Source organism: Achromobacter sp. 46006 (assembly GCF_059761975.1).
The window spans coordinates 1-56666 of sequence record NZ_JCBANN010000001.1 but is presented as its reverse complement, the minus strand read 5'-3'; the positions used below and the strand labels follow the sequence as shown (position 1 = coordinate 56666).

Here is a 56666-nt window from a genome sequence, read left to right as displayed (position 1 = left end):
AGTTGGCAAAGCCGATGGACGGACGGTTCAAGGTCTCGGCGCCCGCGTTGGTCGTCATGATGAGGATGACGTTGCGGAAGTCCGCCTTGCGGCCGTTGTTGTCCGTCAGCGTGCCGTGGTCCATGACCTGCAGCAGGATGTTGAAGACGTCCGGGTGGGCCTTTTCGATTTCATCGAGCAGCAGCACGCAGTGCGGCTGCTTGGTGATGGCCTCGGTCAGCAGGCCGCCCTGGTCGAAGCCGACGTATCCCGGCGGCGCGCCGATCAGGCGCGACACCGCGTGGCGTTCCATGTACTCGGACATGTCGAAGCGCAGCAGCTCCACGCCCAGCGTGAACGCCAGTTGGCGCGCGACCTCGGTCTTGCCAACGCCGGTGGGGCCGGAGAACAGGAAGGCGCCGATCGGCTTTTCCGGCTTGCCCAGGCCCGAGCGCGCCATCTTGATGGCGGCCGACAGCGCCTCGATGGCATTGTCCTGGCCGAACACCACGGTCTTCAGGTCGCGGTCGAGCGTGGCGAGCTTGCTGCGGTCGTCGTTGGAGACGGACTGCGGCGGAATGCGCGCGATCTTGGAAACGATGTTCTCGATGTCGACCTTGCCGATCACCTTCTTCTGGCGCGAACGCGGCAAGAGGCGCTGCGCGGCGCCGGCCTCGTCGATCACGTCGATGGCCTTGTCCGGCAGGTGGCGGTCGTTGATGAAGCGCGCCGACAGTTCCGCGGCGGCCGACAGCGCGGCGGCGGAGTAACGGACGTTGTGATGTTCCTCGAAGCGGCTCTTCAGGCCGCGCAGGATCTGCACGGTCTGCTCGACGCTGGGTTCCGGCACGTCGATCTTCTGGAAGCGGCGCGACAGCGCATGGTCTTTCTCGAAGACACCGCGGTATTCCGTATACGTGGTGGCGCCAATGCACTTGAGCTGGCCCGAGGACAGGGCCGGCTTGAGCAGGTTGGAGGCGTCCAGCGTGCCGCCCGAGGCCGAACCGGCGCCGATCAGCGTGTGGATTTCGTCGATGAACAGGATGGCGTCGGGATTGCCGCGGATCTGCTTGAGCACGCCCTTCAGGCGCTGCTCGAAATCGCCGCGGTATTTGGTGCCGGCCAGCAACGCGCCCATGTCCAGCGCGAACACCTGCGCGGCCTGCAGGATCTCTGGCACCTCGCCGCGCGTGATGCGCCAGGCCAGGCCCTCGGCAATGGCGGTCTTGCCCACGCCGGCCTCGCCGACCAGCAGCGGGTTGTTCTTGCGGCGGCGGCACAACACCTGGATCACGCGTTCGACTTCGTGCTCGCGCCCGATCAGCGGATCGATGCGGCCGGCCAACGCCGCGGCGTTCAGGTCGGTCGCATACTGGTCCAGCGGCGACTGGCGCGATTCGCCCTGTTCTTCACCATTGGTTTGCTGCTCTTTCTGCACGGCGGCGGACTCCACCTGTGGCTGTTTGGTAATGCCATGCGACAGGAAATTCACCACGTCCAGTCGCGTCACGCCCTGCTGCTGCAGGTAGTACACGGCGTGCGAATCCTTTTCGCCGAAAATGGCCACGAGCACGTTCGCGCCCGTGACCGGCTTCTTGCCGGTGCCGCCCGCGGACACGTGCATGATCGCGCGCTGGATGACGCGCTGGAAACCCAGCGTGGGCTGGGTGTCGACTTCCGCGCCGCTGGGGATCACCGGCGTGTTTTCCGAAACGAACTGGCGCAGGTTGCGGCGCAGGTCATCCAGGTTGGCGGCGCAGGCGCGCAACACTTCAACCGCGGAAGCGTTATCGAGCAGCGCGAGCAACAGGTGCTCGACGGTAATAAATTCGTGCCGGGCCGAACGGGCCTCGACAAAAGCCATATGCAGGCTGACTTCAAGCTCTTGGGAAATCACGCTTCCTCCGTAACGCATCGAAGCGGGCAAATACACGATTCATATTCTATGCCGATCAGGGCGTAACGCCAGCGATTTCAAAAACCACGCTGTCATGACGGCCTTGCGCGTCCATGACGGTAAGCGTATACCGTCCGTCCCGCGTCAGCACCAGATTAAACGGACGACCCGACGCGGCCTGGCCCACCACGCGCCCATCGAGCATCCACCAAACTTCACCTTCGGCGCCCTGCACATCCACATCCACCGCCACCTGGGCGCTGCCTGGCACCGGCCGCAACACCGACCCGGTGGCCACGCCCCCCAGGCGCAACGGCCCTTGCGTGGCATCGGCGTAGCCGGCGAACGACGGCGGCACCGTGTCATTCAGGGCCCAGGCCGCGCGCTGCTCGGGGCATTGCCCCGACGGCACGCTGCCCAGCCGGTAACCCAACGGCCAGCAGGTCACGACCGGCTGCACCGTGGCGGGCCGCTGCCGCACATGCTGGGCGCCTTCCGGCAGGGCCGCGACGATGTCCTGCAGTAGCGGCGCCGCCACATTCGCCCCGAAAAAGCCGGGATTGGGGGTGCCGTCCGGCCGGCCCACCCACACGCCGATCGTCCAACTGTCGGTCACCCCGACCGCCCAGGCGTCCCGGAATCCGAAACTCGTCCCGGTTTTCCAGGCCAGTCGCCGCGCCGGGCTGCCCGACTGATAAAAGGGCCGGTCCGGGTGGCCGCCGCCTTCCAGGATGTCGCGCACGATCCAGGCCGCGCCTGCGCTCATCATACGGGACTCGACCCGGGGCTGCTCCGGCCGCAGTCGTGGACGCCCCGAGATGCCGCCACGGGCCAGGGCCCGATAAGCGCCCACCAATTCTTCCAATGTGGTGCCGCCCCCGCCCAAAATCAAGCTCAGGTTGGGCTCGGCACCGGCCGGCAAGCGCAGCCAGACGCCGCCCGTCAGCATAACCGAGGCGAAACGGTTCGGTCCGACCCGGTCCAGCAGGTCCACCGCCGGCACATTGAGCGAGCGCTGCAGCGCCTGCGCCACACTGACCGGCCCCGAAAAGGACGCCTGGAAGTTGCCCGGGGCGTAGCCGCCGAACGACAGCGGCGCGTCGATCAGCAGGCTTTCCGAATGGATCAGGCCATCGTCCAGGGCCTGCGCATACAGGAACGGCTTGAGCGTCGAGCCAGGCGAACGCACGCCGCGCACCATATCCACATGCGAGTAACGGGTATCGTCGGAAAAATCCGCGGAACCGGCGTAGGCCTTGACCTCCAGGGTGTCGTTGTCCATCACCAGCACCGCCATCGAGACCTTGGGGGGCAGGTTGTCGACCCGGTCCAGCAGCATGCGCTCGACCGCCGCCTGCATGTTGGCGTCCAGGGTAGAGGCCAGCACCGGCGGGCGGCTGCCCGGACGGCGCGAGCCGGCCCGCGGCCGCCCGGCTTCCTGCAGCAGGCGCTGCGCCGCCAGCGGCGCCAGCCAGCGGGCGCGCAGCGGCGGCGCCACCACCTGCTCTATCTTGGCGTCGGCGACTTCGGCCGGCGTCCAGCGCCCCAGCTCGACCATGCGGTCCAGCACCTTGTCGCGCGCCGCCTGGGCGGCCTGCGGATGACGGTCCGGCCGCAGCCGCGACGGCGCCTGCGGCAAGGCGGTCAGCATGGCGGCCTCGGCCGGGCTGAGGTCGCGCGCGGGCTTGCCCAGCCACAGGCGCGCGCCCATTTCCACCCCTTCGACAATGCCGCCCATCGGCGCGTGCGTCAGGTACAGCGACAGGATCTCGTCCTTGCTGTAGTGCATTTCCAGTTGCACGGCACGCCAGGCCTGGCGCAGCTTGGCCAAGAGCGTGCGCGACGGCTTGCCGGCCAGTTGCGGATCGATCAGGCGCGCCACCTGCATGGTCAGGGTCGACCCGCCCGAAACGATGCGGCGGTTGGTGGCCCACTGCCAGCCGGCGCGCGCCAGCGACACCGGGTTGACCCCGGGATGCCAGTAGAACCAGCGGTCCTCATAGGTCAGCAGCGTGTCGAGATAGTGCGGCGATACCTGCCGCGGCTCGACCGGATAGCGCCAGATGCCATCGCGGCTGGGATAGTTGCGCAGCGGCGTGCCGTCGGCGGCGACCACCACGGCCGCGCCGCCGGAGTCGATGGCAGGCAAGGGATAGAGGCGGTCGAACACGAATAACAACGCGGCCAGCGCGAGAAGCACGCTGGCCGCGAAGAGTCCGCGCCGCCGCCAACGGCGGGCGCGCGCGGCGCCCGCCGGCGGGGTGGCGGCGGTGTTCAAGGACGCTGCTTGGCGCTGCGATCGCGGATTTCGACCGTGCTCCATTGCTCGCCCACGCCGCGGATCTCGGGCCGGTACATGTCTTCGGCCACCGTCGACGGCACCGCATAGCGGCCCGGCGTCACCACCCGCACCAGATAGAACACATCGACCTTGCCACGGCCCAGCGAAACCGCCGCGACATAGCGGTCATCGCGGAACTCGCGGTGCTTGATGTTGGGGTCGGCCATCGCGTCGGCCACGCGGCGCCCGCCAATGCTCCAGTCCTGCATCTCGGGACTTTGCGACAGGTTCAGGTTCTCGACCTCGAAGCCGGCGGGGACACGGTCCACCAGCAGGCCGTCGGGAATGTTCTGATTGGCGCTGGCCTGGACCCACACCACCAGCATGTCGCCGGTCTGCAGCGTGCCGCCGTCCCAGGGCTTGCCATCCGGACGATACCAGCCGCGCTTGAGCTTGATCACGTCACTGCGCGGCGACGGCACGGTGGTCGGGCTGCCCTGGATGTCGTACTCGACAAACAGCGACTGACCGCCGGTGTTGACGAGCTGGGTGCCCGCCAGGTCGGCCGCGCTCAACGAAACGATGCGATCGGACCGGCCACCTTCCAGCGCCTTGCGCTCGCCGTTGACGGTCAACGTGGCCTGCCAGGGGGTGGACTTGTCGCCCCCCGCGGCGCGCGCGGCAAGCAGCAGTGCCATCTGTTCCTGGGTCGACAGGTACGAACGGTTGCCCATGCGCGCGGCCAGTTGCGTCATCAGATTCTCGACGCGGTCGTGGCGCAGCTCGTACTGGTTGGCCAGGGCGTACGACAGCGCGTAGTCGCGCACGGCGCTGCCGTAGTCGCCGAGCCAGTCGTCGTAATAGCTGTTGGCGCGGCGGGTGATGCCGTATTCGCGCGTCATGGCCAGGTCGAGCGCGCTCTTCATGCGCCCTTCATCGCCCATCAGCTTGAACGCGGCGGCCAACTGGATCAGGGGCAGCGGCGAACGCGCCCGGTCCTGATAGTTGTCGAACAACTGGCGCACCGTCGACAGCGGCGCCTTTTTGTCGCGCGCCAGCGCCAGGGCGGCCGTGGCCAGGCCGGCGAAGCGGCGGTGATCCTCGCGCAGCACGTTCAGCCCGCTGCTGTCCAGGCGGCCCGCCTCGAAGTCGCGCTTCAGGTTGGCCGACCAGGTGCCGAACGAGCCGCTGCTCTGCTGCACCTGCTCCAGCAGCCACTGGCGCGAACGGTCCAGCGAGGCCTCGGGAATCGTGAAGCCCTTGTCGCGCGCATCCTGCAGGAAGCCCACGGCGTAGGCCGTCAGCCACACGTCACGCGCCGACGAGCTGCTCCACAGGTTGTAGGAGCCGACGGCGTTGCGCATGCCCGACAGGCGGCCGATGGCGCCCGCGACCTTGGCTTCACGCTCGGCCTGGGTGCGCGGCTTGAGGCCGAACTGCTTGGCCGCTTCTTCGTCGATCAGCACCCACGGCAGGGTCGCGCTGATGGTCTGCTCGGTGCAACCATAGGGGTAGTTGAGCAGGCCTTCGACCACGCGGTTGACGTTGATCGGCGGACGGTTCGAGACCGTCATGCTGACCGTGGTCGAGTCCGGATAGTAGGACGCCACCCACGACGCCTGCGGCGTGTTCGACTCGCCCGGGTTCAGGCGCAGGCGGCGCACCTGGCGCTCGGCCGCGTAGGCCGGCTGCACCTGCAGCACCGATTCGCGCACGATGTGGATCGGCTTGGCGCCGCCCTGCCCGTCCACCGTCAGGCGCATCAGGCCCAGGCCATACGAGCCGGTGGTGCTGGCGGTGAAGCGCAGCGTGGTGCGTTGCTTGTCCTTGAGCGTCACGGTGCGGGTGCCGTCGACGATGCCGACCGGGTCCAGCGCTTCCAGCTTGACCGTCACCTTCTGGTCGGAGCCGCTCAGGTTGGTCACGTCCAGCGCGATGGCGGCCTGGTCGCCCGGGGTGATGAAGCGCGGCGTGTTCAGCTCGGCCACGATCGGCGCCGCCACCACCATTTCGGTGTCGGTGCTGCCGAAGTTGTCGGCAGTGAACGCGACGGCCATCAGGCGCAGCGTGCCGTTGAAGTCGGGCAGGTCCAGCGCGATGTCGGCCTCGCCCTTGTCATTGAGCTTGACCGGGCCCGAGAACAGGTCGACCAGCTTGACCTTTTTGGGCAGGCTCTTGCTGTCACCGCGCATGGCGGCGTCACCGCCCCACTTGAGCTTGCCCTTGGTGCCGTCCATCTTCTCGATCAGCTTGCCGTACATGTCCAGCAGTTCGGGCGCGTAGCGGTGCTTGCCGAAGAAGAAGTCGAGCGGATCGGGCGTGCGGTACTGGTTGATGTTGAGGATGCCGACGTCGACCGCCGACAGCGTCACCATGGCCTGCTTGCCCTGGGCGCCATCAACCTTGACGCGGACCGTGGTCTTGGTCTCGGGTTCGGTCTTGGCGGCGGCCGTCAGCTTGACGTCGAGCTTGCGGTCGGCGCTGGCGATCGGCAGGAAAGTCAGGCCCAGCGCGCGCGCCGGGGTCACGCGGTCGCCTTCGCTGCCGGGGCGGAACACCGCCGCAGCCACGTACAGGTCATGGCGCTTCCAGCTCTTGTCGATCGGGATTTCCACTTGCGTGCCGGTTGCCTTCACGGCCACCCAGGTCGACCACAGCATGCGGTCGCCTTCGACGGTGATCAGCGCCTGGCCGTCGTGCGGCGGCGTCAGGGTCAGCTTGACGCTGTCGCCCGGCTTGGCTGGCACGCCTTCCAGCTTCATCTGCACGCGGTCGGGGCGATTGCCCATGGCGTCGGCGTCCTGCGCGTCCCAGCCCGCGTAGAAGCGGTAGCGCAGGGTTTCGCCGGTCTCGGGATCGGTGATCTCCAGGCGGTAGCGGCCCCACTTGACCGCCACGGTGAACTGGCTGCGGTCCTTCAGCGCGATTTCTCGCGAATCGAGCAGTTCCTCGGTTTCGGTATAGCCGCTGTTCCAGCCGCGCTGGTCATCGAAGCGCCAGTAATACTGGCGTTCTTCGCGGTACAGGCGCATCTGTGCCTGCGCCAGCGGCGCGATCTTGCCCTGCGCGTCCACGCGCAGCACCTCGAACGTTGCCGGGGTGCCTTCGCGCGCCACATCGCTGTCGAACTGCGGGCGCACCGCGATCAGCTTGTCGGCGGGCCAGACGCTGCGCTCGATCGAGCGCACCACCGGGCGGCCGCCCGATTCCAGCAGGCTGGCCGAGACCCGCACTTTCATCGGCGAATGGGTGCCTTCGGTGCGCGGCTCGACCTCAAGTTGCGCGGCGCCCGTCGAATCCAGCGCGGTTTCCGGCAGTTCCTCGAAATGGCGGCGCGAATCATCATTCACGTCGCCAAAGATGAAGCCGGGCCATTGCTGCGGCAGCGCATAGCGGTCGCGCTTGACCTGGAAGCTCGACAGCAGGCGGTTGCCGGCGGCCGGCGCGCCATACAGGTAGTCGCCCTGCACATCGATGGTCAGGGTGTCGTTCGGCGACAACACGTCCTGATCGGACGTCAGCGCCATCTTCATGCGTTCGGGCAGGAATTCCTCGACCTGGAACTTCCACGAGGCGTCGGGCGCGCGCGAGGCGGGGTCGACGCGCAGTTCCAGCATCCAGGCGCCGGTCTGGGCGTCGGCCGGCAGGTCGATGGCGCGCTCGACATAGCCTTGCATGTCCTTGGCGGGCTGCCAAAGATTGGTCGAGACCACGCGGCCATCGGGACGCTTGATAGTGGCGGTCAGTGGCGAAGCCGGCATCACGCGGCCGTCGAGGTCGCGCGGCAGCACCGACACATGGAAGCTTTCGCCGGGGCGGTAGAGATTTCGACCGGCGTAGACGAACAGATTGTTGGGGCGGGAGATATGGCCGCCGATATCGAATTCCGACAGGTCCAGCGCCGGTTCGGCCAGCGCCAGCACGGTCATTTCCTTATCGCGCGAGGCGCGGATGACGCGGGCGTTGGTGAAGCTGCCGTCGAAACGCACGTGGCCCTGCGCGTCCGCCTGGGCCTTGGCAAGGGTCTTGCCGGCGCCATCCACCAGTTCGAACAGCGCACCGGAAATCGCCTGGCCGCTCTTGAGCGACACCGAGTAGGCCTCGATGCGGTCGCTGTAGCGGCGCGCGTGCAGGCCGATGTCGCTGACATAGAAATAAGTGACCTGGTATTCATAGCGGAAACGGCCGGGCTGGCTCATCACCGCGACATAGATGCCGGGTTCCTGCAATTCCTTGATGCCTTCGACCGGCAGGAAAGTGACGTGGCGGCGGTTGGGCTTGTCGTCCGTCAGGAAGCGGCCCTGGTAGACACTGGTCGTCAGCGTGTTCAGGCGGTCCAGGTCCCAGTTGCTGACCGAGCCCTTCAGGCTGCGGTTGCCGGCATAGCGCCAGTCGTCTTCGTCGTAGCGGCCGGATTCATCGTCATCCGACGAGGCCGTGCTGCGGCCAATGCCCAGCACCGACTCGAACAGTTCCGGCACGCGCTCGGGCGCGACGCGCAGGAACTGCACGTCGACTTCGGGCATGTTGACGGTCGCCACCGGCAGGCCGCCGTTCTGGCCGGCCGGCAGCACCACGCCGCGGCTGGCGAAATAGAAGGAGGGCGGCATGGCGTCGGTCACCACGGCGCAGTGCGAACCGGTGGCCAGCGCGACCTTGTCGCCCTGGCCCGGCAGGCCCGCGCGCACCGAAACCGAATACGAGCGCTGCGGCTGCACATAAGGGAAATACACCATGCGCGGATTGGAGCCGACCACCCAACTGCCCTGGACGATCTTGCCCTTGGGCGCGGCGTCACCCGGCTGGACAGAGGCTGGCTGCTGGCCGTTGGCGGAGCGTTCGTTGTCCTGGTCGGACTTGCCCGACGCGGCGCCCGTGTCGGTGACCTGCAGGAACTTGCTCAGGTCGGCCTTGGCTTCGACCGGCTGCGTGAAGGTGACCGCCAGCGACAGCGAATCGTTGTACTGGCGCGGCTGGCAATTGAGGACCGCGAACGCGTCGGCGGTGCCGACCGTGGCCGTGGCTGGCAGGGCCTCGGGCTTGGCGGCGGTCGCGGCCGGGGCCGGGGCCGATGCCGCCGACGTAGCCGTCGCCGGCACGGCGGGCGCGGCCGGCTGGCCGCCCTTGCCCATCCACCAGCCCACGCCTATGGCGCCGGCCACCACGATCGCGCCGGCTACCGCCAGCCAGGTCTTGCTGTTCTTTCCACTCACGGCAAACCTCCCCGCCTACTCAAATGCGATGCTCCTTTGCGGCGGAGCTGCCGACCTGACATTGCCGCGCGCTTCTCGGTGCGCGGTTCCTGCTTTTGTAACCCTGTACAGCAGAACGCCGCCTGTCGTGGCGGCGCTGTTCTTGCGAATTCAGACCGGTTCCATCACGCACTGCAAGGGATGCTGGCGCGCCCGCGCATACTGCGCCACCTGGGCGATCCGGGTGGCGGCAAGGTCGCGCGGATAGACGCCGCAAACGCCGCGCCCTTCGTGATGCACCTGCAACATGATGCGCGTGGCCTCTTCATGATTCTTATTGAAGAACTTCTGCAGCACCTTCACGACGAACTCCATCGGGGTGTAGTCGTCATTGAGCAACAAGACCTGGTACATCGGCGGCGGCGCGACGCGGGCCGGCGCCTTTTCGACGACCAAATCATGCTGGGTATCCAAGGTAGAACTCATAGGGCGGCTATTCTATTTAATCAGGGGACGACCTGCATGTAACTTACGTAAAATTACACGTAGAAATGCGTAGTTTCCATACTTGACTCCGCAAAGAAAAGCGGCGCATTATCCACGCATTCTGGGGTTTTCAACTCATCGAAAATCTGCCAGGAAGCCGGAGGGGGGACAGGGGTCTAGGCCGCGATGCCCTTCTGTCAACATACGATTCAATGAGGCAGTCCGCATGTCTGATACGACCGCAACCGCCGTCCAAGGGGACAATCCCAAATCGACGGGTACCGTCAAATGGTTCAACGATGCAAAGGGGTTCGGCTTCATTACGCCCGATGACGGCGGTGAAGATCTGTTCGCCCACTTCTCATCCATCCAGATGAATGGTTTTAAAACCCTGAAAGAAGGCCAGAAAGTGGCTTTCGAGATAATCCAGGGGCCCAAAGGCAAACAGGCGCTCAATATCACTGCTGCCTGAGTTACCCTTTACAGCGCAACGGTAAGGTTGCGCCATTATCAGGCGGGGCTTTCGGGCCCCGCCTTGTTATTTTCCTATTACTGCGATTATTGCGTGTGGTTATGCTGAAGAATGCTGCGTTGTTTCAGGTCGGTCGTACGTTGTTCAAGACGGCGTTCATTGAGGCGGCAACGCGCAAGGCGGCCGCGGCATTGCTGGGCGCGGCCACGCTGGCCCTGCCACTGGTGGCCGGCGCGCAAAGCGGTCCGCAGGCGCCCCTGCCCACCACGCAACTGGCCGCCGGCATCCATATTATCCGCGCAGAAGTCGCCAATACGGAAGCCACCCGCCGCGTCGGCCTCATGTTCCGCAAGGAACTGAGCGGCAACGACGGCATGCTGTTCGTGTTCGAACAGCCCGACCTGCAGTGCTTCTGGATGCACAACACCTTGCTGCCGCTATCGATCGCCTTTATCGCCGACGACGGCACCATCGTCAATATCGAAGACATGGCGCCGCAGAGCGACGATACCCATTGCTCCAAGAAGCCGGTGCGCTACGCGCTGGAAATGGCGCAAGGCTGGTACGAAAGCCACGGCATGAAGGCCGGTCGCAAGATCGACGGCCTGCCCTGACGCGGCAGGCCGGCCGCGCCGTCGTCGCCAAGCAAAAGGGAGCCCGCGGGCTCCCTTTTTTATTGCCTGGCCGTCCGGCACGCGACGGCAGCATGCCGCCGCGGCCCTGGGGCCGCGGCGATCAGACGCGTTCGATGATCAGGGCGATACCCTGGCCCACGCCGATGCACATGGTGCACAGCGCGTAGCGGCCGCCCGTGCGATGCAACTGGTTGATCGCGGTGGTGGCCAGGCGCGCGCCGCTGGCGCCCAGCGGATGGCCCAGGGCGATGGCGCCGCCGTTCGGGTTGACGCGCGGATCGTTGTCGGCGATGCCCAACTGGCGCAGCACGGCCAGGCCTTGCGCGGCGAACGCCTCGTTCAGCTCGATCACGTCCATCTGCTCCAGCGTCAGGCCGGTCTGGGCCAGCACCTTGCGGGTGGCGGGCGCCGGACCGATACCCATGATGCGCGGCGCGACGCCGGCGGTGGCCATGCCGACCACGCGGGCGCGCGGCGTCAGGCCATGGCGGGCCGCGCCCTTTTCGTCGGCCAGCAGCAACGCGGCTGCGCCGTCGTTGACGCCCGAGGCGTTGCCGGCCGTGACCGTGCCGCCCTCGCGCACCACACCCTTGAGCTTGGCCAGCGCCTCGATGCTGGTTTCGCGCGGGTGTTCGTCCTTGGACACGATGACCGGATCGCCCTTTTTCTGAGCGATGGAAACCGGCACGATCTCGGCGTCGAAGAAGCCTTCCTTCTGGGCCCGCGCGGTTTTCTGCTGGCTGGCCAGCGCGAACAGGTCCTGGTCTTCGCGGTTGATCTTGAAGTCGTCGGCGACGTTCTCGGCGGTTTCGGGCATCGAGTCGACGCCGTACTGGGCCTTCATCAGCTTGTTGATGAAGCGCCAGCCGATGGTGGTGTCGTAGATGGCGGCGCTGCGCGAGAAGGCGCTGTCGGCCTTGCCCATGACGAAAGGCGCGCGGCTCATGCTCTCGACGCCGCCGGCCAGCATCAGGCCGGCTTCGCCGGCGCGGATGGCGCGGGCGGCGCTGCCGATGGCATCAAGACCGGAACCGCACAGGCGGTTGACGGTGGCGCCGGGCACTTCGACCGGCAGACCGGCCAGCAGCGTGGCCATGCGCGCAACGTTGCGGTTGTCCTCGCCGGCCTGATTGGCGCAACCCATGATGGCGTCGTCCAGCTCTTCCCAGCGCACGCCGGGATTACGCGCCACCAGCGCCTTGATGGCAACGGCCGCGAGGTCGTCAGGGCGCACGGGAGCCAGCGCGCCGCCGTAGCGGCCGAAGGGGGTGCGGATCGCGTCACAGATAAAGGCATGCACGGTCATGGGATGCTCGGATCGAAGTGGGAAAAATGGGATGCGGTCGATCTTAACGCACCGGATTTCGCGCCAAGTTGGTGCATCCCGTGGATGTCCGCAGCACGGACGCCGTCCAGCAGATGTTCACTCACCGTACTGGGCCGGCATCTTATGGCGCTGGCGTGCCGGCGCGGGCCGCCCGCCCCGCCTCGACGATTGCCTGGCGGCGGAAGCGGCCGGCGGCCAGGTGATAGAACGGCTGCGGGCAAAACTGGCGCGACACGCCCGAGGACAGCAGCGAACCGACCAGCAGCCAGAACAGCATCGGCTGGCTGCCCGTCATTTCCATGACGACGACGCTGGCCGTCAGCGGCGCCTGCGTGGCGGCGGCCAGGAACGCCGCCATCGACACCAGCACCAGCACGCGCTGGTCCACGCCCTCGCCGGCCAGCTCCCAGATGTGATGGCCGATGCCGGCCCCGGTGGTCAGCGCCGGCGTGAAGATGCCGCCAGGAATGCCGGCCCAATAGGAGGCGACGGTCGCGGCCAGCTTGGCCACGCCGAAGCCGGCCGGTAGCGCATGCTGGGTCTCGCCCGACAGCAGGTCGGCGGCCGCGCCATAGCCCGTGCCGTAGACGCTGCCGGCCGTGACCAGGCCGATCAACGCCAGCACCAGGCCCATGGCAAAGGCAGTCCAGATGGGATGCCCACGCACCCAGGCGCGCCAGGAAGCCGGTGCCATCGCGGCCGGCCCTTTGCCCAGCAGGCGCGCGAAGATGCCGCCCAGCGCGCCGTTGAGCGCGGCGCAGATCAGCACCCACCACAACATGCCGTGGGCCAGCGGCGCGCCGGCAAAGGCGCCGAAATAGGGATTGTTGCCTTGCACCGCCACCACCAGGAAGCCGGCCGCCAGCACGCCGATCAGCACCAGCCGCTGCCAGCGCAGCGCCGTGCCGCGCCCCAGTTCCTCGATGGCGAAAATGACGCCCGCCAGCGGCGCATTGAAAGCCGCGGCCAGGCCGCCGGCGGCGCCCGCGGCAATCAGTTCGTTGGCGTGGAAGCCACGCAGTTGCAGGCCGCGGCGTTTCCAGAAATCGCCCCAGGCCAGCATGACGGCGGCGCCAACCTGGACCGAGGGCCCCTCGCGCCCGATCGAAGCGCCGGCCAGCATGCCGAAGAATGCCAGGGGGATTTTCCACAGCACCTGCGTCAGCGACACCAGGCTGCGCTGGCTCGATCCGGGCGGCAGCGACAAGGCGCCGATGACCTGCGGGATGCCGCTGCCCACCGCATTGGGCGCGAACCGCAAGGTGGCCCAGCGCAAGGCCGCCAGCGCGCAAGGCAGCACCAGCAGCGCCAGCCAGCCGGCGCGCCCGACCCATTCGCGGTTCCATTCCAGCGCCAGGTCGGCCAGATAGGCGAACCCGAGCGACACCAGCGCCACCAGGGCCGCGCCCCCCAGCAGCAGAGCCATGGGCAGGCTCTTGCGCGACAGGCGATTGGTTTGACGCGCCTTGCGGCGCAAGAGATGACGGGAGCCGGTGGCGACACGGCGCAACGGAGTGGGCAGGGGCATGAGCGAGGTCGGGCGGCAAGGGACGAAACCAGACGAGGCTACACCTTACCATCGCCGCCTGACGCGCAGCCCACAACCCGCCACGGCCCTCAGAAGGACGACCAGTCGTCCTGGTCCGCGGTATGGCTGAGCGCCGGGCGCGCCACGACCGGTTCCTGGCGCGGCGCGGCGACCGCCGGACGCGGCGTGGCGCGGCCGGCCTCGATCAGGCGCGCCTGGGGGCCGGCCGCCAGGGCGTCAGGCAGCCCGCCGGCGTCGATCTTGAAACGGCGCACCTGCTGCGACAGCCGGCCGGCCTGCTCCCGCATGCTGCCGGCCGCGGCGGCGGCCTGCTCCACCAGCGCCGCGTTCTGCTGGGTCACGGTGTCCATCTGCGCCACGGCCTGGTTGACCTGGCCGATGCCGGTGGATTGTTCGGCCGAGGCGCTGGCGATTTCATGCACCAGGACCGCGGCCTGGCGCACGCTGTCGACCACCTCGCGCATGGTGTTGCCCGCTTCGTCCACCTGGCGCGTGCCGCCCTCGACGCGATGCACGGATTCGTCGATCAGGGCCTTGATTTCCTTGGCCGCCACCGCCGAGCGCTGCGCCAGGGTGCGGACTTCGCCCGCCACCACCGCGAAGCCGCGGCCCTGCTCGCCGGCGCGCGCGGCCTCGACGGCCGCGTTCAGCGCCAGGATGTTGGTCTGGAACGCAATGCCGTCGATCACGCTGGTGATATCGGCGATGCGGCGCGAGCTTTCGGAGATCTCGCCCATGGTCCGCACCACGACATTGACCACCTCGCCGCCGCGCGCCGCCACCGCCGAGGCCTGGGTCACCAGCTTTTCGGCCTCGCCGGCATTGCTGGCGTTCTGTTGCACCGTGCTGGTGAGCTGCTCCATCGAGGCCGCGGTCTGCTCCAGCGACGCGGCCTGTTCCTCGGTGCGTTGCGACAGGTCGGCATTGCCCTGCGCGATCTGCGAGGAAGCCGAGGCGATGCTCTCGCAGCCGTCGCGCACATCGCGCACGATGCGCGACAGGTTTTCGTTCATGGCCTTGAGCGCGGCCATCAGGTCGCCGGTCTCGTCGCGCGACGTGACCTGGATGTCACCGCTCAGGTCGCCATTGGCGACCCGGCGCGCGGCCTCCACTGCCCGCCCCAGCGGCCGGGTGATGCCACGCGTCACCAGCCAGCCCAGCAGCAGACCGAGGGCCACGCCGGCCAGCGACAGCCCGATCATGATGAGACGGGTGCTGGAATACAGGTCGGTCACTTCGCGCACCGCGCGGTCGGCCGCCTGCTCCTTGGCCTGGACCAGTTCGGAGATCAGCGCCTCGGCCTTGCCCGACGAGGCGGCCGCGCGTTTGGTGATGTTGACGATGGCGGCATCGGTCTGCGCCAGCGGCAGCCCTTGCGCCGCGTCGAAGAACTCGTTGGCCTCGCGCTTCCAGAGCTCTTCGGCTTCGACGAATTGCGCCAGCAGACGCTTGCCGTTCTCGCGGACGAAGCTCTGCGCCGCCTTGGCGCGCAGGCGCTCCAGGCTGGCAACATCGCGGTCGAACTCGGCGCGTAGCGCCTGCCTTTCTTCCTGGGTGGTGGCGCCCAGGAAGCTCTTGCGCGCGCGGCCGGCGGCGATCAGGCTGATATTGGCTTCCTTGATGTCCGACAGCCCCCGGAATTCGACCTCGGCGATCTGGTCGTTCATATCGTTGATGCGGGCCAGCCCCCACACGCCGAACGCGCCGATGCAGCCCCCCAGCAACGCCACCAGCAGGAACGCGCCCGACAGGCGCACGCCGATGCGCGCGCCAATATGCAACCCCGAAAAAAACCGCAACATGCTTCCCTTCCCGTCAAACGCCACGGTGTTGTGGCGGGCATGCCGCGATCGTTGGCCCCATGGCTCGGCCGCAGACTGCTGTCAACAATAGCGGGACGTTGCGCTCACGGTTTCCGGGAAGAGAGGGAGATTCATTCTCATTTTCCACAAAATGAATTCGACAATATACAAAATATGACCATGTAATTCATGATTTCAGTCGGGTTCGCGGGGGGGTGCCGCCGCAAACAAAAAGGCCCCTCGCGATGCGAGGGGCCTTGACCTTGCGATGCGCGCCGGGCGCGCCGCGGAATCAGGCGAAATTCTTGGCCGCGAATTCCCAGTTCACCAGGGCCCAGAAGTTTTCCAGGTACTTGGGGCGGGCATTGCGGTAGTCGATGTAGTACGCGTGTTCCCAGACATCACAGGTGAGCAGCGGCTTGTCGGCCGTGGTCAGCGGGGTGGCTGCGTTGCTGGTGTTGACGATGTCGACCGAGCCGTCGGCCTTCTTGACCAGCCAGGTCCAGCCCGAACCGAAGTTGCCGGCGGCGGACTTGTTGAAGGCTTCCTTGAAGGCGTCGAAGCTGCCCCACTTGGCGTTGATGGCGTCGGCCAGCTTGCCGGTCGGCGCGCCACCGGCCTTGGGAGCCAGGCTGTTCCAGTAGAAGGTGTGGTTCCAGATCTGCGCGGCGTTGTTGAAGATGCCACCCGAGGACTTCTTGACGATGTCTTCCAGCGACAGGTTCTCGAACTCGGTGCCCGGGATCAGGTTGTTCAGGTTCGTGACGTAGGTCTGGTGGTGCTTGCCGTAGTGGTACTCCAGCGTCTCTTTCGAGATGTGCGGAGCCAGCGCGTCCATATCGTAAGGCAGGGGGGGAAGAGTATGTGCCATGTGTCGGTTCCTTCTGTTGAGTGCACGATCAAGCCGTTCAATTGTATCGGCAACTCTGCGAGGATACCGCGTTAACCCGCGGCGGCGCGGGGTTAACGGACCCGCGCACAGGTCGCGCGGCCGGAACGCTGCGCCGGCTCGTGACACGGTCCCGGCCCACGCCGCGATATCGGACTCGCTCACGCTGGCGGCGCGCGCTGCGCCGCCAGCGTCAGAGGTCGCGCGTCTCGCGCACCTGCGTGACCTCGACGCGGGCGCCGCCCTGGGCAAAGCTCAAGTCCAGCCCCTGCCCCGCCGCCAGGGTGGCGGCATCGCGCACGATGCGGCCTTCGGCGTCTCGGGCGATCGCGTAGCCGCGCGCCAGCGTATTGCCGGGATCGAATGCGCGCAATTGGGCGCCGACGGCCGCCAGACGGTCGCGGCGCCGCGCCAGCAGACGCGCATGCGCCTGGCCCAGTTGCCGCGTTACGGCGGCCAGCCGCTCGGCGCCCCGGCGGACATCGGGCACGCGGTGCGCCAGGCGTTGCGCCAACAGATTGACGCGGGCGTCGCGGCGGCCCTGCGGGCCGGCCCAGGCCGCCGCCAGGCGGTAGCCGAGGCTGTTCAACCGTTCGCGCTGATGCTCCAGGCGCTGTGCCGGCGACACCAATTGCGCGGCGGCGCGGTCCAGCCGCTGCGCGGCGCGCTCGAGCCGGCGCTGTTGGCCGCGCGCAAGGGTCTCGGCCGCGTACATCACGCGGCCCAGCAGGTCCGACCGCGGCACGCACGCCAGCTCGGCCGCCGCGGTCGGGGTGGGCGCGCGCACATCGGCGACGAAGTCGGCGATGGTGAAGTCGGTTTCATGGCCGACACCACTGATGGTGGTGATGGCGCTGGCGTCGATCGCGCGCGCCAGATCCTCGTCGTTGAAGCTCCAGAGATCTTCGATGCTGCCGCCTCCGCGCACCAGCAGCAGCGTGTCGACCTCGCCACGCGCATTGGCCTGGCGGATCTGCGCGGCCAGCCGGCCGGCGGCGTCCGCGCCCTGCACCGGCGCCGGATAAATGATGACGGGCACCTGCGGCGCGCGCCGCGCCAGCGCCGACAGCACGTCGCGCAGCGCGGCCGCGTGCAGCGAGGTGATCACGCCGATCGCGCGCGGCAGCGGTACCGGCTCGCGCTTGCGCGCCGGATCGAACAGGCCTTCGGCGGCCAGTTGCTCCTTCAGGCGCAGGAAAGCCTCGTACAGGTTGCCGATACCCGCGCGGCGCATGGCGTCGGCCTGCAGTTGATAATCGCCGCGCGGCTCGTACAGCGACACCCTGGCCCTGATTTCGACCTGGTCGCCGGCGCGCGGCACGAACCCCACCGCGCTGGCGCGGCCCCGGAACATCACGGCCCGCACCGCGGCGCGGCTGTCCTTGAGCGTGAAGTACCAATGCCCGGAAGCCGCCTGCGTGAAGTTGGAAATCTCGCCGCGCACCCACAGCGCCGGAATGCTGCGCTCCAACAATTGCCCCACCGCTTGGTTCAACTGGGCAACTGTGAGGATATCCCGCGCGAATACGTTGTTTGTGACCGCAAGTTCAATTGTCATAAGGCTTTCCGACGCTTAGCTGTCCACAGGGCATGCGCAGCGGGCCGCCATGATACCGCGTCCGGGCATTTTTGCCGCCACTGGCCCCAAAGCCAGCAAATTCAAGCTAAACCAATGATTTATATCAAAATTTCAGCCAATCCCGGCTGCTCGAAATGAGCGCAACCAAGCGCCAGCCCTGTGCCCGCAAGCGTTCCGGCGAAGTTTTGCACAGAATTATCCACAAATTCTGTGGATAGCTTCGGCGGCCGGCCGCCCTTGCCACATCCCCGCCGCGCCGTTACAGTTTCGGCTTGATCAGATGCCGGCGCGCGGGCCCCCGCCACCGTCCCGGCCCCTCCCCTGGAGTCGACTGTTTTGCTTTCCATCTTGCGCGAGGCCGGCTGGCCGATCTGGCCCCTGCTGGCGACTTCCGTGCTGGGCCTGGCGCTGATCTTCGAGCGCTTCCTGTCGCTGCGACGCAGCCAGATCCTGCCGCGCGGCCTGAACGAACAGGTGGCCGAGATGCTGCGCAACCGCCAGGACAGCCCCGAGGCCCTGAGCCGCCTGGAACGCAATTCCCCGCTGGGCCGTGTGCTGGCCGAGGTCATGCGTCATCGCCACCTGCCTCGCGAGGAACTGCGCAACGTGGTCGAGGACACCGGCCGCGCCGTGGCCCATGACCTCAGCCGCTACATTCCGGCCATCGGCACCATTGCCGTGGTGGCGCCGCTGATGGGCCTGTTCGGCACCGTGGTCGGCATGATCGAGATCTTCGGCTCCTACACGCCCGGCGGCGGTGATCCGGCCCAGTTGGCCCGCGGCATCTCCATCGCGCTGTACAACACCGGCTTCGGCATCCTCATCGCCATTCCCGCCATGATCGCCCACCGCTACCTGCGCAGCCGGGTCGACGGCTACCTGAATGCCATGGAAATCTCGGCCGCGCGCCTGGCGCGCGCCGTGGCGCCCGCCTCGCGCGAGGACCGCCCATGAATTTCCGGGGCTCCCGGGGCGATCGCGACGAGCTGGACATCAATCTGATCCCGCTCATCGACGTCCTGCTGGTCATCCTCATCTTCCTGGCGGCCACCACGTCCTTCGCGCGCTTCACGCAGTTGAAGGTCACGCTGCCGCAAGCCTCGGCCGAACAGGAAACCCCGCCGGCGCTGGAAGTGGCGATCAGCCAGGACGGGCGCTATGCGCTCAACGGCACCTTGATCGACGTGTCCACGCCCCCCGAGATCGCCGACCTGCTGCGCCAGGCGGCAGCCGGCAAGACCGAGCCGCTGGTGGTGATCAACGCCGATGCCCAGGCCACCCACCAGTCCGTGATCAACGTGATGGAAGCGGCCCGCCTGGCCGGCATCGGCCGCGTCAACTTCGCCGCCCAGACCGCCCGGTGAACGCGCCTTCCCCCAAGGCCTCGCTGCTGGCGCGCCAATGGCAGCATGGCGGCTGGCTCTCCACCCTGCTGCGGCCGCTGGCTGCGCTGACCGCGCGCGTGGTGGCGCGCAAGCGCGCCGACTACCGCGAGGGCCGCAGGCCGGTCTACCGCGCGCCGGTGCCGGTGGTGGTGATTGGCAACATCTATGTCGGCGGCACCGGCAAGACCCCCATGGTCATCGCCACCGTCGAAGGCCTGCGCGCGCACGGCTACACACCGGGCGTGGTCAGCCGCGGCTATGGCGTGAAGCTGGGGCCGCGGGCGCGCGTCGGCCAGGGTGCGCTGGATGCGGCGCAATTCGGCGACGAGCCGGCGCTGATCGCGCGCGCCACCGGCGCGCCGGTGGCGGTGCATCCGCGCCGCGCGCTGGCCGCCCAGGCGCTGCTGGACGCACATCCGCAAGTGGACGTGATCGTTTCCGACGACGGCCTGCAACACCTGGCGCTGGCGCGCGACGTCGAGATCGTGGTGCAGGATCCACGTGGCATCGGCAACGGCCGGCTACTGCCCGCCGGCCCGCTGCGCGAACCGGCCAGCCGGCTGCGCGACGTGGATGCGGTGGTGACCAATATCGGCGTGCCCGACGGCCGCGCCGCGCCGCCTCAGGCAACGGGCCCGCGCCAGGTGGCGATGTGGCTGGAGCCAACCGACGCGCGCCGCGTCGAGGACGGCGCCTTGCGGCCGCTGGCCGACTTCGCCGGCCAGCCGGGGGTGGCCGCGGCGGCTGGCATCGGCAATCCCGAACGCTTTTTCACCACCCTGCGGTCGCAAGGGATCGCGCTGGCCGAGACGCTGCCATTGCCGGATCACCACGATTACGCCCGTTCGCCCTTCGATCGGTTGGCGGCCGCGGCCATCCTGGTGACGTCCAAGGACGCCATCAAGTGCGCGGCGCTGCATGACGCGCGCTTGTGGGAAGTGCCGGTGCGGGCCGGTTTTTCCGACCCCTGGCTGTTCGACTGGCTGGCGCAGCGCTTGCGCCAGCCTCGCCCCGACTAGAAGAACGCCGCCCGCGCCGGGCCGGGCCGGCTGGCGTATTCCGCCAGGGCCCGCTTGCGGGCTGCCGCCGCGCGCAGGCGCAGCAGCGCCAGCGGCAGGTGGATCAGCAGCAGCAATGCCGCCAGCGCCAGCCACAGCACGCGCGCCAGCGACGGCAAGGGCTGGTCCAGCGCGTGTTGCGCATCGATGTCGACCACGGTAGCGCCCGAGGCATCCTTGCCGACCGCCGTGACGATGCCGGCGACCTGGAACGGCAAGGCGCCATCCTCGGCCAGCATCGCGGCCTGCTGGTTCCAGGCCTGCAGCGTGTCGGCATTGCCGCCGCGGGTACGGCGCAGGGGCGGCAATTGCGGCAGCTCGGCATAAGGGCCGGCCGCCACGCGCAACAGCACGCCGCCGCGCTGGCGCGCCATCAAGTCCTGGCTGGCCTGCGCCACCGCACCGCGCACCACCGGCTCCATGCTGGACCTGGCCAGGCTGCGCAACTCGTCGGCATCGCGCGAAATGATCACCGCGTCGTCGGCATTGTCGTTCTGTTTGAAGGCGCCGCCCTGCGCCAGCCGCAGCAATTCCAGCCAATTGGCGGGCTCGTCGGGCGACAGGATCAACTTGTCGACCAGGCCGGCCTTGAAGTGATCGCACTCGGCAATGGCCTGGCCGGTTGCCGCATCGCAGGCCTGTTCCGCCGTCAGCACCAGATCGGTCACGCGGCTCACCGTCAGCGCCGAGAGATTGCGGGCGTTATAAGCCGCCAGCGGATTGCCGGCCATGCCGCGATAGGCCTGACTGCGCACCAGCAGGTCCATCATCGGATTGGGCCGGGTCTTGAGGAACTCGCCCGAATACAGCTGCAGCACCGCAGGCGCCAGGCGCAGGTCGGCAGCGCGTAGCGCATCGCCTTGCCAGCGCACCTGTTCGCAGTCGAAGTGCACTTCCCCGGGCCGATAGGCATCCGGTTGGAACTGGCAGCGCCCGGCCCCTTGCAGCGCGATCGGTTCGCCCGGAGCGGGCGGATTCTGCGCCAGGGCCGCGGCCGACTCGTAGGCACGCGGCTGCGCGCCACGCGCCCAAGCGGCGGTCAGCGCGAAATCGCTGGGCAATCGCGGGCCCGACACAAGGCCCAGCGTGACGCCGGCGATCAGGCCGGCCAGCGCCAGCATGACATGGCGACCCCAGAACACCGGCGGGAAGCGGCGCTGTTCCTCGTCCACCGAATAGCGCTGCCCCAGGCGCACTACGGAATAATCCTCGACCCGCAGATCGACGTCGACACTGCCGTCTGCCGGCAATTCCAGCCCGTGGCGCCAGTGCTCCGGCAGCGATACCGGGATCTTGTCCCCCAGGAACAACTGGGTCGACACCGCCTGCGAATTGGCCGGGTTGGTCAGCACGATGGCGTGGAGCTCGCCGCGCGCGCGATTGACCTTCTGCGGCGCGCCCAGGGGCCGGCGGCGCCAGGTCAGCCATAGCGCCAGCAACACCAACGGCGCCGCGCCGGCCAGCCAGGGCCAGCCGCCGCCAGCCGCGGCCACGCCCAGGCAGCCGAACGCCACAAGCCAGAGCATCGCCGGCCAGAAAGCGATGCCCGCGGGACGCCGCGCCGCGATCTCGGCGGGCGTCTCATCGCGCTGGCTCAGGATCTCGACGCGCATGGCCTGCTCGAACTCGCGTTCGGCCTGGCCATGCGCCGCCCCGCCGTCCGCGCCAGCGGCATCGCCGCTATCTCCGGCGTCGACCACATTCTGCATATCGCCCAGCTTGCCGCTGGCCCATTGCTGGTTCTGCTTCTGCCGGCGCGCTTCACGCTCGCGTCCGCCCGCCAGGTCGAATTCGCCATTCAGCCCGACCACGATGGCGAACTTCTCCGTCATCACCACTTCGGCCTGGTTTTCCTCGCGCAGATAGTCGCGGGCGTCATAGGGCAACACCACGTCGACGCCGCCGAGCGTGTCGTGCATGGTAGAGCCACCGTGGCTCGATTCCAGCCCGTGGCGCACGAAGGCGCCCCGCAGCGGGAACACCCCGTCGCTCACCAGCGCCACGCTGTTGGTTGGCTTGGACGGCTGCACCAGGAACGGCCGCAGCATGGCCTGTTCCTCGGCGCTCAGGCGGCGCAGGGGCTGGCCGTCCTGTTTGAGCTGGCGCAGCGCGCCCTTGTTGTCACTGCGGCGCACCATATAGGTGATGGCGCTGATGACCGACCAGACCAGGATGATGAGCATCAGGCCGATGCGAATGGTGTTGGAATCCATTGTCCCGTTTTTCCTCTTTCCTTACGTCGCGGCGCATCATAGCCACCATCCGTCCCGGAATTTGTAGCGCCCGCGTCAAAATATGACAATAATTAACAAAACGAGTTATTCCCCTACCCGCGCCCCTGTGCCCGCGGGCCGGACTCAGCCCGCTTCCCATCACACAACGGCGCCGCGCGCGGGCTGCGCCGCTCCAAACTGTTTTAGAATCGCGGTCATGGAATCCCGCCTTCTCGACATCCTCGTCTGCCCCCTGTGCAAGGGCCGCCTCGAACACGACCGGAACCAGGCCGAACTGGTCTGCCGCGCCGACCGCCTCGCGTTCCCGCTGCGCGACGGCATTCCCGTCATGCTTGAGTCCGAGGCGCGTTCGCTGGACGACGCCCCCGGCGCCGCCTGACCCGCGCCATCGTGAGCTTCATCGCCCTGATCCCGGCGCGTACCGCCTCGACCCGCTTGCCCGACAAGCCGCTTGCCGACATCGCCGGCAAGCCGATGGTGGTGCGCACCGCCGAACGCGCGATGCAATCCGGCGCCGCGCGGGTCTGCATCGCCACCGATGACGCGCGCGTCCAGGACGCCGCGCGGGCCCATGGCCTGAATGCCCTGATGACGCGCGGCGACCACCCCACCGGCACCGACCGGCTGGCCGAGGCCGTCGAGCAGTTGGGCCTGCCGGACGACGCCATCGTGGTCAATGTGCAGGGCGACGAACCGCTGATCGAACCGGAACTCATCGACGCCGTGGCCGCGCGCCTGGCCGACAGCCCGCAAGCGGACATCGCCACCTGTGCCTGTCCGCTGGCGGACGCCGAGGCGCTGTTCAATCCCAACGTGGTCAAGCTGGTCTGCGCCAACGACGGACGGGCGCTGTACTTCTCGCGTGCGCCGATCCCATGGGCGCGCGACGCGCTGGCCGGCGGCGAGCGGGTGCTGGCCGAGGGCCTGCCCGCCTGGCACCACATCGGCCTGTATGCCTACCGCGTGTCGTTCCTGCGCCGCTTCCCGACCTTGCCGCAGGGCGCGCTGGAACGGTTCGAGTCGCTGGAACAGTTGCGCGCCATGGAGCACGGCCACGTCATCGTCGTCCATCAGGCCTCGCATCCTCCGGCCGCCGGCGTAGATACCCCGGCCGACCTGGAACGCGTTCGCTTGATCTACCGCAATCGTCTATAAGGGTTATTTCGCATGGCGCGGCCCCGCAGAGGCTGTTGCGTTGCGGCATAATCGCTCGGATCACAAAAATTAAACCCCATTCAGGAGCACTCATGCGTCTCATCTTGCTCGGACCGCCCGGCGCCGGCAAAGGCACTCAGGCCGCGTTTCTCACCCAGCACTTCGGTATTCCGCAGATTTCCACCGGCGACATGCTGCGGGCCGCAGTCAAGGCTGGCACGCCCCTGGGCATCGAAGCCAAGAAGGTCATGGATGCCGGCGGCCTGGTCTCGGATGAGATCATCATCGGCCTGGTCCAGGACCGCCTGAAGCAGCCCGACTGCGCCAACGGCTACCTGTTCGACGGCTTCCCGCGCACCATCCCGCAGGCCGACGCCCTCAAGAGCGCCGGCGTCAAGCTGGACTACGTGGTCGAGATCGAAGTCCCCGAAGAAGACATCATCGAACGCATGAGCGGCCGCCGCGTGCACCAGCCCAGCGGCCGCAGCTACCACGTGCGCTTCAACCCGCCCAAGGTCGAAGGCAAGGACGACGTCACCGGCGAAGACCTGATCCAGCGCGACGACGACCGCGAGGAAACCGTGCGCCACCGCCTGAACGTGTACCGCGAGCAGACCCGCCCGCTGGTGGACTATTACTCGTCGTGGGCCGAGCAGAGCCCGGCCGACGCGCCGAAGTACCGCAAGATCTCCGGCGTCGGCGCGGTCGAGGAAATCAAGTCGCGCCTGTTCGACGCCGTCAAGAGCTGATCGGCGCTTCGCAGGCCCCGGGCCTTCGGCGCCGGCCGGACGCGCAGCGTTCCGGCCTTGGCCCGAAGGCCTTGTCACATCCGGCGCCCGCCGCGCCGCTTTCATCCCTTGAATTGATCTGGTGGTAGAGACATGGAAATCGCGAACAAGGTATTCATCGTTACCGGTGGCGCATCCGGCCTGGGCGCCGGCACCGTGCGCATGCTGGTGGCCAACGGCGCCAAGGTGGTCATCGCCGACCTGCAGGACGGCCCTGGCGAGGAACTGGCCAAGGAACTGGGCCAGCGTTACGTGCATTGCGACGTGACGCAGGAAGCCGATGGCCAGCGTGTCGTGGCCGCGGCCAAGGAACTTGGCACCCTGTTCGGCCTGGTCAACTGCGCCGGCGTGGCGCCGGCCGCCAAGATCGTCGGCAAGAACGGCGCGCATCCGCTGGACCTGTTCCAGAAGGTCGTGTCGATCAACCTGATCGGCAGCTTCAACATGATGCGCCTGGCCGCCGAGGCCATGAGCGGCAACACGCCCGAGCCCACCGGCGAACGCGGCGTGATGATCAACACGGCCTCGGTCGCCGCGTTCGACGGCCAGATCGGCCAGGCGGCCTACGCCGCCTCCAAGGCCGGGGTGGCCGGCATGACCCTGCCGATCGCCCGCGACCTGGCCAAGACCGGCATCCGCTGCATGACCATCGCCCCCGGCATCTTCGGCACGCCGATGATCTTCGGCATGCCGCAGGAGGTGCAGGACTCGCTGGCCGCCAGCATCCCCTTCCCCGCCCGCCTGGGCCGTCCGGAAGACTACGCCAAGCTGGTGCACGCCATCATCACCAACGACATGCTGAACGGCGAGACCATCCGCCTGGATGGCGCCATCCGCATGCCGCCGAAGTAAAAATGCCCCCACGCTTCGCCCCCTTCGGGGGCTCTCTGCCCCCCGAGGGGGCTTTTTCCCCTTGGGGCGGCCCGGCGGGGAAAATGCCCCCACGCTTCGCCCCCTTCGGGGGCTCTCTGCCCCCCGAGGGGGCTTTTTCCCCTTGGGGCGGCCCGGCGGGGAAAAGCCATCCTTTGAAGCGCCCAGGCATGCAACGGTCCTTCCCTGCGAGGAAGGCAATTTTCCATTGACGGCCGCCCGCCTCCATCCAGTGACCCCATGAGCCTGTTCCGTTCCGCGGCCACCGTCAGCAGCTTCACCCTGCTGTCCCGTATTTCCGGGCTGGTCCGTGACATCCTGGTGGCGCGCGCCTTCGGCGCCGGCCCCATCACCGACGCCTTCTGGGTCGCCTTCCGCATTCCCAACCTGTTGCGCCGGCTATTTGCCGAGGGCGCTTTCGCGCAGGCTTTCGTGCCGATTCTGGGCCATGCGCGCAACAGCCGCTCCGAAGCCGAAGTCCGCACCCTGCTGGACCGCGTCGCGCTGCTGCTGACCCTGGCCTTGATGACGGTCACGCTGGCCGGCATCGTCGCCGCGCCCTGGGTGGTGTCGGCCATGGCCAGCGGCCTGCGCGGCGCGGCGCGCGAAACCGAATTCGGCGCCGCCGTCTGGATGACGCGGATGATGTTCCCCTACATCTTCTGCATGTCGCTGATCGCGTTCGCCTCGGGCGTGCTCAACACCTGGCGGCGCTTCGCGGTGCCGGCATTCACGCCGGTACTGCTGAACCTGTCCATGATCGCCGCCTGCCTCTGGCTGGCGCCGCGCATGGAAGTACCGGTCTATGCGCTGGCGATCGGGGTGATGGCTGGCGGCGTGGCGCAATTGGGGGTGCAATGGGTGGCGCTGGCGCGGCTGGGCCTGACGCCGCGCTTCTCGCTGCGCTTTCGCGAAGCCTGGGCCGACCCGACGGTACAGCGCATCCTCAAACAAATGGCGCCGGCCACGCTGGGCGTGTCGGTGGCGCAGATTTCGCTGCTGATCAACACCAACATCGCCACCTGGCTCACGCCCGGCAGCGTCACCTGGCTGTCGTTCGCCGACCGCCTGATGGAATTCCCGACTGCGCTGCTGGGTGTGGCGCTGGGCACGGTGCTGCTGCCGAGCCTGTCTGCGGCCCACGCCCGCGACGACCGCGGCGGCTACAGCGCGCTGCTGGACTGGGGCCTGCGGCTGGTGCTGCTGCTGGGCCTGCCGGCGGCGGTGGGCATGGCGCTGCTGTCGGATGGCCTGGTGGCCACGCTGTTCCACTACGGCGCATTCTCGGCCCAGGATGTGCTGCAAACGCGGCTGGCCGTGATTTCCTATTCGGCCGGTCTGATCGGCCTGCTGGCGGTGAAGATCCTGGCGCCCGGCTTCTACGCCAGGCAGGACATCCGCACCCCCGTGAAAATCGCCATCGGCGTGCTGGTGCTGACCCAGTTGATGAACCTGGCGCTGGTGCCGCTGCTGGCCCATGCCGGCCTCGCGCTGGCGATCGGGCTGGGCGCTTGCCTGAACGCGCTCGCCCTGCTGATCGGTTTGCGCCGCCGCGGCGTCTACCTGCCCGGCAGCGGCTGGGGCAGTTTCGCGCTACGCTTGATTCCGGCCCTGGCCGCGCTGGCGGCCCTGCTCGTCTACGCCGACGGCCGCATCGACTGGATCGGCCTGCAAGCCCATTCGGGCCTGCGCGCGCTATGGCTGGGCGGGGTGCTGGCAGCCAGCGGCGTGGTCTACTTCGGCATGTTGTTACTATTTGGCTTCCGTCCCCGGGATTTCGGGCGTCGATCGGCCACCTGATTTCAGGCGTTCGCGCCACAATCTTCGTAAAAAAGCCGGCTACCTGCCGGCTTTTTTGCATTTGATTCGTCAAGAATTGACAAGCACCCGGTAATCTTTGGTAAAAAACCTTTATTATTTACAAATTGCCATCGAAAGGACTCCCGCCTGGCCCCCGCCAGGCGGCGTGATGAAGTGAAGTACGCCCAAGGACAACCCATGGCGGACCAAGTAATCAACTGGTTGCTGCTGCTGCGCTCAGGTAAGGCGACAGCGCAGGACTACAACGATTTCCTGGCGTGGCGCGCGGCCGACCCTCTGCATGAGAACGCCTGGCAGCAATTGACGGGCACGCTGACGGGGTCGAACTTCGGCCGGTTGGGCGATGCCTATCCGGCCGGCTACGCCACGAACGCTGCTCCGCCACCGCTGATTCCCCCGCCGCCGGCTGCCATGGCCGCCGGCGTGCCGCCGCGCCGCCGTTTTTTGGCGGGCTCGCTGGCGCTCGCTAGCGCGGGCGCCTGCGCCGCCTATGTGGGCAACGCCTTTTATCCCTTGAGCAACGTCGCGGCCGATGCCGCCACCGCCACCGGCGAACGCCGCCGCTACATCCTGTCCGATGGCAGCCAATTGCTGTTGGACGCGCGCAGTCGCGTCAATCTGGACTTCACGCCTGCCTACCGGCAGGTGCGGCTGCTGGATGGCGCCGTCACGGTTTCGGTAGCGCCCGATGCGCGCCGGCCTTTCCTGGTACAAACCGCCGAAGGCACCGTGCGCGCCCTGGGCACCCGCTACATGGTGCGCCAGCAGGCGCAGCGCACGGTCGTGGTGGTGCATGAGCACGAGGTCGTGGTGGAAACCATGGCTGGCGCCCACGGAATCGTGCGCGCCGGCACTGGCGCGCGTTTCGACGCCTCGCGCATCGACACCCCCCGCGCCGAGCTGATGGCCGAGGCCGCCTGGGAATCCGGCTGGGTCGATGCCCGCGGCCGGCCCCTGGCGGAAGTCATCGCCGCCCTGCGCCCCTACCGCAGCGGCACCCTGCGCGTCTCCATGGCGGCCGGCGGCCTGCCGGTATCCGGCCACTTTCCGCTGGACGATACCGACGCCGCCCTCGACGCGCTGCGGGCCACCATGCCGATCCAGGTGCGGCGCTACACTCCGTGGTTCGTCTCGATCAACGTCGCGACCTGACCACGCCCGCTGGCGAGTTACAGCGCAGCGCTGTAACGAAAAGCGGCTTCGTTGTATACTAGACACCATATTTTTATCCAGTAGGCGCGGCAGGAACGCCACTGGGCCGCCAACGGGCGTTTTTCCTTGACGCCACGAGATTGCGGCCCGGTTACCCCGGTCCCCGCGGAACCGCCACCGCAGCTTCCGCGGTCCCAACGGTTTCCCGCAGGGTTTTCCCGCAGCGCCCCCCGCCCGGTTGACGGGCGCTCCATCGGCAGACACGGCATTTAAAGCTTGCAATCCCCCGGGGACTTGCTAAAATGTTCGACTTTGCCGAATTCAACTTACATAGCAACATGGCCAATACCGCCCAAGCCCGCAAGCGCGCTCGCCAATCCGTTGAGCGCAACAAGCACAATTCCAGCCTGCGCTCGATGCTGCGCACCGCCATCAAGCGCGTTCGCCAATCCATCGCCGCTGGCGACAAGGCTGCGGCTGGCGAAGTGTTCCAAAAGGCCTCCAGCGTGATCGATCGCGTGGCCGACAAGAACATCATCCACAAGAACAAGGCCGCTCGCCACAAGAGCCGCCTGGCCGCCGCCATCAAGGCGCTGGCCTAAGCCATTCTGCCGCTCCGCCAGGCGGAGCGTCATGAATACGGCAAATGAAGAAGGATGCCCACGGGCATCCTTTTTTGTTGCCCACGCCACGGCCAACGGGCGCGTCCGCCGTCAATCCTTGCGGGCCGCGAGCCGGGCGCCGACCTGCGCCGCCTCGTCGCGCAGCATGGCGGTGAAGGGATCCACCAGCGGGTTCTTGGGGCGATGTTCCGGGAACACCAGATTGACACGGAATGGAAACGACCGCCGCAACGGCCGAAGGTGCAGGCCGCGCCCGCTGAAATCGAGCGCGGTCAGCGGATTGACGATGGCCAGGCCCAACCCCTGGCGCACGAAAGCGCACACCGACACCGCCGTTGGCGTTTCGATGATGGCGCGCCGCAACACCCCCTGCGCCGCGAAGGCCTCGTCGATCTGGATACGGTAGGGATCGCTGGACGACAGGCTGATGAACGGTTCGCCGGCGAAATCCGCCAGGTCGAGGGCCTGCCGCGCCAGCAACGGGTGGCCATCGGGCAGCACGGCGACCTCGTCCACTTCGATCAGCAGTTCCAGCCGGGTGCCGGCCGGCTCCAGTTCGTGCTCGGTCAGCCCAAGATCGTAGCGCTGGGCCGTGAGCCATTCCTCCAGGAACGGCGACTCCTGCGCCTCCAATGCCAGGCTTACGCCCGGGTGCGCCTGGCTGAACCGGCGGAACGCGCCCGGCAGCAGCGAGTGCGAGAACGCCGGCAGCGCGATCACGGCCAACTGGCCGCCCTGGAATGCGCGCAGGCGGGCGGCAGTGGAAGCCACCCGTTCCAGCCCGGCGTACGACTGCCGCACCTCGTCATACAGCGCCAGGGCCGGCATGGTGGGCCGCAAGCGGCCTCGCACGCGTTCGAACAGGGCGAAGCCGATAGCCTGTTCCATGCGCGCCAGTTCGCGGCTGACCGTGGGCTGCGAAGTGAACAGCAGCTCGGCCGCCTTGGTGACACTGCCGGCGATCATCAGCGCGCGGAATACTTCGATATGCCGGTGGGTCAGCATGCCAAGTCCATATCAGGAATGAATCGATATCGAAAATCCAGGCATTTTACTGGATAGCCTGATTGGGGCATGATCGCGGCCTGATTTCCGTTTCGCACACCCGCTTCCCCACAAGGTTTCCCAATGGCTTTCGATCCGCGCCAGCTCACCCAACTCGCCGCCGAGCACGGCACCCCGCTGTGGGTCTACGATGCCGCCGTCATCCGCGAGCGCATCGCCCAACTGCGCCGCTTCGACGTGATCCGCTATGCCCAGAAGGCCTGCTCCAACCTGCACATCCTGCGCCTGATGCGCGCCGAGGGCGTGATGGTGGATGCGGTGTCGCTGGGCGAGATCGAACGCAGCCTGGCGGCCGGTTTCGAGCCCGCGGGCGAACCGGCCGGCGTGGTGTTCACCGCCGACCTGATCGACCATGCCACGATGGCCACGGTCATCAAGCACGGCATCACCGTCAATGCCGGCTCGCTCGACATGCTCGAACGCGTCGGCCAGCAGGCGCCGGGCCACCGCGTCTGGCTGCGCATCAACCCCGGTTTCGGCCACGGCCACAGCAACAAGACCAATACCGGCGGCCCGCAAAGCAAGCATGGCATCTGGATCGACGACGTGGCCGAGGCCATCGCCATCGTGCGCCGCCATGGCCTGAAGCTGGTCGGCATCCACATGCACATCGGATCGGGCGTGGACTATGGCCACCTGTCCAGCGTGTGCGACGCGATGGTGGCGGTGGTGGCTTCGCTGGGTCATGACATCGAGGCCATCTCGGCCGGCGGCGGCCTGTCGATTCCGTATCGCGAGGGCGAGCCGCGCATCGACTGCGACCACTATTTCGCCCAATGGGATGCCGCTCGCAAGCGCATCGAGCAACACCTGGGGCACGCGGTGCGGCTCGAGATCGAACCGGGCCGCTTCCTGGTGGCCGAAGCCGGCGCGCTGGTGACCGAAGTGCATGCCATCAACCGCCGCCCCGAGCGCGACTTCGCGCTGGTCGACGCCGGCTTCAACGACCTGATGCGTCCGGCCATGTACGGCAGCTATCACCGCATCTCGGTGCATGCGCCGGACGGCGCCACCCCGCCGACGGCCGAGACCCGCATCGCCGTGGCCGGCCCGCTGTGCGAGTCGGGCGACGTGTTCACGCAGGATGCCGGCGGCGTGGTTTCCGATCAGCCGCTGCCGCGGCCACGGATCGGCGACTTCCTGGTCCTGCACAACGCCGGCGCCTATGGCGCGTCGATGTCCTCGAACTACAACACGCGGCCGCTGGCGGCCGAGGTGCTGCTGGACGGGAATGCGGCCCGCCTGATCCGCCGCCGCCAGACCGTGGCCGACCTGCTGGCGCTGGAGCAATGACACCCCCAGGGCGCCGGGCAATCAGGTGGGAAAGGCCTCGCGCAAGGCAAAAGTGGCCTGCTTGAACACGCCCAGGTCGGTGCCGACCGCGACGAAGTGCATGCCCATGTCCAGATAGCGGCGCGCGTCGGCCGCCACCGGCGCCAGGATGCCGACCGCCTTGCCCTGCGCGCTGATGCGCTGGTACAGGTGCCGGATCGCTTCCTGCACTTCCGGATGCGCGGGGTTGCCCAGGTGGCCCAAGGCCGCGGCCAGGTCCGACGGGCCGATGAAGACCCCATCCACGCCTTCGACCGCGGCGATCTCGTCAACCGCCTCGATGCCCGCGCGGCTTTCGATCTGCAGCAGCACGCAGATGTTGTCGTTGATGGTCTTGAGGTAATCCGGCACGGTGCCATAGCGGTTGCTGCGCTGCATGCCGGCCACGCCGCGCATGCCCTGCGGCGGATAGCGGGTCGCGGCCACGGCGCGGCGCGCGTCGTCCTCGGATTCGATGAACGGAATCAGCAGGTTGTAGAAACCGATGTCGAGCAGGCGCTTGATCTCGACCGGGTCGTTCCAGGTCGGCCGGCCGATGGCGGCGCTGGCGCTGCCCTGCAGGGCCTGCAGTTGCTGCAGGAACATCGGCACGGTATTGGGCGAATGCTCGCCGTCCAGCAGTAGCCAATCGAAGTCGGCCAGGCCCGCCAGCTCCGCGGTGATGTGGCTGGACATGCACATCCAGAAGCCGATCAGGCGTTCGCGGGCCAGGATGCGTTGGCGAAAGCGGTTGGGCAAGGGTGAAGTCATTGCTGCGTCATTCCCATCGAATGGCGGCCCCGGGCGCACGGGGCCATGGATAGCGGAAGGCGGGATCGCGCCGACGCCTCGAGCAGTGCCAGACCACCCGCGGCGCCTGTCAACCGAACATGGACGCTAGTCCATGCGGGCCCCCGATGCCTTGACCGCCCCGCCCCACTTGGCGATTTCGGATTGGACGAAGGCCGAGAACGCCTTGGGATCGTTGCCCACCACCACGAAGCCTACGCTTTCCAGCTTCTGGCGGATATCCGGCGAAGCCAGGGCCTTGACAGTGGCCTGGTTCAGCCGCTGGATAATGGCCGGCGGCGTCTTGGCGGGCGCGGACAGACCGAACCAGGATTCGGCGGCAAAACCCGGATAGCCGGACTCCGCCACCGTCGGCGTGTCCGGATAGGCCGGATTGCGCTTGGCGCTGGCCACCGCCAGGGCCCGCAGCTTGCCGGACTTGACCTGCGGCAGCAACGTATCCTGGTTCAGGAACATCACCGACACGCGCCCGCCGATCATGTCGGTGATGGCCGCGGCGCCGCCCTTGTAGGGCACGTGCACCAGATCGATCTTGGCGGCCTGCTTGAGCATCTCCATGGCCAGGTGGCCGGACGACCCGTTGCCCGAGCTGGCATGGGTGTACTTGCCCGGATTGGCGCGCACCAGCTTGATGAAGTCGGCGAAGTTGGTGGCCGGAAAATCCATGTTGGCCACCAGCACGTTGGGACCGGTGGCCAGCAGCGAGATGTGGGCGAAGTCGCTGTCGCGGTACGGCATGTTCTGGTAGAGCGAATAGCTGATGGCGTTCGAGCCCACGCCCGACAGCAGCAGCGTGTAGCCGTCGGGCTCGGCCTTGGCGACCACGTCGGAACCGATATTGCCGTTGGCGCCTCCCTTGTTCTCCACCACCACGCTCTGGCCCAGTTCCTTGGACAGTTCAGCGGCCAGCAGGCGCCCGACCGCATCGGTGCTGCCACCGGCCGGGAACGGCACGATCAGCTTGACCGGCCGCGCCGGCCAGTCCTGCGCCAGCAGCAGCCCCGGGGCCAGGGCGGCGGCCGCGCCCAGCGCGAGGGCGGCCAGCCCGAGGCGGCGGCGTCCCGGCGATGTCTTGTATTGCATGGTTGTCTCCTTGTCGTGTTTTTCTAATGCTTGCCGCCCGGCGGCCGGGTCGGCGGATGACCGCGTGGCGCAAGCCGCGCGGCGGGAAAACCTCATGCGGCCAGACGGCCCGCTCAATCCAGCAGGTACGGCACCGCGGCGCGCTGGCAGATCTCGCGCAGGCGCGTGGCCAGGGCCGGCGAAATCGGAATGCCCTCGGTCCGGCGCCGCGCCCGCTCGGCGGCCTCGGGTTCGCCGGCCACCAGCACCGGCTCGTCGGGCCGCGCGGGCGGCGTGTCGTGCAAGGTGTCGATCAGGTCGTCCATGTCCGACTCGAACGAACCGCTGGCGCGGAACGCATCGGGATTGAGCGCCAGGAAGAAATGGCCGACATCGTCGGGTTCGCCGGGACGCCGCGTGACGTTGCGCCGCGCCGCCAGCGCACTGCCGCTGAGCGTGCCGCCCAGGATCTGCGCCATCATCGCCAGGCCGTAGCCCTTGTGGCTGCTCATCGCCGCCGTGCCGCCCAGCGGCGTGAGGCCGCCCTCGGGATGCTTGAAGATGAACTGCATGGCGGCATCGGCCGCGGTGACCGGCTCGCCCTGCCCGTCCACCGCCCAGCCCGGCGGCAGCGGCTTGCCGAGAAAGTCGTAGACCTTGACCTTGTTGGCCGCAACCGTGGTGGTGGCCATGTCGAGCACGAACGGCTCGTTGTGGGCGGCCGGCGCGCCAAAGGCGATGGGGTTGGTGCCCAGCATGGGCATGGCACCGCGCGTGGGCACCATGATGACGCCATTGGCGCTGCTGGTGACCAGCCCGACCACGCCGCGCTCGACCGCGATGCGCGCATAGACGCCGGCCGCGCCGAAGTGATGCGAATTGCACACCGACACCGCGCCCACGCCGTGTTCCAGCGCCTTGTCGACGGCCAGGTTCATGGCCTGCGCCGATACCGGATAGCCCAGTCCGCCCATGCCGTCCAGCAGCGCACTGGCGCCGCCATCGCGCACCAGGCGCGGCCGCGCGTCGAGCTTGAGCGTGCCGGCGCGCAGCTTTTCCTCGTATGACGGCAGCATCGAGATGCCGTGCGAATCGATGCCCAGCAGATCCGTCTCGGCCATCAGGCCGGCGGTGATCGCCGCCAGGTCGGGCGCCATGCCCCAGGCCTGCAACACGATCAGAATCTGCTCACGCACCTGCCCCGCCGATGCCGCTGTCCCTGCCGAACCCTTGCCTTGCACGCGATGTCTCCTGCTGTTGTCGGTGTGTCGTCCTGGACGCCGCGCGGGCCGGTCAATCGCGTTCGCGGTCGACCAACCGGTGGCGCGCCTGCCCCAGGTGGAATTGCATGGCGACCCGGGCGCGCTCGCCGTCCTGGGCGCGGATCGCGTCGAGAATGGTGGCGTGCTCGTCCAGGACGCGCTGGGCGCGCTGGCGCGACCCGGTGCGGGTCAGGTTGAGCGTCAGGCGCATGAAACCATGGATGGACTCGTGGATGCTTTCCAGCACCCCGAGGTAAAAGTCGTTGCCGGTGGCCTCTGTGATGCTGGCGTGGAACGCCAGATCGGCTTCGGCCGACATCTGGCCGCGCGCCAGGCTGTCGGCGAAGGCGGCGTGCGCGGCCTCGATCTTGTGCAGTTGCTCGTCAGTGCGGCGCAGCGCCGCCAGCCGCGCGGCGTCGCCTTCGAGCGCCACGCGCAGTTCCTGTGCGCGCAGGTAGGCGCCGACATTGCCGACGTCGCTGAAGGCGGTCAGGCGCGGCGCCGGCTGGTGGCTGACGAAGGTGCCCAGGCCCTGGTGCGCGGTGATGAGGCCATCGGCGCGCAGGCGCAGCAGCGCCTCGCGCACCACCGGCCGCGACACGCCGAAGCGTTCGGAGATGTCGTTCTCGGAAGGAAGCTTGTCGCCCACGTTGAGATTGCCGGCGACGATCTGCTCGAAGATCTGGCCGTACAACTGGTCTGCCAGGCGGACGCGGTGGCCGCGTTCCAGCACCAGCGCGCCCATGGCGTCCGGCTCGGCGGACGCGGGCGGCGTGGACGGGGGCGATGCTTTGGATCGGGCCACGAAATCTCCTGGGGCGTATCGACAGCGCTCATCGTACCGTCAATGCCGCGCGCACAGCCATCAGGCGGCAACGGCTTCGCGGTCCCAGGCAGCCAGGGCGCGCGCGACCGGCGCCACACGCTCGCGCTCGGCGCTGGAAATGCCGGTCAGCAACGGCAGCATCGGCCCCATGTCGGCCACGCCGGACAGCGTGACGGCATCGTGCAACACGCGGATCGGGCTGATCGCGTCACGGCAATCCTCCAGGCCCAGGTATTGGGCGCGCACCGCCTCGGCCTCGTCGTAGCGGCCTTCCTTGAGCAGTTGCAGCAGCCGCATCGAGCCGCGCGGAGCCACGCAAACCGAGCCCGAGGTGAAGCTCTTCAGGCCGAAGTCGCGGTAGTGGACGATGGCCGGGCGTTCGCCTATGCCGCTGACCACGCGGTTGCCGTCGATGCTTTGCAGCAGCGCCGACAGGTAGGCGTCGCCCGCCGGGTCCTCGCGCACCACGGCGTACTTGAACGCAACGATGCGGCCTTCTTCGACCAGCCGCGCGGCCGTGGCCGGCGCCAGGTAATCGGCCGCTTTGATGTAGACCACCGCCGGCTTGCCCAGCGCGTCGGTGAAACGGCGCACGCCCTCGGCCAGGCCAGCGTCGGTATAGGGGAACGACATCGGCAGCAGCATGGCCGTCGGAAACGCGCGGCTACGCAGGATCGCCGCCTGGTCCATCATCTTGCCGAAATCCGGGCCGACCGACGGCAGGATCCAGGTGTCCGGCCCGGCCAGCGACGCCAGCAGGTCGACGATGCGCGCGTACTCGCCCACGCCGACGTTGTAGAAATTGGCATTGCCGCCGTACATCACATTGCGTACCCCGCCCGCCTCCAGGTGCCGCAGCAGGGCCTGGTTGGCGCCCTCGTTCAATGACAGGTCGGCATGCCGCGCCAGCGGCGGCACCGCGATGACGGAGCGCTGCAGGTCCTGGACGGTGACCGGGGAGGTTTTCATGGCGGGTCTCCTGGCGGATCCTGCGGGCGGGATCCAGTTGTTAGATGAGTGCGTCGCAAAAAGTATACTTGGTTGACAAGTAGACCCTCAATACCTATATTCGTTTTACAAGTCATCGGTATCACGACGGCAAGGCGCGACAGACGCCGGCAGCATTCAGTTGCGGGCTCCGGCCCGGCAGGAACACCCCACAAACGATGCGCGGCCACGCGCACACGAGGAGACGACTTCCATGCTTGCAGCCCCCTTGCGCGGCCGCCTGGCCCTTGCCGCCTGCCTGGCGGCGGCAGCCCTGCTGCCCTGCGGCGCCGCGCGCGCCGCCGACTACCCGGCGCGCGACGTCAGGATCATCGTGCCCTTCCCCGCCGGCGGCACCGCCGACATCGCCGCGCGCGTGGTCGCCGCCGAACTGGGCAAGGCCTGGGGCAAGGCCGTGGTGGTGGACAACAAGGCAGGCGCCGGCGGCAACGTCGGCACCGCCGAAGCCGCCCGCGCCACGCCCGACGGCTACACCCTGCTGATGGGCACCGTCAGCACTCACGCCATCAACCAGTCCGTCTACGCCAAGCTGCCCTACGACCCGGTCAAGGACTTCACGCCGGTCACGCTGGTGATCCCGGTGCCCAACGTGCTGGAACTGAATCCCGCCTTCGCCGACAAGCATGGCATCCGCAACGTGGCGGACCTGATCAAGTACCTGAAGGCCAACCCCGGCAGCGTCAACATGGCTTCGACCGGCAATGGCACCTCGACGCACCTTTCCGGCGAGCTGTTCCAGACCATGACCGGCACGCGCATGACCCACGTGCCCTACAAGGGCAGCAGCCCGGCGCTGACCGACGTGATGGCCGGTTCGGCCGACCTGATCTTCGACAACTTGCCATCGTCGATGGGCTTTATCAAAGGCGGCAAACTGCGGCCGCTGGCGGTCACCACCAGCACGCGCTCGCCGGCGCTGCCGGACGTGCCGACGCTGGCCGAGGCCGGCGTGGCCGGCTACGAGGCCTCGAGCTGGTTCGGCCTGCTGGCGCCGGCCGGCACGCCACGCGAGATCGTCGACAAGATCCAGCGCGACGCCGCCGCGGCGCTGCAACAGGCGCCAGTGCGCCAGCAGTTGCAGGCCCAGGGCGCCACGCCGTCGGGCAATACGCCAGCACAGTTCACCGAGTTCATGGCGCGGGAAACCGTCAAGTGGGCCGCGGTGGTGAAGCAATCGGGCGCCAAGGTCGACTGACCCGCGCCGGCCAGGGCCCGGCGTCACGCGTGGACGCCGGGTTCTTCATCATCACGCGAACCAGGAGACACCATGAACCCATCGCTACGCGCGCTCGCGCTGTCCGCTGTCGCGCTGCTCGCCGGACCGGCGGCGCATGCCGCCGGTTATCCCACCAAGCCCGTCACGATGATCGTGCCGTTCGTCCCGGGCGGCTCGTCCGACATCACCGCGCGCAGCGTCACGCCGGCGCTGACGAAGGCGCTGGGCCAGACCTTCGTGGTCGAGAACAAGCCCGGCGCCAACAGCGCCATCGGCGCGCAGGCGCTGGCGCGCTCCACGCCCGACGGCTACACCATGATGGTCGGCTCGATCGGCACCTTCGCCATCAACGAGGCGCTGTACAAGAACCTCTCGTACAACCCCAGCAAGGACTTCGAATACCTGACCCAGGCAGTGCGCAATCCCAACGTGCTGGTGGCCTCGCCCACGTTCCCCGCCAGCACCGTGGCCGAACTGGTCGACTATGCCAGGAAGAATCCGGGCAAGGTCTCGTACGCCTCATCGGGCACGGGTTCCTCCGACCATCTGTCGGCGGTGCTGTTCCGCCAGCGCACCCAGACCTCGGGCGTGGACGTGCCATACCGCGGTGGCGGCGCCGCCATCGCCGACCTGATCGGCGGCCAGGTCAACGTGTCGTTCCAGAACCTGGGCGCGGTGCAGAACCACATCAAGGCGGGCAAGCTCAAGGCGCTGGCCATCACCGGCGACAAGCGCGCACCGGACCTGCCGGATGTGCCCACGCTGGCCGAGGCGGGCATCAAGGACATGGTGGTGTATTCATGGCAGGGCTTCGCAGTGCCCAAGGGCACGCCGCCGGACGTGGCGCAGCAACTGGCCAAGGCATTGCAGGCCGCCTTGCGCGACCCGCAGACCGAGAAGACGCTGCAGGGACTGGGCTTCGAGGTGGTGGCCAATACGCCGCAGCAGTTCACCGCTTTCCAGCAGGCCGAGGTCAAGCGCTGGAAGGATGTGATCCAGAAGGCCAACATCCAACTGGAATGAGCCTGGCGGCGGCGCGGCGCGGGCCTGGCGCCGCGGCCCGCGCCGTCTCAGCCGGATTCATGGCCGGATCAAGTAGCATGAAGGTTTCGCCACCCACCTGTACGACAACATGACCACCAAGCATCGCATCATCCAGGTCGGCTCGCTGGCCGGCTCGCCCTCCGCCAACCAGCGCCTCGCCGAGCGCTACGACGTCATCGAGCTCTGGAAGCAGCCGGATCGCAAGGCGGCCCTGGCCGAACTCGGCAAGGGCGTCACCGCCGTCGTCACCTCGGCCAACTTCGGCGCCAACGCCGAGCTTATCAACGCCCTGCCCGACCTGAAGGCCATCTGCAGTTGGGGCGTGGGCTACGAGACCATCGACGTGCAGGCGGCGCACGCGCGCGGCGTGCAGGTGAGCAACACGCCCGACGTGCTGACCGACTGCGTGGCGGACCTGGCCTGGGGCCTGATGATCGCCGGCGCCCGCCGCATGGGCCAGGGCGAACGCTTCGTGCGCGCCGGCCAGTGGGGCCAGGTACACGGCAGCATTCCGCTGGGCCAGCGCGTCAGCGGCAAGAAGCTCGGCATCGTTGGCCTGGGCCGCATCGGCGAGGCCATCGCCCGCCGCGGCATCGGCTTCGACATGCAGGTGCGCTATCACAACCGCAGAAAGCGCGACGACGTCGACTACGGCTACGAGGCCTCGCTGACGGACCTGGCGGCCTGGGCCGATTTCCTGATCGTGGCCACCGTGGGCGGGCCGGCCACGCGCCACCTGGTCAATCGCGAGGTGCTGGAGGCGCTGGGGCCGCGCGGCATCATCGTCAACATCGCGCGCGGCCCGGTCATCGACGAAGCCGCGCTGGTTGCGGCGCTCGAGGCCGGCAAGCTCGGCTGCGCCGCGCTCGACGTGTTCGAGCATGAGCCCAAGGTGCCCGAGGCGCTGATCAAGAGCGACCAGGCGGTACTGTTGCCGCACATCGGCAGCGCCACGCTGGAAACGCGCCAGGCCATGGAAGACCTGATGCTGGAGAACCTGTCGGCGTATTTCGATACCGGCCGCGTGATCACGCCGGTGGATTGACGCCGGCGGGAACGACGGCGCGGCCAGCGCCGCCGGCGCCCAGGCCATTGGCACGGATACCGACAGCGCCAACGCCCGACAGAAACGAAAAAGCCTCTCGGCGCCCATACCGAGAGGCTTTCGACTTCCAGGCCCGAAGACCCGTCCGCCGTGCAAAGGAACTGCTGGACCTCGCGGTCCGGTGCTGCGTGACTGCCTTACTTCGCGGGCGCCATGGAGGTACCCGATTTGTCCATCTTGGAAGCGCCCGATTTCTCGGTGCCGTGCCTGGCGGACATCTTGTCGGACTTGTGATGCTTGTGCTGCGCCTGGGCCTTGGTTTCGCCCGACTTGGTCGTGGCATCGGCGCCCGCCGCGAACGCCGAAGGCGCGGCAGCGAGACCGAGGCACAAGGCCGAAGTGGACAGGAACGCAGCGATACGGGAGTGAGTCGTCATTACATGAACTCCTAATGGTGAAGACCGGGGGTCGCCCCCTGGCCTTGCCGACACGGGGCGGCAACATCGCCGCAGGACCCGTACTCCGTTGGAACCTCCTGGCCGCTGAAGGTTCAGCGCCAGGCCCGGAATTTTCGCGCGCTTTCCGCCGTTAACGCTTGGTCATGAAATCGTGACAATAGCCGCGCGGGCGGCGTTCAGCTTTCGAATACCAGCAGCGCCACGGTGGCGAACAACATCGCCGCGAAGCATGCTCTCAGTTTGCGTTCAGGCAGGCGATAGGCCAGGCGCACACCCACCGGCACGAACAACAGGCTGCCGGCGGCCAGCGGCAACCCCACCAGCCAGGCGGCCTGGCCGGCCCAACTGTAGGTCACCAGCGCCACCGCCGAGCCCGGAATCACCATGCACAACGCCAGCGCCTGCGCGCTGGTCTGCGGCAGTCGGAACACCGAAGTGATGATGGGCACCGCCAGCACCGCGCCGCCCACGCCGAAGAAGCCGCCCAGCGTGCCGCACAGCACCCCCAGCAGAGTGGCGCGACGCGGCGTGAACACCGGCGCGGGGCGGCCGGCAGGCCTGGCCGCATGCCGGGCCCGGCCGGCCCGCCAGGTCTGCCAGGCATAGAACAGCGCGATGAAGAACAGGAAGACGGCAAAGCTCACGCGCAGCACACTGGAATCGATACCCAGCGCCAGCCGCGCGCCGACCCAGGTGAACACCACGGCGCCGGCCGCGCCGGCCAACGCGACGCGACGGTCGATGCGGGTCTGCTGGTTGTACTTGCGCACCGCCATCATGATGGTGGGCAGCACCATGATCAGGGCGGTGCCCTGCGCCAGTTGCTGCGACATGCCCATCAGCAGCACCAACGCCGGAATCGCGATCAGGCCGCCGCCAATTCCCAGCACGCCGCCCATGAAGCCAATGAGGCACCCGGCGCCCAGGCACAGCGCAATCAGCAACAGACTCACGTGGGGCTCCCGTCAGCGCAGCTTGTCGAGCGCGGCGTCGAGCCGGTCCACCGCCCAGATCTCCAACCCTTCGACAGGCTGGCGCGGCGCGTTGGCCTTGGGAATGAGCGCGATCGAAAAACCCAGCTTGGCGGCTTCGCGCAGGCGTTCCTGGCCGCGCGGCGCGGGCCGGATCTCGCCCGCCAGGCCGACTTCGCCAAAGGCGATCAGGCCGCGCGGCAGGGGCCGGTCGCGCAGCGACGACATGATGGCCAGCAGCACCGGCAGGTCGGCGGCGGGCTCGGTGATGCGCACCCCGCCCACGGCGTTGACGAACACGTCCTGATCGAAGGTCGAGACGCCCGCGTGGCGGTGCAGCACCGCCAGCAGCATCGCCAGGCGGTTGCCTTCCAGGCCGACGGTCAGGCGGCGCGGGTTGGGCGCATGGGAACTGTCTACCAGCGCCTGGATCTCGACCAGCAGCGGCCGGGTGCCTTCCTGCGTGGCCATCACGCAGGAGCCGGCCACCTGCTGCTCATGCTGCGACAGGAACAGCGCAGAGGGGTTGGCGACGCCGCGCAGGCCGCGGTCGGTCATGGCGAACACGCCGAGTTCGTTGACCGCGCCGAAACGGTTCTTGAAGGCCCGCACCAGGCGGAACGACGAATGCGTGTCGCCCTCGAAGTACAGCACGGTGTCGACGATGTGCTCGAGCACGCGCGGACCGGCCAGCGCGCCGTCCTTGGTGACATGGCCGATCATGACGATGGCGATGCCGGTCTGCTTGGCCAGGCGGGTCAATTGCGCGGCGCACTCGCGTACCTGCGACACCGAGCCGGGCGCGGCGCTCAGTTCGCCGCTGTAGAGGGTCTGGATCGAGTCGATCACGGCCACGCTGGGCTTCTGCTCGGACACCGCCGCCTGGATTGCCTCCAGGCGGATTTCCGCCAGCAGATTGACGTTACCGGTCTGCAACCCCAGCCGGCGCGCGCGCAGCGCCACCTGCTCGGCCGACTCTTCGCCGGTGACGTACAGGACGTTGGTGCTTTCGGACAGCGAGGCCAGCGCCTGCAGCAGCAGGGTCGACTTGCCGATGCCGGGATCGCCGCCAATCAGCACCACCGCGCCGGCCACCAGGCCGCCGCCCAGGACGCGATCGAACTCGTCCAGTCCGGTGGGCGTGCGCGGGGTTTCGCGCGCCTCGATCTCGGACAGGCTGCGCACCGGGCTGCTGGAGGCCAGCGGCGCGTAGCGGTGCGAAGCCGCCGCCGCGGGCGTGGGGGATTCGACGGTTTCTTCGAGGGTGTTCCAGGCATTGCAGTGCGGACACTTGCCTTGCCACTTCGGGGTGGTGCCGCCACAGTCGGCGCACACGTATACGGTTCGAGTCTTGGCCATGGGCGGAAGTTTACCGGCACAAGCCTGGCCGCGGGCCGCCGGGCATGGTCGGGGGCGCGCGCAACGGGCACATTTGCCCCACCCTGGTGCGCTTCGCTTTCGATCCGCTTTCGAAAACAGGGACACCTCGCGGTTACGCCGCGCAAACACAAGAAATTCGCTGGCGGATTTCTGCAATTCGCGCATAATCATCGCATGATGTGCCACGCAGGACCGCCGGGATTCGCGGCGCATTGCAAGACGCTTGGGCCGCCCGTGGCCTCTTGAACCGGAACACGATCCGATCCTGCACGAGACCGCCGGACCACCGGCGCGGCACAGGCCCGGATCAAACGCGGATATGCCTTGCCACCGGGCGTATGCGCGAGGAGTACGCGCATGAGCATTGCCTATCGCCCCCCCTTCGACGAAGACGACGAACTGGATTTGCGCGCCCTGTATCGCAAGCCCAGGGCCGGCGGCAGCCCCGAACTGGAGGCCGCCGTGCGCCGTGCCTGGCACCCCGGCCACGGCTGGCATCCGGGCTGGGCCGCCGCCGCCTGCGCGGTGCTGGTGGCCGGCCTGTTCGCCTGGACCGACATGCGCGAAAACGCCGAAATGGCCGACCTGGCGCCGCAACTGGCGGTCTCACAGGAAGCGCCCATCAATATCGAGCGCAGCCCGGCGCCGCGCCCGATCCTGAGCGAGTCGCCGGCGCCGCAGTCGGCCCCCGCACCGGCGCAGCGGGCCGCGTCTACGCCGGCCGACGCCCCCAGCGCCATCCCGGCCCCCCATCCCGCCCTGCAGGCGGCCACCGACGCGGCGCCGCAAAGCGCCGCCGCCGAGGCGCCGGCCGGGCAAGCCAGTGCCGAACCCGTCGCCTTCAGCGAACAGGACGTTGAGGCCCGTATCGCGCACATCCGTGCCTTGATGCAGGACGATCAGCAAGAGGACGCCGTCAACGCGTTGCGCGAATTGCAACAGGGCGCGCCCGACCTGACGCTACCCGACGACCTGCAGGAACTGGCGCAGCAGAATCCCGCTTCCTGACCCCTTTTTCCTATTTTGCCGTTCCCCGCCAGGCCCGCGTCCACCGCGGGCCCTGGTCGTTTACATCCCTGGGCATTCAACGGAAAAAGAACGGCTTCTTGCTAACATAGCCGCCATGAGTCCGAGCTTCCACCACCGCAATCTCCCCCATCTGCTGCTTTACGCGCGCGAAACCCTGATGGCCCACTTCCGGCCGATCCTGCATGCCGCCGGCGTCACCGAGCAGCAATGGCGCGTCTTGCGCACCTTGAGCGAAGTGGGCGCGATGGAGCCCAACCAGATCGCCCGCAGTTGCCAGATCCTCAGCCCCAGCCTGACGCGGATGTTGGCCGGCATGGAAGAGCAGGGCCTGATCAAGCGGGCGCGCTCGAATGCCGACCAGCGCCGCCAGGAAATTTCGCTGACCCCCAAGAGCAACAAGCTGATCGACCGCATGCGGCCCCAGGTGGACGCCAAATACCAGGAAATCGAAGACCGCATCGGCAAGGAATTGCTCGATCGCCTGTACACCGATGTCGACGCGATGGTCGACCTGATCAAGCGCGAGCCCGCGACGCAATGACTCAGTCCGGCACCGGCAGGATCGCATTGATCTGGCCCGTGCCTGAACTGGTGAAGTAGTCCGTGACGATCTCGGCCGGCCGGTCGTAGGCGTCCCAGCCCAGCAGCCCCAGCAACATGGCGGTGTCGTGCATGCCGCCCTCGCCCACGCACAGCTCGGCGTATTCCGGCAGCATGGCGCAGAACGTCTTCCAGTCGCCCTGGCGCCACAGGTCCACCACCCGCAGGTCGACCTGGCGGTAAAACTCGCGGCTGATGTTATGCATGGCGGCCTCGGGGCTGCCGTTGTCGTTGAAGCGGTGCGACAGCGAACCGCTGGCCAGCACCGCGACGCGGCTGTCGCTCTGCGCGATGGCCTGGCGCAGGGCCGCGCCGAAACGACGACTGTCGTCCAGCGAATGCCAGGCGCACCAGGCCGCCACCGACACCACCTTGAAGCGGTCATCGCCATTCATGTAGCGCATCGGCACCAGCGTGCCGTATTCCAGTTCCAGGCTGGCGATCTCGTGCGCGCGGGTGGCCACGCCGGCGGCGCTGGCGCACTCGGCGATGCGCCGGCCCAGCGCTGGATCGCCGCGATAGGCGTAGTCCATGTCCTTGATGAAGTGCGGCAGCTCGTTGCTGGTATAGCGGCCCGCGAAGCGCTCGTTGCAATTGACGTGATAGCCGGCGTTCACCAGCCAGTGCACGTCCAGCACCACCAGCGTATCCACGTCCAGGTCGCGGCAACGCTGGCCAATGACGCGATGGCCCTGGATCGCGGCTTCGCGGCAGCCATGGTGGCGGCCGGGCATTTCGGATAGGTACATGGACGGCACATGCGTTACCTTGGCCGCCAGCGCGAGCTTGCCCATGGTGTCTGTCTCCTGGTTGTCTTGCCGGATGGGGTTCAGACGCCCCACTTCGGAATATGATGGCTGCCCATCGAGACGCAGACGTTCTTGATCTCGGCGAACACTTCGTAGCTGTACTCACCGCCCTCGCGGCCGGTGCCGGATTCCTTGGTGCCGCCGAACGGCTGGCGCAGGTCGCGCACGTTCTGGCTGTTGATGAACACCATGCCGGCCTCGATGCCGCGCGCCAGCCGGTGGGCGCGGCCGATGTCGCGGGTCCAGACGTACGACGCCAGGCCATACTTGACGTCGTTGGCCAGCGCCAGGCCGTGGGCCTCGTCCTTGAACGGGATCAGGCAGGCGACGGGCCCGAAGATCTCTTCCTGGGCGCAGCGCATGCGGTTGTCGACGTCGGCCAGCACCGTGGGCCGCACGAAGTTGCCGCCGGCCAGGTGCGCCGGCAGGCCCTGCGGCGCTTCAGCGCCGCCAGCCAGGATGCGCGCGCCCTCTTCCTGGGCCAGGCGGATGTAGCCAGTGACCTTTTCCCAGTGCTGGCGGGTGATCATCGCGCCCACATTCGTCTTTTCATCAGTTGGATCGCCCACCACCAGGCGATTGGCGCGTTCGGCGAAGCGGCGCACGAAATCATCGTAGATCGATTCCTGCACGAAGATGCGCGAACCCGCGGTGCAGCGCTCGCCATTGAGCGAGAAAATAGTGAACAGCGCCGCGTCCAGCGCGCGCTCGACGTCGGCGTCGTCGAACACCAGCACCGGCGATTTGCCGCCCAGCTCCATCGAGAACTTCTTGATGCCGCCCGCGTTCGCCATGATCTTCTTGCCGGTGACGGTGCCACCGGTGAACGAGATCGCGCGCACCCCGGGATGGCGCACCAGTGCGTCGCCGGCGCTGGCGCCATACCCCTGCACCACGTTGAGCACGCCAGGCGGGATGCCGGCTTCCAGCGCCAGCAGGCCGAGCTGGTCGGCGGTCAGCGGCGACAGCTCCGACATCTTCAGCACGGCGGTATTGCCCAGCGCCAGGCAGGGCGCGGTCTTCCAGGTCGCGGTCATGAAGGGCACGTTCCACGGCGACACCAGCGCGCACACGCCGACCGGCTGGTACAGCGTGTAGTTCAGCATCTGGTCATCCACCGGATAGGTGTGGCCGTTCATGCGGGTGCAGACTTCGGCGAAGAAGGTGAAGTTCTCGGAGGCGCGCGGGATCAACTGCTTGCGCGTCTGCGAGATCGGCAGGCCGGTGTCCCGCGTTTCCAGCTCGGCCAACTGCGGCACGTTGCGGTCGATCAGTTCGCCCAGGCGGCGCATCAGCCTGGCGCGTTCCCTGGCGGGCGTGCCGGCCCACTTGGGGAAGGCCTCGGCCGCGGCGGCCACGGCGGCGTCGATCTCGGCCTGGCCGCCGGCGGCGACTTCGTCGATGGCCTCGCCAGTGGCCGGGTTGAAGGTGGTGAAGCGGTCGGCGCTGTCGACCTGCCTGCCGTTGATCCAGTGCTTGATGCTCACGTGCGTCTCCTTGCCTGGCGCGGCTCTCCGGCGCCCATGCGCCAGGTATCCTGGCAATTTAGTTAACTAGTTAACTTTATGCGCCACAATCGCGGCTGTCAACGGCGGGAACCCCCCGCCGGCGGGGCGGCGGCGATTGCCGTTGGCGGGCATTTTCACTATTATAATTAACATGCTAACTAATCTGCCGGAAAGGCCCGGGGCCTGCCATGCCACACATCTGGATTGAGTACTCCGCCAATCTCGACCTCGACACCCGCGCCCTCATGCGCGCGGTGCAGGACGCCGCCGTCGGCGACGGCAGCCTGTATCCGCTGGCCGGCGCCCGCACCCGCGCCGTGCGCGTGGACGATTACCTGATCGCGGACGGCCATCCCGACAACGCCTTCGTGCATGTGCTGCTGCGCATCGGCCACGGCCGCGGCGCGCCCCAGCGGGCCGCGCTGGGCGAACGCACTTTCGCGGCCCTGCGCCAGGCGCTGGCGGCGGAAATGGCGCGGCGGCCGCTGGGGCTGTCGTTGCAGGTAGAGGAGGCCGACGCGGTGCTCAACTACAAGCACAGCAACTACCGCGACTACCTGGCGGCCCGCGCCGCCGCGTTGCCGCGCACGGTGGCTGGCGCCGCGCTCAATACGCGCCAGGCGCTGGCCGCGTTGGGCGAGGCGGTGAACGCACCGCCTTACCAGGCCGCGCCGCGCGCCCCGGTGCTGTACCTCAAGCCGGCCAATACCCATGCCACCGACGGCGATGCCATCGCGCTGCCTGCCGACGTGCCCGAGGTGCGCATCGGCGCCACCCTGGGCATCGTGTTCGGCCGCCGCGCCAGCCGCGTCAGCGAGGCCGAGGCGCTGGCTCACGTGGCGGGTTATCGCGTGGTGGCCGACCTGTCGGCGCCGCACGACAGCTATTACCGTCCGGCTTTGAAGCAACAGTGCCGCGACGGTTTCTGCCCGATCGGCCGCGCGCTGGCGCCGGTGGCTTCGGTAGCCGATCCGGACGCGCTCGACATCGAAACCTGGATCGACGGCGAACTGGCGCAGCGCGCCAGCACCGCCGACCTGGTGCGGCCGGTGGCCCGCCTGATCGCCGACGTCACCGAATTCATGAGCTTCGAACCGGGCGACATCCTGCTGGCCGGGGCCCGCGCCGACGCGCCGCTTGCATGCGCCGGCCAGCGCTACGAGATCCGCATCGCCCAGGTCGGCACGCTCGGCAACACGCTCATCGCCGGCGCCTGAGAGGCCCCACGGAATTCGCCATGAAACACGCACGCATCGCCTACCAAGGCGCCATCCACGCCGCCACCGACGCCGGCCACGGCCAGATCCGCCTGGCCGACGGCCGCCTGCTGGCCGAGCACGCGGTGACCTGGCTGCCGCCGATCGAGCCACGCACCACGTTCACGCTGGCCATCAACTACGCCGATCACGCCAAGGAACTGGCGTTCAAGGCGCCACCCGAACCGCTCGGCTTCCTGAAGGCAGCCAATACCTTTGTCGGCCATCGCGCGCAGACGCTGCGGCCGGCCGACGTAGGCTTCATGCACTACGAATGCGAGCTGGCCGTGGTGATCGGCAAGACCGCGCGCAACGTCACGCGCGAGCAGGCCTACGACTACGTGGCCGGCTACACCGTGGCCAACGACTACGCGCTGCGCGACTACCTGGAAAACTGGTATCGCCCCAACCTGCGCGTCAAGAGCCGCGACACCTGCACGCCGCTGGGGCCATGGCTGGTGGACCGCGACGACGTGGCCGACCCGATGAACCTGGACCTGCGCACCACCGTCAACGGCGTCGAGACCCAGCGCGGCAACACCCGCGACATGGTGTTCGACATCCCCGCCCTGATCGCGTATTTCAGCGGCTTCATGACGCTGTCGCCCGGCGACCTGATCCTGACCGGCACCCCGGACGGCATCGTCAACGTCCAGCCAGGCGACGAGGTCGTGACCGAGATCGACGGCATCGGCCGTCTGGTCAACACGCTGGTGCCCTGCCCCGCCTGATCCCCCCTACCTGGATACCCCGCATGCTCGATTCCACCACCGTGCGCGCGCTGGCCGCGCGCCTGCACGACGCCGAACGCAGCCGCCAGCAGATCCGCCAGATCTCGCTGGAACACCCCGACATCACCATCGCCGACGCCTACGCCATCCAGCGCGCCTGGATGGACATCAAGCTGGCCGAGGGCCGCGTCAAGCGCGGCCACAAGATCGGCCTGACCTCGCGCGCCATGCAACTGTCGTCGCAGATCGACGAGCCCGATTTCGGCATGCTGCTTGACGACATGTTCTTCGAGGATGGCGGCGACATTCCCGCCGGCCGTTTCATCCTGCCGCGGCTGGAAGTGGAACTGGCCTTCGTGCTGGGCAAGCGCCTGCAAGGTCCCAACGTGACCCTGTTCCAGGTGTACGACGCGGTCGAGTACGTGATCCCGGCGCTGGAGATCATCGACGCCCGCTCGCACGGTATCGACCCCGACAGCAAGCGCCCGCGCAAGGTGTTCGACACCATCGCCGACAACGCCGCCAACGCCGGCGTGGTGATGGGCGGGCGGCCGGTGAAGATCGACGAGCTGGACCTGCGCTGGATCGGCGCGATCCTGTCGCGCAACGCGGTGATCGAGGAAACCGGCGTGGCCGCCGGCGTCTTGAACCATCCCGCCAATGGCGTAGTATGGCTGGCGAACAAGCTGGCCGCGCACGAGGTGGCGCTGGAAGCGGGCGAGATCATCCTGTCGGGTTCCTTCACCCGCCCGGTGGCCGCGCGCCCCGGCGACACCTTCAACGTCGACTACGGCGTGCTCGGCTCCGTCAACTGCCACTTCATCTGACCTCAACGCGGCCCATGGATATCCTGACCAATCAATTCAAACGCGCGCTGCGCGCCGGCACGCCCCAGATCGGCCTGTGGGCCGGGCTGGCCAGCGCCTACACTTCCGAGATCATCGCCGGCGCCGGCTTCGACTGGCTGCTGATCGACGGCGAGCACGCCCCCAACACGCTGCAGACCACGCTGGCGCAACTGCAATCGGTGGCCGCCTATCCGGTGGCGCCGGTGGTGCGCCCGGCCTGGAACGACCCCGTGCAGATCAAGCAGATCCTCGACACCGGCGCCCAGACGCTGCTGGTGCCGATGGTGCAGTCGGCCGAAGAGGCCGCCGCCGCCGTGGCCGCGGTGCGTTATCCGCCCGCCGGCATCCGTGGCGTGGGCAGCGCGCTGGCGCGTTCGTCGCGCTGGAACCGCATCCCCAACTACCTGGAGCGCGCCAACGACGAGATGTGCGTGCTGGTGCAGATCGAGACGCCGCGCGGCGTCGATGCGCTGGAAGCCATCCTGGCGGTGGACGGCGTGGACGGCGCCTTCATCGGCCCGGCCGACCTGTCGGCCAGCATGGGCTACCTGGGCCAGCCCGAGCATCCCGAAGTCACCCGCGCCATCGACGCGGCCATCGGCCGCATCGTCAAGTCGGGCAAGGCGGCCGGCATCCTGCACAGCGGCGTGGCGCAGGCCAGGCACTACCTGTCGCTGGGCGCGACCTTCGTGGCGGTGGGCGTGGACGCGGTGCTGCTGGCGCGCGCGGCCGAGAAGCTGGCGGGCGAGTTCAAGGACATCAAGCCGGTGGGCAAGGCCAGCGGGCCGTACTGAGTTCTCCCCCGCGGAACAGCGGCATGAACAACGGCGCCCGTGGGCGCCGTTGTTCATCGGAGGCCACGAGCAGCGTAGCCACGATGGGCCGCGCGCCGCCTGGCCCGACCCGGGCGATCAGGAGCGGCCGCCCAGGCTGCCGCCGCCGTCCACGCCCAGCACCTGGCCGGTGATGAAGCCGGCGTCGTCCGACAGCAGGAAGGCGATGGCGGCGGCCACTTCGGCCGGCGTGCCCAGGCGCTTCATCGGCACCGAGGCCAGTGCGCGTTTCTCGCCTTCGCTGCCCGCCGGACGGGTGGCGCGGAACATTTCGGTTTCGATGGGGCCCGGCGCCACCGCGTTGGCGGTTACGCCGTATTCGGCCAGTTCCAGCGCCCAGGTGCGGGTGCAGCCCACCAGCGCGCTCTTGGCGGCCGAGTAGGCGGTGCGTTCCAGCCCGCCGTGGATGGCGCGGCTGCAGACGTTGACGATGCGGCCGGCGCGGCGCACCTTCATCGATTCGATGAAGGCCTGCGTCACCTGCACGGCGACGCGCACATTCAGGTCCAGCACGTTGTACAGGGTGGCCAGGTCGATCTCGCCCAGCGGTTGCGGCGAGGCGATGCCGACGTTGTTGACGACCGCATCGACCGGAAATTTCTCGCGGATCTCGCGCAGCACTTCCTCGGTGCGGCCGGCATCGGCCAGGTCACAGGCATACAGGTAGCCGGGAAAATCGACATCGCCGGTATTGCGCGCGATACCGACCACATGACACCCCATGTCGGACAGCCGCTGAGTCAGGGCCCAGCCGATGCCTTTGGTGGCACCCGTGATGAGCACGCATTTGTCCTTCATGGATCGAGACCTCGTCGTTCGTTACTGGGGCGAAAACGGGCGCCTGGGCGCCCGGTCTTTCAAGTAGACACCATCCGGCGCCACCTGTCTTGTAAATTGCGTAGCAATTCTTGCATGCCGGACACTTGCCCCCTGGCGCGCCAGGGGTCCGGACGCAAAATCGGATGCCGTCAGGCTTACGACCCGCGGCGGCCGGAAAAGTGCCCCGCTGGGGCCAGGCTCAGGCGTCCCGGGTGACCGGCACGCGCGGCGCCAGGGCGCAGAGCAGCTCGTAGCCGATGGTGCCCGCCGCCAGCGCGACCTCGTCCACCGAAGGGCCCTCTTCGCCCCACAGCGATACCGGCGCGCCGATGCCGGCGGCGGGAATCGGGTCGAGGTCGACGATCAGCATGTCCATCGAGACGCGCCCCACCAGCCGGGTGCGGATGCCGGCCACCATCACCGGCGTGCCGGTGGCGGCATGGCGCGGATAACCGTCGGCGTAGCCGCAGGCAACAATCCCCACGCGCATGGCGCGGTCGGCCCGGAACAAGGCGCCGTAGCCGACCGAGTCGCCCGCCTTGAGTTCCTGCACCGCGATGATCTCGGACCGCAGCGACATGGCCGGCTTGAGCCCGAAGGCGCCGGCCTCGGCGTCGGCGAACGGCGAGGCGCCGTACAGGCAGATGCCGGGGCGGACCCAGTGCGCCTGGGTTTCGGTGCCGACCGCGACCTCGGCAAAGCGCAAGGTGGCCGCCGAGTTGCAGACGCTGATGGGGCCGCTGCCGAGCTTATGCGTCACCGAATTGAACACGGCCATCTGCTCCGTGATGCCCTGGGGGCCGTCGGCGCAGGCGAAATGGGTCATCCTGCCGATAGAGCCGACCACGCCCTGCTGCTGCAGCAACATTGCGCGCTCGTAGGCGGCGGGATAGGCGGCGGGTGAAAAACCGAGCCGGTTCATGCCGCTGTTGAGCTTGAGCATGATGTCGACCCGGCGCGACAGGCGGGCACGGGCCAGCATGTCGAGCTGTTCGCGCTGGTGCACCGTGACGCTCAGGTGGTAGCGATCGACGATTTCCAGGTCGGACGGGTCGAAGAAGCCTTCGAGCAGCAGGATCGGCCCGCCCCAGCCAGCCTCGCGGCAGCGCACGGCTTCGTCCAGGTCGAGCATGGCCAGGCCCTGGGCCTTGGAAAACCCCGCCACGGCCTGCTCGATGCCGTGGCCATAGGCGTTGGCCTTGATCACCGCCCAGATCGACGGCGCCTGGCCGGACGCGGCGGCGGCGGTCTGGTCGAGATGGCGGCGTACGGTTGCCAGGTTGTGCGCCAGGGCGGAAACGGAAACGGTGGCTGAAATTGGGCGGGGCATGGTATGGGATCCTGTGGCGCTTAAGTCTAACTGATCGGCGTGCCGGCGGCGCGGGGCCGAGGCTGCGCGCGTACTCTAAAATGGCCGGGATCCGGCCCGCGCGGCCGGAACGCAGCCCGAAAGCAGGACCAGACCATGCCCATCGATCACTACGAGAATTTTCCCGTCGCCTCGCTGCTGTTGCCGCGCCGGCTGCGTGGCGCCGTGACCGATCTGTACCGGTTCGCCCGCGCCGCCGACGACATCGCCGACGAAGGCGCCGCCAGCGATGACGAGCGGCTGGCGCAACTGGCGGCGTTCCGCTCCGAATTGCACCGCATCGGCGCCGAACCGGGCGCCGTGCCCACCCCCGGCGCGCCCGAACTGGCCGGCATCTTCGTGCCGCTGGCGGCCACCATCGCCCGCCACCAGTTGCCCATCACCCCCTTCTACGACCTGTTGTCGGCCTTCGAGCAGGACATCAGCGTCAAGCGCTACGACGACTACGCCGCGCTGGCCGACTACTGCACCCGCTCGGCCAACCCGGTCGGGCGGCTGATGCTGTGCCTGTTCGAGGCCGCCGATCCCCGCAACATGGAACAGTCCGATGCCATCTGCACCGGGCTGCAACTGGTGAATTTCTGGCAGGATGTGCGGGTCGACTGGCACAAGCACCGTGTCTACCTGCCGCAGGAAGACCTGCGCCGCTTCGGCGTCTCGGAAGAAGACCTGGCGGCCGCGCGCCTGACCCCGGGCTGGCGCGCGCTGATGGCGTTCCAGGTGGAACGCACCCGCGCGCTGCTACACTTCGGCGCTCCGCTGGCGCGCCGCCTGCCGGGCCGCATCGGCCTGGAGCTGCGCCTGGTGGTGCAAGGCGGGCTGCGCGTGCTGGAGCGGATCGAGGCGAGCGGCTACGATGTATTCATGAACCGACCCGAATTGGGCGCCAAGGACTGGGCCATCATGCTCTGGCGCTCCATCAAGTAAGCAAACGGCCCTGCCAACTATGACCCCTGACGAGTACTGCCAGGAGAAAGCCGCCAAAAGCGGTTCCAGCTTCTACTATTCCTTCCTGTTCCTGCCGCCCGAGCGGCGGCGCGCCATCACGGCGCTGTACGCCTATTGCCGCGAAGTCGACGACGTGGTGGACGAATGCACCGACCCGTCGCTGGCGCGCATCAAGCTGGCGTGGTGGCGCACGCAGGTCGACCAGATGTTCGAGGGCAAGCCCGACCATCCCGTGACCCGCGCGCTGCAGCCCCACCTGCAAAGCTGTTCGATCACCCGCGAACGCCTGCTGGCGGTGGTCGACGGCATGGAAATGGACCTGGACCAGACCCGCTACCTGGACTGGCCCGGCCTGCGCAAGTACTGCTGGCACGCCGCCGGCGTGGTGGGCGAGCTGTCGGCCGGCGTCTTCGGCTATACCGATCCGGCCACGCTGGTGTACGCCGAGAAACTCGGCCTGGCGTTCCAGATGACCAACATCATCCGCGACGTGGGCGACGACGCCCGCCGCGGCCGCATCTACATCCCGGTCAACGACATGCAGCAGTTCGAGGTCAAGGCCTCGGACATCCTGAATGGCGAGTATTCCGAGCGCTTCTCGGCCCTGATGAAGTTCCAGGCCGAGCGCGCGCGCGAGTTGTACCGCGAGGCGATGCGCAGCCTGCCCGAAGCCGACCGGCGCGCGCAGCGCCCCGGCCTGATGATGGCGGCGATCTATCACGCGCTGCTCGACGAGATCGAGCGCGACAACTGGCAGGTGCTGCATCAGCGCATCTCGCTGACGCCGCTGCGCAAGCTGTGGCTGGCGTGGAAGACCTGGGTGGGCGGCGGGCGCGGACTGGTCCGCCGGTTGGCACGGTGAAGGCGGCGGTCATCGGCGCCGGCTGGGCGGGCCTGGCGGCCAGTGTCGCCCTGCGCGAAGCCGGCGCCAAGGTCACCGTGTTCGAAGCCGGCCACACGCCCGGCGGCCGCGCCCGGCGCGTATTCCACGATGGCTTCGAATCGCCGCTGGACAACGGCCAGCACCTGCTGTCGGGCGCCTACAAGCACACGCTGGCGCTGATGCGCCGGGTCGGCCGCAACCCGGACGCCCTGCTGATGCGCCGGTCGCTGCGGCTGGCCAGCCTGGACGGCCGCTTCCGGCTGTCGGCGCCGCGCCTGCCCGCGCCGCTGCACATGGCGGTGGCGATCCTGGGCGCGCGCGGCCTGTCGTGGACCGACCGCTTCGCCACGCTGCGGCTGATGCGCGGCCTGCGCGCCATGTCCTGGACGCCGCCGCGCGACTGGACCGTGCGGCAACTGCTGCACTATCACGCCCAATCCGACACCTTGATCCGCCAGGTCTGGGAGCCGCTGTGCCTGGCGGCCATGAACACGCCGGTGGCGAGCGCCAGCGCGGGGCTGTTCGCCCGCGTATTGCGCGACACTCTGGCCGGCCGCCGCGAAGACAGCGACCTGCTGCTGCCCTGCACCGACCTGTCGGCGCTGTGGCCCGATGCCGCCGCGCGCCAGGTAACCATGCGCTACGGCAGCACGGTGCGCCAGTTGCAGCCGTCGGCGGAGGGCATCGACATCAACCAGGAACGCTTCGACGCCGCAGTGCTGGCCGTGCCGCCGACCTTCGCCGCCCGGCTGCTGGACGCGCCGCTGCGAGCGGCCGGCGCCACCGGGCTGCTGGACGCGCTGCGCGCCTTCGACTACCTGCCGATCGCCACACTCAATCTGCGGCTGGCAGGACCCTGGCGCCTGCCAGAACCGATGATGATGCTGCGCGAGGAACCCGCGCGTGGCCACGTCGGCCAATGGTTGTTCGACCGCGCGCAACTGGCCGGCGATGCCCTGGCCGGCGAACTGGCGGTGGTGGCGAGCGCCGCCACCAGCCTGGCCGAGCGCAACCGCCAGCAGGCCATCGAGGCCCTGATCGACCAGGTGGCCGAGCAGGCCGCCGGCTACCCGCAGCGGCTGCCGCCGATGCCGGAAGTCGCCGCGGCCGAATTATTCATCGAGAAGCGCGCTACCTTCGCGGCGGTGCCGGGCCTGACGCGGCCGCTCAATACCACGCCCTGGCCGACGCTGGCGCTGGCCGGAGACTGGACCGACACGGGTTATCCCGGCGTGCTGGAAGGCGCGGTGCGCAGTGGTTTGGAAGCTGCACGGGTGCTGAACCCGCGCGCCGGCGACTGACGGCCCGGTGGCCGGCGAGCGCGCCTGCAAGCCCCGCTCGCCGACGCGATTCAGCGCAGCAGGTTGGCGCTGGCCAGGCCCAGGCCGGTCAGCAGCAGCGAACCGGCCAGGCTGAAACCGGCGTAGCCCAGCGCGCTGGCGTAGGCGCCGCGTTCGAGCATGGCCACGGTTTCAGCCGAAAAGGTCGAAAACGTGGTCAAGCCGCCCATGAAGCCGGTAATGACGCCGAGCCGTACCCAGGCCGGCCATTCAGGATGGCCCGCCACCAGCGCCAGCGCCAGCCCCACCAGATACCCACCCGCCAGATTGACCGTCAGCGTGCCCCAGGGCCATGACTCGGTATTGAGCCACAGGCTGACGAGCCAGCGGGCCCATGCGCCGGCCATGGCGCCCAGGCCCACGGCCAGGAAATGCAGGGGAATCAGGGTCTGGTAGGCGGACATGGGCTCAGGGTGCGCGGTGCTGCTTGAGGCGGAAGGAAAAGACCAGCAGCAGTATGCCAAAGAACACCGCATAGATACCAATGACCCACACCAGCGCCAACGCGCCCGCGCCCGGCTGCATCACCAGCATGGCGCCGAACAGGACCGACACCAGCCCCGACAGGCCCAGGAACCATTCGTTGCGGATTTCCTTGCGGAAACGGATCGCGGCGGCAATCTGGAACACGCCGGCCACCAGCGCCCAGATGGCGATGATGTAAAGCAGGATCAGCGCCGTCAGGCCCGGCCACAGGAAGGTGACGATGCCGGCCGCCACGCCCAGCAGGCCGACGATAATCAACGCCCACAACGGCTTGCCCTGGTCGCGGATGCGGATGCCGGCGATCAGGGCAAGCACGCCGTCGGCCAGCGCGAAGGCGCCCCACACCAGCACCAGCGCCGACAGGGTGATGGCCGGCATGAACATGGCCATCAGGCCGAACAGGATGGCGACAACGCCGCGCAACGCCACCCAACCCCAGTGACGACCGATCTGATCCACAACTTGCGAGTCAAGCATGACGACCTCCGGTAACACGTAACGGGTGGTTTATCTTATTTGAAATTTCCCGTTCGTGGACCCTCTGCGCGCTATCGCCCGGCCGCCATGCCCGCGCC

At 68.1% G+C, this 56666-nt stretch carries 50 protein-coding genes (1 of these 50 running past the window's edge); 25 read left to right on the top strand and 25 right to left on the bottom strand.

The window, feature by feature from the left end:
* The 4 genes from clpA to clpS all read right to left on the bottom strand — a co-directional run.
* Positions 1 to 1876, bottom strand: the 5' portion of a protein-coding gene (gene clpA / locus AC6LKG_RS00250; protein WP_498161830.1) for an ATP-dependent Clp protease ATP-binding subunit ClpA. The gene continues 434 nt to the left of window position 1, outside the view; the window shows 1876 of its 2310 coding nt (coding positions 1–1876); its start codon is at positions 1874 to 1876; its stop codon lies beyond the left edge, outside the window.
* Between the two features lie 55 nt (positions 1877 to 1931).
* Complete coding sequence (pbpC, locus tag AC6LKG_RS00245) at positions 1932 to 4154, bottom strand: penicillin-binding protein 1C (protein WP_498161829.1); 2223 nt, start codon at positions 4152 to 4154, stop codon at positions 1932 to 1934.
* Positions 4151 to 9370, bottom strand: coding sequence for an alpha-2-macroglobulin family protein (locus AC6LKG_RS00240; RefSeq protein ID WP_498161828.1), 5220 nt, complete (start codon positions 9368 to 9370; stop codon positions 4151 to 4153). Before AC6LKG_RS00240 ends, pbpC begins: the two co-directional genes overlap by 4 nt.
* 150 nt (positions 9371 to 9520) lie before the next feature.
* A complete protein-coding gene (gene clpS, locus AC6LKG_RS00235; protein WP_049073105.1) occupies positions 9521 to 9835 on the bottom strand; it encodes an ATP-dependent Clp protease adapter ClpS in 315 nt (104 codons plus the stop codon).
* Between the two features lie 226 nt (positions 9836 to 10061).
* On the opposite strand from clpS, the gene AC6LKG_RS00230 reads away from it, so the two are divergent.
* Positions 10062 to 10307 (top strand): cold-shock protein, encoded by a 246-nt coding sequence (locus AC6LKG_RS00230; protein ID WP_006220277.1) that lies wholly within the window; start codon positions 10062 to 10064, stop codon positions 10305 to 10307.
* A gap of 101 nt (positions 10308 to 10408) precedes the next feature.
* Entirely contained in the window at positions 10409 to 10921 is a 513-nt protein-coding gene (locus AC6LKG_RS00225; RefSeq protein WP_498161826.1) for a DUF192 domain-containing protein, read from the top strand.
* A gap of 121 nt (positions 10922 to 11042) precedes the next feature.
* Here the strand turns inward: AC6LKG_RS00225 and pcaF are convergent, their stop codons facing one another.
* From pcaF to xseA, 5 genes are all read right to left on the bottom strand, one after another.
* Entirely contained in the window at positions 11043 to 12248 is a 1206-nt protein-coding gene (gene pcaF / locus AC6LKG_RS00220) for a 3-oxoadipyl-CoA thiolase (protein WP_175131639.1), read from the bottom strand.
* 142 nt (positions 12249 to 12390) lie between these two features.
* Positions 12391 to 13797, bottom strand: coding sequence for a chloride channel protein (locus AC6LKG_RS00215; protein WP_498161824.1), 1407 nt, complete (start codon positions 13795 to 13797; stop codon positions 12391 to 12393).
* Positions 13798 to 13886: 89 nt separating this feature from the next.
* A complete protein-coding gene (locus tag AC6LKG_RS00210; protein ID WP_498161823.1) occupies positions 13887 to 15620 on the bottom strand; it encodes a methyl-accepting chemotaxis protein in 1734 nt (577 codons plus the stop codon).
* A gap of 292 nt (positions 15621 to 15912) precedes the next feature.
* Complete coding sequence (sodB, locus tag AC6LKG_RS00205) at positions 15913 to 16491, bottom strand: superoxide dismutase [Fe] (protein ID WP_175131642.1); 579 nt, start codon at positions 16489 to 16491, stop codon at positions 15913 to 15915.
* 211 nt (positions 16492 to 16702) lie between these two features.
* Complete coding sequence (gene xseA, locus AC6LKG_RS00200; RefSeq protein ID WP_498161821.1) at positions 16703 to 18067, bottom strand: exodeoxyribonuclease VII large subunit; 1365 nt, start codon at positions 18065 to 18067, stop codon at positions 16703 to 16705.
* Positions 18068 to 18424: 357 nt separating this feature from the next.
* On the opposite strand from xseA, the gene AC6LKG_RS00195 reads away from it, so the two are divergent.
* The 3 genes from AC6LKG_RS00195 to lpxK are packed head-to-tail and all read left to right on the top strand — an operon-like array spanning position 18425 to position 20492.
* Entirely contained in the window at positions 18425 to 19042 is a 618-nt protein-coding gene (locus AC6LKG_RS00195; RefSeq protein WP_498161820.1) for a MotA/TolQ/ExbB proton channel family protein, read from the top strand.
* Complete coding sequence (locus AC6LKG_RS00190; RefSeq protein ID WP_498161819.1) at positions 19039 to 19452, top strand: ExbD/TolR family protein; 414 nt, start codon at positions 19039 to 19041, stop codon at positions 19450 to 19452. Before AC6LKG_RS00195 ends, AC6LKG_RS00190 begins: the two co-directional genes overlap by 4 nt.
* Positions 19449 to 20492 carry a tetraacyldisaccharide 4'-kinase gene (gene lpxK, locus AC6LKG_RS00185; RefSeq protein WP_498161818.1) on the top strand — a complete coding sequence of 348 codons (1044 nt, stop codon included), beginning with the start codon at positions 19449 to 19451 and terminating at the stop codon, positions 20490 to 20492. The genes AC6LKG_RS00190 and lpxK overlap by 4 nt, the downstream gene beginning before the upstream one ends.
* On the opposite strand, the gene AC6LKG_RS00180 is transcribed toward lpxK, so the two are convergent.
* Positions 20489 to 22744: an IgaA/UmoB family intracellular growth attenuator gene (locus AC6LKG_RS00180; protein WP_498161817.1), complete on the bottom strand. Its 2256-nt coding sequence runs from the start codon at positions 22742 to 22744 to the stop codon at positions 20489 to 20491. The genes lpxK and AC6LKG_RS00180 overlap by 4 nt on opposite strands.
* Before the next feature lie 217 nt (positions 22745 to 22961).
* On the opposite strand from AC6LKG_RS00180, the gene AC6LKG_RS00175 reads away from it, so the two are divergent.
* The 7 genes from AC6LKG_RS00175 (at position 22962) to rpsT (ending at position 29153) form a co-directional block, all read left to right on the top strand.
* Positions 22962 to 23144, top strand: a complete 183-nt coding sequence (locus AC6LKG_RS00175; protein ID WP_498161816.1) for a Trm112 family protein — start codon at positions 22962 to 22964, stop codon at positions 23142 to 23144.
* Between the two features lie 11 nt (positions 23145 to 23155).
* Positions 23156 to 23920, top strand: coding sequence for a 3-deoxy-manno-octulosonate cytidylyltransferase (kdsB, locus tag AC6LKG_RS00170; RefSeq protein ID WP_498161815.1), 765 nt, complete (start codon positions 23156 to 23158; stop codon positions 23918 to 23920).
* A gap of 92 nt (positions 23921 to 24012) precedes the next feature.
* On the top strand, positions 24013 to 24669 hold the full coding sequence (gene adk / locus AC6LKG_RS00165) for an adenylate kinase (protein WP_498161813.1): 657 nt from the start codon (positions 24013 to 24015) through the stop codon (positions 24667 to 24669).
* Positions 24670 to 24801: 132 nt separating this feature from the next.
* Positions 24802 to 25560 (top strand): 3-hydroxyacyl-CoA dehydrogenase, encoded by a 759-nt coding sequence (locus AC6LKG_RS00160; protein ID WP_498161812.1) that lies wholly within the window; start codon positions 24802 to 24804, stop codon positions 25558 to 25560.
* A gap of 258 nt (positions 25561 to 25818) precedes the next feature.
* Entirely contained in the window at positions 25819 to 27378 is a 1560-nt protein-coding gene (gene murJ, locus AC6LKG_RS00155) for a murein biosynthesis integral membrane protein MurJ (protein WP_498161810.1), read from the top strand.
* 198 nt (positions 27379 to 27576) lie between these two features.
* Entirely contained in the window at positions 27577 to 28551 is a 975-nt protein-coding gene (locus tag AC6LKG_RS00150; protein WP_498161809.1) for a FecR domain-containing protein, read from the top strand.
* Positions 28552 to 28889: 338 nt separating this feature from the next.
* On the top strand, positions 28890 to 29153 hold the full coding sequence (gene rpsT / locus AC6LKG_RS00145; protein ID WP_006396042.1) for a 30S ribosomal protein S20: 264 nt from the start codon (positions 28890 to 28892) through the stop codon (positions 29151 to 29153).
* A 111-nt stretch (positions 29154 to 29264) separates the two neighbouring features.
* Here the strand turns inward: rpsT and AC6LKG_RS00140 are convergent, their stop codons facing one another.
* Positions 29265 to 30179, bottom strand: coding sequence for a LysR family transcriptional regulator (locus AC6LKG_RS00140; protein ID WP_498161808.1), 915 nt, complete (start codon positions 30177 to 30179; stop codon positions 29265 to 29267).
* Positions 30180 to 30302: 123 nt separating this feature from the next.
* On the opposite strand from AC6LKG_RS00140, the gene lysA reads away from it, so the two are divergent.
* Positions 30303 to 31532: a diaminopimelate decarboxylase gene (lysA, locus tag AC6LKG_RS00135; RefSeq protein WP_498161806.1), complete on the top strand. Its 1230-nt coding sequence runs from the start codon at positions 30303 to 30305 to the stop codon at positions 31530 to 31532.
* 21 nt (positions 31533 to 31553) lie between these two features.
* Here lysA and garL read toward each other — a convergent pair whose 3' ends face one another.
* The 5 genes from garL to AC6LKG_RS00110 form a co-directional block, all read right to left on the bottom strand.
* Positions 31554 to 32321, bottom strand: a complete 768-nt coding sequence (garL, locus tag AC6LKG_RS00130; protein WP_498161804.1) for a 2-dehydro-3-deoxyglucarate aldolase — start codon at positions 32319 to 32321, stop codon at positions 31554 to 31556.
* A gap of 126 nt (positions 32322 to 32447) precedes the next feature.
* Complete coding sequence (locus AC6LKG_RS00125; RefSeq protein ID WP_498161802.1) at positions 32448 to 33443, bottom strand: Bug family tripartite tricarboxylate transporter substrate binding protein; 996 nt, start codon at positions 33441 to 33443, stop codon at positions 32448 to 32450.
* A 113-nt stretch (positions 33444 to 33556) separates the two neighbouring features.
* Positions 33557 to 34663 (bottom strand): Ldh family oxidoreductase, encoded by a 1107-nt coding sequence (locus tag AC6LKG_RS00120; RefSeq protein WP_498161800.1) that lies wholly within the window; start codon positions 34661 to 34663, stop codon positions 33557 to 33559.
* A 52-nt stretch (positions 34664 to 34715) separates the two neighbouring features.
* Positions 34716 to 35429: a FadR/GntR family transcriptional regulator gene (locus AC6LKG_RS00115; protein ID WP_498162124.1), complete on the bottom strand. Its 714-nt coding sequence runs from the start codon at positions 35427 to 35429 to the stop codon at positions 34716 to 34718.
* 120 nt (positions 35430 to 35549) lie between these two features.
* Positions 35550 to 36479: a dihydrodipicolinate synthase family protein gene (locus AC6LKG_RS00110; RefSeq protein ID WP_498161799.1), complete on the bottom strand. Its 930-nt coding sequence runs from the start codon at positions 36477 to 36479 to the stop codon at positions 35550 to 35552.
* A gap of 232 nt (positions 36480 to 36711) precedes the next feature.
* Here AC6LKG_RS00110 and AC6LKG_RS00105 point away from each other — a divergent pair, with 232 nt between their 5' ends.
* The 3 genes from AC6LKG_RS00105 (at position 36712) to AC6LKG_RS00095 (ending at position 39823) form a co-directional block, all read left to right on the top strand.
* A complete protein-coding gene (locus tag AC6LKG_RS00105; RefSeq protein ID WP_498161797.1) occupies positions 36712 to 37713 on the top strand; it encodes a Bug family tripartite tricarboxylate transporter substrate binding protein in 1002 nt (333 codons plus the stop codon).
* A gap of 72 nt (positions 37714 to 37785) precedes the next feature.
* Positions 37786 to 38757, top strand: coding sequence for a Bug family tripartite tricarboxylate transporter substrate binding protein (locus AC6LKG_RS00100; protein ID WP_498161796.1), 972 nt, complete (start codon positions 37786 to 37788; stop codon positions 38755 to 38757).
* Between the two features lie 109 nt (positions 38758 to 38866).
* The gene (locus AC6LKG_RS00095) at positions 38867 to 39823 is read left to right on the top strand and encodes a 2-hydroxyacid dehydrogenase (protein ID WP_498161795.1); all 957 of its coding nucleotides are present in this window, start codon (positions 38867 to 38869) and stop codon (positions 39821 to 39823) included.
* Between the two features lie 197 nt (positions 39824 to 40020).
* On the opposite strand, the gene AC6LKG_RS00090 is transcribed toward AC6LKG_RS00095, so the two are convergent.
* The 3 genes from AC6LKG_RS00090 to radA all read right to left on the bottom strand — a co-directional run bounded on the left by AC6LKG_RS00090 (position 40021) and on the right by radA (position 42611).
* Positions 40021 to 40260: a hypothetical protein gene (locus AC6LKG_RS00090; RefSeq protein WP_498161794.1), complete on the bottom strand. Its 240-nt coding sequence runs from the start codon at positions 40258 to 40260 to the stop codon at positions 40021 to 40023.
* 197 nt (positions 40261 to 40457) lie between these two features.
* Positions 40458 to 41234, bottom strand: coding sequence for a sulfite exporter TauE/SafE family protein (locus AC6LKG_RS00085; RefSeq protein WP_498161793.1), 777 nt, complete (start codon positions 41232 to 41234; stop codon positions 40458 to 40460).
* 12 nt (positions 41235 to 41246) lie between these two features.
* Entirely contained in the window at positions 41247 to 42611 is a 1365-nt protein-coding gene (radA, locus tag AC6LKG_RS00080; protein WP_498161792.1) for a DNA repair protein RadA, read from the bottom strand.
* Positions 42612 to 42989: 378 nt separating this feature from the next.
* On the opposite strand from radA, the gene AC6LKG_RS00075 reads away from it, so the two are divergent.
* Both AC6LKG_RS00075 and hpaR read left to right on the top strand, forming a co-directional pair.
* Positions 42990 to 43640 (top strand): hypothetical protein, encoded by a 651-nt coding sequence (locus tag AC6LKG_RS00075; RefSeq protein WP_498161790.1) that lies wholly within the window; start codon positions 42990 to 42992, stop codon positions 43638 to 43640.
* Between the two features lie 115 nt (positions 43641 to 43755).
* A complete protein-coding gene (hpaR, locus tag AC6LKG_RS00070) occupies positions 43756 to 44202 on the top strand; it encodes a homoprotocatechuate degradation operon regulator HpaR (RefSeq protein ID WP_498161789.1) in 447 nt (148 codons plus the stop codon).
* Between the two features lies 1 nt (position 44203).
* Here the strand turns inward: hpaR and hpaD are convergent, their stop codons facing one another.
* Positions 44204 to 45055 carry a 3,4-dihydroxyphenylacetate 2,3-dioxygenase gene (gene hpaD / locus AC6LKG_RS00065; protein WP_498161788.1) on the bottom strand — a complete coding sequence of 284 codons (852 nt, stop codon included), beginning with the start codon at positions 45053 to 45055 and terminating at the stop codon, positions 44204 to 44206.
* A 35-nt stretch (positions 45056 to 45090) separates the two neighbouring features.
* Positions 45091 to 46557 (bottom strand): 5-carboxymethyl-2-hydroxymuconate semialdehyde dehydrogenase, encoded by a 1467-nt coding sequence (gene hpaE / locus AC6LKG_RS00060; protein ID WP_498161786.1) that lies wholly within the window; start codon positions 46555 to 46557, stop codon positions 45091 to 45093.
* A gap of 209 nt (positions 46558 to 46766) precedes the next feature.
* On the opposite strand from hpaE, the gene AC6LKG_RS00055 reads away from it, so the two are divergent.
* From AC6LKG_RS00055 to hpaI, 4 genes are read left to right on the top strand one after another with little or no spacing between them, the layout of a single operon-like run.
* Entirely contained in the window at positions 46767 to 47795 is a 1029-nt protein-coding gene (locus AC6LKG_RS00055) for a fumarylacetoacetate hydrolase family protein (RefSeq protein WP_498161785.1), read from the top strand.
* Between the two features lie 20 nt (positions 47796 to 47815).
* A complete protein-coding gene (locus AC6LKG_RS00050; protein ID WP_498161784.1) occupies positions 47816 to 48565 on the top strand; it encodes a fumarylacetoacetate hydrolase family protein in 750 nt (249 codons plus the stop codon).
* 23 nt (positions 48566 to 48588) lie between these two features.
* A complete protein-coding gene (hpaH, locus tag AC6LKG_RS00045) occupies positions 48589 to 49392 on the top strand; it encodes a 2-oxo-hept-4-ene-1,7-dioate hydratase (protein ID WP_498161782.1) in 804 nt (267 codons plus the stop codon).
* A gap of 14 nt (positions 49393 to 49406) precedes the next feature.
* Positions 49407 to 50207, top strand: coding sequence for a 4-hydroxy-2-oxoheptanedioate aldolase (hpaI, locus tag AC6LKG_RS00040; RefSeq protein ID WP_498161781.1), 801 nt, complete (start codon positions 49407 to 49409; stop codon positions 50205 to 50207).
* Between the two features lie 117 nt (positions 50208 to 50324).
* Here hpaI and AC6LKG_RS00035 read toward each other — a convergent pair whose 3' ends face one another.
* Positions 50325 to 51044: an SDR family oxidoreductase gene (locus AC6LKG_RS00035; RefSeq protein WP_006396065.1), complete on the bottom strand. Its 720-nt coding sequence runs from the start codon at positions 51042 to 51044 to the stop codon at positions 50325 to 50327.
* Between the two features lie 220 nt (positions 51045 to 51264).
* Entirely contained in the window at positions 51265 to 52395 is a 1131-nt protein-coding gene (gene alr / locus AC6LKG_RS00030) for an alanine racemase (RefSeq protein WP_498161780.1), read from the bottom strand.
* 135 nt (positions 52396 to 52530) lie between these two features.
* On the opposite strand from alr, the gene hpnC reads away from it, so the two are divergent.
* From hpnC to hpnE, 3 genes are read left to right on the top strand one after another with little or no spacing between them, the layout of a single operon-like run.
* A complete protein-coding gene (gene hpnC / locus AC6LKG_RS00025; protein ID WP_498161779.1) occupies positions 52531 to 53361 on the top strand; it encodes a squalene synthase HpnC in 831 nt (276 codons plus the stop codon).
* A gap of 19 nt (positions 53362 to 53380) precedes the next feature.
* Positions 53381 to 54244 carry a presqualene diphosphate synthase HpnD gene (gene hpnD / locus AC6LKG_RS00020; RefSeq protein ID WP_498161777.1) on the top strand — a complete coding sequence of 288 codons (864 nt, stop codon included), beginning with the start codon at positions 53381 to 53383 and terminating at the stop codon, positions 54242 to 54244.
* The gene (gene hpnE, locus AC6LKG_RS00015; RefSeq protein WP_498161775.1) at positions 54241 to 55566 is read left to right on the top strand and encodes a hydroxysqualene dehydroxylase HpnE; all 1326 of its coding nucleotides are present in this window, start codon (positions 54241 to 54243) and stop codon (positions 55564 to 55566) included. Before hpnD ends, hpnE begins: the two co-directional genes overlap by 4 nt.
* 50 nt (positions 55567 to 55616) lie before the next feature.
* On the opposite strand, the gene crcB is transcribed toward hpnE, so the two are convergent.
* Both crcB and AC6LKG_RS00005 read right to left on the bottom strand, forming a co-directional pair.
* Positions 55617 to 56009 (bottom strand): fluoride efflux transporter CrcB, encoded by a 393-nt coding sequence (crcB, locus tag AC6LKG_RS00010; RefSeq protein ID WP_498161774.1) that lies wholly within the window; start codon positions 56007 to 56009, stop codon positions 55617 to 55619.
* Positions 56010 to 56013: 4 nt separating this feature from the next.
* Positions 56014 to 56568 carry an HdeD family acid-resistance protein gene (locus AC6LKG_RS00005; protein WP_498161772.1) on the bottom strand — a complete coding sequence of 185 codons (555 nt, stop codon included), beginning with the start codon at positions 56566 to 56568 and terminating at the stop codon, positions 56014 to 56016.
* Positions 56569 to 56666 lie beyond the last annotated feature (98 nt).

What these genes read in the sequence shown, in the direction of transcription:
- AC6LKG_RS00210 (WP_498161823.1), bottom strand. Translation starts at nt 15,620, where the DNA reads ATGTTGCGGTTTTTTTCGGGGTTGCATATTGGCGCGCGCATCGGCGTG.
- adk (WP_498161813.1), top strand. Translation starts at nt 24,013, where the DNA reads ATGCGTCTCATCTTGCTCGGACCGCCCGGCGCCGGCAAAGGCACTCAG.
- AC6LKG_RS00115 (WP_498162124.1), bottom strand. Translation starts at nt 35,429, where the DNA reads ATGGGCGCGCTGGTGCTGGAACGCGGCCACCGCGTCCGCCTGGCAGAC.
- AC6LKG_RS00190 (WP_498161819.1), top strand. Translation starts at nt 19,039, where the DNA reads ATGAATTTCCGGGGCTCCCGGGGCGATCGCGACGAGCTGGACATCAAT.
- hpaH (WP_498161782.1), top strand. Translation starts at nt 48,589, where the DNA reads ATGCTCGATTCCACCACCGTGCGCGCGCTGGCCGCGCGCCTGCACGAC.
- AC6LKG_RS00005 (WP_498161772.1), bottom strand. Translation starts at nt 56,568, where the DNA reads ATGCTTGACTCGCAAGTTGTGGATCAGATCGGTCGTCACTGGGGTTGG.
- AC6LKG_RS00095 (WP_498161795.1), top strand. Translation starts at nt 38,867, where the DNA reads ATGACCACCAAGCATCGCATCATCCAGGTCGGCTCGCTGGCCGGCTCG.
- AC6LKG_RS00150 (WP_498161809.1), top strand. Translation starts at nt 27,577, where the DNA reads ATGGCGGACCAAGTAATCAACTGGTTGCTGCTGCTGCGCTCAGGTAAG.
- AC6LKG_RS00110 (WP_498161799.1), bottom strand. Translation starts at nt 36,479, where the DNA reads ATGAAAACCTCCCCGGTCACCGTCCAGGACCTGCAGCGCTCCGTCATC.
- pcaF (WP_175131639.1), bottom strand. Translation starts at nt 12,248, where the DNA reads ATGACCGTGCATGCCTTTATCTGTGACGCGATCCGCACCCCCTTCGGC.
- AC6LKG_RS00050 (WP_498161784.1), top strand. Translation starts at nt 47,816, where the DNA reads ATGAAACACGCACGCATCGCCTACCAAGGCGCCATCCACGCCGCCACC.
- AC6LKG_RS00075 (WP_498161790.1), top strand. Translation starts at nt 42,990, where the DNA reads ATGAGCATTGCCTATCGCCCCCCCTTCGACGAAGACGACGAACTGGAT.
- murJ (WP_498161810.1), top strand. Translation starts at nt 25,819, where the DNA reads ATGAGCCTGTTCCGTTCCGCGGCCACCGTCAGCAGCTTCACCCTGCTG.
- xseA (WP_498161821.1), bottom strand. Translation starts at nt 18,067, where the DNA reads ATGACAATTGAACTTGCGGTCACAAACAACGTATTCGCGCGGGATATC.
- AC6LKG_RS00055 (WP_498161785.1), top strand. Translation starts at nt 46,767, where the DNA reads ATGCCACACATCTGGATTGAGTACTCCGCCAATCTCGACCTCGACACC.
- lysA (WP_498161806.1), top strand. Translation starts at nt 30,303, where the DNA reads ATGGCTTTCGATCCGCGCCAGCTCACCCAACTCGCCGCCGAGCACGGC.
- AC6LKG_RS00160 (WP_498161812.1), top strand. Translation starts at nt 24,802, where the DNA reads ATGGAAATCGCGAACAAGGTATTCATCGTTACCGGTGGCGCATCCGGC.
- AC6LKG_RS00215 (WP_498161824.1), bottom strand. Translation starts at nt 13,797, where the DNA reads ATGCCCCTGCCCACTCCGTTGCGCCGTGTCGCCACCGGCTCCCGTCAT.
- hpnC (WP_498161779.1), top strand. Translation starts at nt 52,531, where the DNA reads ATGCCCATCGATCACTACGAGAATTTTCCCGTCGCCTCGCTGCTGTTG.
- garL (WP_498161804.1), bottom strand. Translation starts at nt 32,321, where the DNA reads ATGACTTCACCCTTGCCCAACCGCTTTCGCCAACGCATCCTGGCCCGC.
- crcB (WP_498161774.1), bottom strand. Translation starts at nt 56,009, where the DNA reads ATGTCCGCCTACCAGACCCTGATTCCCCTGCATTTCCTGGCCGTGGGC.
- AC6LKG_RS00230 (WP_006220277.1), top strand. Translation starts at nt 10,062, where the DNA reads ATGTCTGATACGACCGCAACCGCCGTCCAAGGGGACAATCCCAAATCG.
- AC6LKG_RS00175 (WP_498161816.1), top strand. Translation starts at nt 22,962, where the DNA reads ATGGAATCCCGCCTTCTCGACATCCTCGTCTGCCCCCTGTGCAAGGGC.
- hpaR (WP_498161789.1), top strand. Translation starts at nt 43,756, where the DNA reads ATGAGTCCGAGCTTCCACCACCGCAATCTCCCCCATCTGCTGCTTTAC.
- AC6LKG_RS00125 (WP_498161802.1), bottom strand. Translation starts at nt 33,443, where the DNA reads ATGCAATACAAGACATCGCCGGGACGCCGCCGCCTCGGGCTGGCCGCC.
- rpsT (WP_006396042.1), top strand. Translation starts at nt 28,890, where the DNA reads ATGGCCAATACCGCCCAAGCCCGCAAGCGCGCTCGCCAATCCGTTGAG.
- hpnD (WP_498161777.1), top strand. Translation starts at nt 53,381, where the DNA reads ATGACCCCTGACGAGTACTGCCAGGAGAAAGCCGCCAAAAGCGGTTCC.
- AC6LKG_RS00105 (WP_498161797.1), top strand. Translation starts at nt 36,712, where the DNA reads ATGCTTGCAGCCCCCTTGCGCGGCCGCCTGGCCCTTGCCGCCTGCCTG.
- AC6LKG_RS00140 (WP_498161808.1), bottom strand. Translation starts at nt 30,179, where the DNA reads ATGCTGACCCACCGGCATATCGAAGTATTCCGCGCGCTGATGATCGCC.
- alr (WP_498161780.1), bottom strand. Translation starts at nt 52,395, where the DNA reads ATGCCCCGCCCAATTTCAGCCACCGTTTCCGTTTCCGCCCTGGCGCAC.
- clpS (WP_049073105.1), bottom strand. Translation starts at nt 9,835, where the DNA reads ATGAGTTCTACCTTGGATACCCAGCATGATTTGGTCGTCGAAAAGGCG.
- hpaD (WP_498161788.1), bottom strand. Translation starts at nt 45,055, where the DNA reads ATGGGCAAGCTCGCGCTGGCGGCCAAGGTAACGCATGTGCCGTCCATG.
- radA (WP_498161792.1), bottom strand. Translation starts at nt 42,611, where the DNA reads ATGGCCAAGACTCGAACCGTATACGTGTGCGCCGACTGTGGCGGCACC.
- AC6LKG_RS00225 (WP_498161826.1), top strand. Translation starts at nt 10,409, where the DNA reads ATGCTGAAGAATGCTGCGTTGTTTCAGGTCGGTCGTACGTTGTTCAAG.
- AC6LKG_RS00100 (WP_498161796.1), top strand. Translation starts at nt 37,786, where the DNA reads ATGAACCCATCGCTACGCGCGCTCGCGCTGTCCGCTGTCGCGCTGCTC.
- AC6LKG_RS00180 (WP_498161817.1), bottom strand. Translation starts at nt 22,744, where the DNA reads ATGGATTCCAACACCATTCGCATCGGCCTGATGCTCATCATCCTGGTC.
- hpaI (WP_498161781.1), top strand. Translation starts at nt 49,407, where the DNA reads ATGGATATCCTGACCAATCAATTCAAACGCGCGCTGCGCGCCGGCACG.
- AC6LKG_RS00035 (WP_006396065.1), bottom strand. Translation starts at nt 51,044, where the DNA reads ATGAAGGACAAATGCGTGCTCATCACGGGTGCCACCAAAGGCATCGGC.
- AC6LKG_RS00090 (WP_498161794.1), bottom strand. Translation starts at nt 40,260, where the DNA reads ATGACGACTCACTCCCGTATCGCTGCGTTCCTGTCCACTTCGGCCTTG.
- sodB (WP_175131642.1), bottom strand. Translation starts at nt 16,491, where the DNA reads ATGGCACATACTCTTCCCCCCCTGCCTTACGATATGGACGCGCTGGCT.